Genomic DNA, 41,287 nt, shown 5'->3' with positions numbered 1-41,287 from the left:
TTCGTGGGCGCGGTTTTGTTTCTCCGCCCCCCTATGGGGGGCGAGTCGTCGTCGGGATCAGTCGGCGGCGTGCTGTTGTTGATCGCGTCTTCCAGCTGTTGGTCGTCCAGGCCTGGTGCGTCGAAGGGGTTGCGGCGTTTGCGGTGTGGGAGGGCTAGTTTGGCTGCGGCGCGGACGTCCTCGACCTCGACGACCGTGCGCCCGGACCAGGCCGCGTGGGCGACCGCCGTACGCGCAGTGACCAGATCGGCGCGCATCCCGTCCACGTCGAACGACGCGCAGATCTCCGCGATCTGCCTCAGCGCGGCGTCCGTCAGGATCACCTCGGTGATCAGGTCGCGCGCCTTCACGATCCGCTCGGCGAGCTCGCGCTGGCGACCGTCGTACCGCGCGATGAAACCAGCAGGATCCGCCTCATACCCCAGCCGCGCCCGCATCACCTCGACCCGCACCGCAGGATCCCTGCTGGCAACGACATCCACAGTGAGACCGAACCGGTCCAGCAACTGCGGCCGCAGCTCGCCCTCCTCCGGGTTCATCGTCCCGACCAGCACGAAGCGCGCCGGATGTGTCACCGACACCCCGTCCCGCTCGACCGTCGCACGCCCCATCGCGGCAGCGTCGAGCAGTACGTCGACCAGGTGGTCGTGCAGCAGGTTGACCTCATCGACGTACAGCAACCCCCGATGCGCCGCCGCCAGCAGACCAGGCTCGTACGCCGTGACGCCCTCCGCGAGCGCCTTCTCCAGGTGCAGCGACCCGAGCACCCGGTCCTCGGTCGCCCCCACCGGCAACTCCACCAACCGCGCCGACCGCACAGTCCGCTCACCGGCATGCGGCCCATCAGGACAGTCCGCATCCGGCCGATCGGGATCACACGAGAAACGACACCCGGGTACGACGTCCACCGGCGGCAGGAGCTCGGTCAGCGCCCGGACCGCGGTCGACTTCGCCGTACCCTTCTCGCCGCGGATCAGTACGCCGCCGATCGCCGGCGAGATCGCGGCCAGGATCAGCGCGAGCTGGAGGTCCTCCATGCCGACCACTGCGGTGAACGGGAATCCGGTGGAAGCTGAAGCAGGCCGCATCGGCGGTGGGTCCCTTCGTCGAGCGGGTATCCACGCCCGCCACGCCTGGTACACCGGCCCACAACGCGACCCGGCGGACGACCGCAGATGTCCTGGCTCCCGGAAGTTACCTCCCGGTCACAGTGGCGGGACCGCCCCGGACTCCCAGCAAGCTGGTCACCGGTGTTCCTCCACAACCGTCGGCCCGATCATGGCACACCAGGCCGCCCCCGCCAGCGACCAGGCTCACACGCCGCCGATCACCTCGCCCGGTCAGCTTGAACTGAGGCGTTTCGCGAGGGCTGTGGCGGCTGCGTCGTCCTTTACTTCGCGGATGCCGACGATCGGGGTGACGGTGACGAAGCCGGCGGCGAGGAGGGCCTCGTCGGAGTCGGGGACCGGGTTGGCGTGCGGGGGTTCCAGTTCGATCATCGGCTCGCCGGTGGGGGCGGTGGTGCCGACGATGCGGGAGCGCTTGATCGGGGCTAGTGAGGCGTGGCGTACGCCGGACAGCTGCGCCAGCGGGCGGTCGGGGACGTTGATCGTGAGGACCGTCCCGGCAGGCTCCTCGGCGATCCAGCTGAGGGCCTCGGCGGCGATCGTTGCCGCGGTCGGCCAGTGGGCCGGGTTCTCCGAGTCGATGCTCACGGCAACGGCCGACGTACCCTGGCCGGCCGCGGTCAGCGCCGCGGCCACCGTGCCGGAGTGGAAGATCGGTACGCCGATGTTGTGCCCGCGGTTGATCCCCGACAGCACCAGGTCCGGCGCCCGCCCGAACGCCCCGACGTTCGCCAGCGTCACTGCGAGTGCCGGCGTCCCCTCGATCCCGGTGAACGTGACGCCGTTCTCCACGTCCGACTCGGTCCGGATCGGCCGGCCGATCATCCCGGCCCGCGCGGAGCCGACACCGCTCTCGTCTAGTAACGGCGCGACCACGAGTACGTCGTACCCGAGCTCGGCGATCGCCGGCGCAAGCGCCCGGATCCCTGGTGCGAGATAGCCGTCGTCGTTGGTGATCAGGACTCGTAGCTGCTCAGCGGGCATGCCTCCACCCAATCAGCCGCGATCCTCGATGTCACCCTCCGTCTCAAGGACTGCGTTCCGCAGCGTCTCCAGCGCCTCGGCCGACGGCTCCGCCCACAACCCGCGCTGCGCCGCCTCCAGCAGGCGTTCCGCGATGCCGTGCCGCGCCCACGGATTGGACTTGCGGAAGAACTCCGCCATCTCCGGATCCGCGACGTATTCAGTTGTTAGCGTCTCGTACATCCAGTCGTCGACCACACCCGCGGTCGCGTCGTACCCGAAGAGGTAGTCGACCGTTGCCGCCATCTCGAAGGCGCCCTTGTACCCGTGCCGCCGCATCGCGGACATCCACCGCGGGTTCACCACCCGGGCGCGGAAGACCCGCTTCGCCTCTTCCTCCAGCGTCCGCGTCTTCACCTGTGCGGGTACGGCGGAGTCGCCGACGTACGCCTTCGGGTTCGAACCGGTTAGATGGCGGACCATCGCGATCATGCCGCCGTGGTACTGGAAGTAGTCGTCGGAGTCCATGATGTCGTGCTCACGCGTGTCCGCGTTCTTCGCCGCGACCTGGATCCGGGCATACGCGCGCTCCATCGAGCCGCGGGCCTCCGCGCCGTCGAGGTCCTTGCCGTACGCGTACCCGCCCCAGACGGCGTACACCTCGGCCAGCTCGGCGTCGGTGCGCCAGTTGCGCGCGTCGACGAGCGGCAGCAGACCGGCGCCGTACGAGCCGGGCTTGGAGCCGAAGACCCGGGCCGTCGACTGACGCATATCGTTGCCCGCAGCAACATCTGCGTCGACGTGGGCCTTGAGGAAGTTGTCCTCGGCGGACTCGTCCAGGGCGGCAACGGTACGCACGGCTTCGTCCAGGAGCGCGACCACGTGCGGGAACGCGTCCCGGAAGAACCCGGAGATCCGGATCGTCACATCGATCCGCGGCCGGCCGAGCTCCTCGAGCCCGACCACCTCGAAGCTCGTCACCCGTCGCGACGCCTCGTCCCAGACCGGCCGGCAGCCGAGCAGCCAGAGCACCTCGGCGAGGTCGTCGCCCTGGGTGCGCATGGCCGACGTACCCCAGATCGTCAGCCCGACCGATCGCGGGTACTCCCCCGTCTCGGACTGATGCCGGGCGAGGAGCGAGTCCGCCAGCGCGACGCCGACGTCCCAGGCGTTCCGGCTCGGAATCGCCTTCGGGTCGACGGCGTAGAAGTTGCGGCCGGTCGGCAGCACGTTCACGAGCCCGCGCGTCGGCGAGCCAGACGGCCCGGCCTCGACAAACCGCCCGTCCAGCGCTCGCACCACGTTGACCAACTCGTCCCCGGTCCGAGCCAGCCGCGGAACCACCTCGGTTGCGGCAAACGTCAGCGATGCAGCGACTGCGTCCGAGGAACGACCGAGCACCTCGGTCACGACGACCGGCACCTTGGCGGCGTCCCAGCTGAGCGTCTCCATGCTGACGACAAGCTTGCGCGCGGCGGCTTCCAGGATGTCGACGCCGTCCGCGCCGGTGACCGCGGGCAGGTCGGCGAGGGTCGCGAGCTCGGCAAGGTTCGCGGCCTGACCAGGGTTCGCAAGCAGCGCGGCCTCGTCGACCCCGAAGGTCTCGCCGAGTGCGGTGCGGAGGCCGGGAATCGAGTACGAACCACCCCATAGCTGCCGGGCCCGCAGTACCGCGAGCACCAGGTTCACCCGGGCTTCACCAGCCGGCGCACCACCCAGGATGTGCAACCCGTCGCGGATCTGCACGTCCTTGATCTCGCACAGGTATCCGTCCAGGTGCAGGACGAACTCGTCGAACTCCTCGTCCTCCGGCTTCTCCGACGTGTGCAGATCATGGTGCAGCTGCGCCGCCTGGATCAGCGTCCAGATCTGCGCCCGCAACGTCGGCACCTTCTCCGGGTCCAGCGCAGACACCGTCGCGTACTCGTCGAGCAGGTACTCCAGCTTCGCCATGTCGCCGTACGTCTCGGCCCGTGCCATCGGCGGCACCAGATGATCCACGACCGTCGCATGCGCCCGCCGCTTGGCCTGCGTGCCCTCGCCCGGGTCGTTGACGATGAACGGGTACACCATCGGCAGGTTCCCGAGTACGGCGTCCGGCGCGCTGTCGGCCGCCATCCCGATCCCCTTGCCCGGCAGCCATTCCAGCGTCCCGTGCTTCCCGAGATGTACGACGGCCTGCGCGCCGAAACCACCCTCGTCGCGCGACGCCTCCAGCCAGCGGTACGCCGCCAGGTAGTGGTGCGACGGCGCCATGTCGGGATCGTGGTAGATCGCGACCGGGTTCTCGCCGAAACCGCGCGGCGGCTGGATCATCAGCACGACGTTCCCGAACTGCAACGCGGCCAGCGCGATCGCCGGCTCGTCGCCCGACGTGTCGACGTACAACTCGCCGGGGGCCTCGCCCCACGCCTCGATCATTGCCGTCTGCAACGATTCCGGCGTACGCCCGAACCAGGTGGCATAGGTGGACAGCGGGATCTTCGCGACGGCGTTGGCGAGCTGCTCGTCGGTCAGCCAGTCGACGTCGTGCCCGCCGGCCGCGATCAAGCGGTGGATCAGCCCGTCGGCGCCGTCCGCGCCCTGCAGCTCACTGAGGTCGAGCCCGCCGAGGTCGTACCCGGCCGATTCCAGCTGCCCGAGCAGCACGACGGCCGAAGCAGGCGTGTCCAGACCGACCGCGTTCCCGATCCGCGCATGCTTCGTCGGGTACGACGACAGCACCAGCGCGATCCGCTTCTCGGCCGCCGGCACGTGCCGCAACCGGGCATGCGCGACCGCGATCCCGGCCAGCCGCGTGCACCGCTCGACGTCCGGCGCGTAGCGGGCCAGCCCGTCGGCGTCGTACGACTTGAACGAGAACGGGATCGTGATCAGTCGCCCGTCGAACTCCGGGATCGCGACCTGCGTCGCCGCGTCGAGCGGACTGAGCGCGGCGTCGCTCTCCGCCCACTGCTCGCGGGTCGAGGTCAGCGCGAGCCCCTGGATCAACGGGATGTCGAGCGAGGCCAGCGCGCCGGCGTCCCAGGCATCATCCGCACCGCCGGCGCTGGCGTTCGCAGCGACAGCTCCGCCGGCCGCGAGCAGGGTCGTGACAAGCACGTCGCATTTCCGCAGGAGGTCGAACAGCCCGACGTTCTCGGCCGGGTCGAGCCCGCGCAGCGTTCCGCAGTACACCGGAAGCGGTTGGGCACCGGCCTCTGTGATCGCGTCCGCGAGGGCGTCGACGAAGGCGGTGTTGCCGGAGATCTCGTGCGCGCGGTAGTAGACGATCCCGACGACGGGCCGCTCGTCCTCGACGTACGCACCCCGGAGGCCGTACGCCGGGAGCGCGCGCGGCGGCTCGAACTCGTCGCCGGTCAGCAGGAGCGTGTCGCGCAGGAAGCCGGCCAGGTTGCGGAGGTTGTCCGCGCCGCCCTCGCGCAGGTACGCGAGCGCCTCGGTGACCGCGCCGGCCGGCACCGTCGACAGCGACATCAGCTCGGCGTCAGGTGCTGCCTCGCCGCTGACCACCACAGCCGGTTTGCCGGATGCCAGCACCGCATCGAGGCCCTCTTCCCACGCGCGGCGACCGCCGAGGAGCCGGACGACGACGATCTCTGCGGCGTCCAGCAGCGGTCCGAGCTCAGGGAGCTCGAGGCGGGCCGGGTTCGCGACCTTCCAGCCGGCATCCGCCTCGGCGGCAGCGAGCAGGTCGGTGTCGGCGGTGGAGAGCAAAACGAGCACGGAGGAGTTCCTTCCCCGGGGTGTCCACGCCCCGAACGGAGGTACGACGGCGGCAGTTCCTGACTCCCCTTGCGGGTCACAGTGGCGGGACCGTCCCGGATTCACACCGGGTTCCTGCTGATGCCGTCGATGACGATCGTGACTCTAGCCGACGGCCGCGGCGTACCGGGTGTGGAAGTCGTCCCACGTTGTCGCGTTGACCCCTGCACCGCATTGGTATAGGGCGGAATCACAGGGTTTGTACTGCGGACGCCCTCCGGCGTCGTACGGCAACGTCTTCTTCAGCGCAGGCCGGTTCTGATCCACCTGAGCCGAAGGAGACAATCATGCGCTTGAAGGCCTGGAGACTCCTGGTCGTCGTACTGACGATCGGCCTCGTCACACCTGCCCTCGTCGCCGCGCCGAGTCAGGCCGGCGGCGTCCGGGCGGGCCCGGCAGTGATCACCCAGTGGAACACCATCGCCGGCCGGACGATCTACGCGGAGAACGCCACCCCGGTCCCGGTCGGGAGCCTGTACTTCGGCTTCGTGTCGCTGGCCGTGTACGACGCGGTGGTGGCGATCGAGGGCCGCTACGAGCCGTACCTCAAGCAACCGAAGGGCCGCGCCAGGGCGTCCTCCGAGGCGGCGGCCGCGACCGCGGCGTACGAGGTGCTGCGGTACTACTTCCCGGCCTCGGCCACAAACCTCGCGACCGACTACGCCACGTCGCTCGGCACCATCCCGGACGGTCGCGCGAAGACCCGGGGAACCGAGGCCGGCCGGCACGCGGCGCAGACGCTGATCCAGGCGCGGGCCAACGACGGCCGAGGCGCGAACATCCAACTGACGGTGACGCCCGCGCCGGGAGTTTGGCGCCCGACACCCGATGCCCTCGCGCCGATGCTCGCCCCGTGGCTCGGATTCGTCGTACCTCTGGCGCTCCGGTCACCCACCCAGTTCCGGCTACCCGGCCCCTATCGGATCACGTCCAAGGCCTACGCCCGGGACTTCGCCGAGGTGAAGTCGATGGGTGCGCTGGTCGGATCCGCCCGGACCCCGGCGCAGACCGAGACCGCGGTCTTCTGGAACGCGAACGCTGTGCTGCAGTACCAGACGGCGCTCCGGGGCCAGGTCACCGCGCGAGGGATGGACATCGTCGACAGCGCCCGCGCGTTCGCCCTGCTCAGTACGAGCGTGGCCGATGCGCTGATCGCCTGCTGGCGAGCCAAGTACGACTACGCCTACTGGCGCCCGATCACGGCCATCCGGCTGGCCGACACCGACGGCAACCCGGCCACCGAAGCCGACGCCAGCTGGATGTCGCTGCTGCAGACGCCGCCGTATCCGGACTACGTCAGCGGGCACGCCTCCATCACCGGCGCGGCAACCGGCACCTTCAGCTACCTGTTCGGCGCACGGTCGCTCAACCTCGACGTCCCCGCCTTGGTGTCCACGGCGTCCCGGCACTTCGACAGCGCCGCGGCCCTGGATGCAGAGACCATGAACGCCAGGATCTGGCTCGGCTTCCACTTCCGGAAGGCGATGACCGACGCCAACCAGCTCGGCCATCGCTCCGCCTCGTGGACGATCGGCCACGAGTTCCAGCCACGGCACCACTGACCGTTCCTCGCCGCGCGCTGCGTCAGCGGTGCATCGCGTAGTGCGCGGCGAGGAGGTCCGTGCCCCAGTCGTTGCGGACGTCGCGCCAGACCGAGTGGATGTGGTTGGCGTTGTCCTGGGTGTTGTCGTACTCGGCCAGGAAGCTCGGCCCGGCGATCGAGTAGTAGTGCCGGTGCCCGATGCCCGGCTCGGTCTCGCCGGCCCACGCGAAGGTCAGCCGCTCGATCCCGCGCTCGGTGATGTCCTGCCAGGTCTGCAGCCCGATCGGCCCGGCGGCGCGTCCGACGTACTGGCCGATGAGGAGGCTGAGGAGCTGGCGCTGGTCCTCGTTCATGTCGCCGTACGACAGACCGCGATGGAGCAGCGAGGCGTCGGCGACCGGGTCGTGACGGGTCAGGATGTCGTCCGGCGCCTCGTCGGCGACCAGGGCTGTGGCCAGCTGACCGGGCTCGAGCGCGTGCAGGAGCTGGAAGCCCAGGTCCTGTTCAGCGGCCAGGAACCGTCGGCCGGCCTTCGGACCCCTGCGGACCTCGGCCGGGTTCGACCCGAGGAACTGCGGGGTGAACGCGATCGCGCCGTCGACGAGCGTGACGTGCAGTGCGAGGTGGTGCCCGTTCAGCCGCCAGGCCCAGGGATCGGTCCCGTTCGGGTCGCCGAGCACCCGGAGGAAGTACCGGTCGGCGACGGTCGCGCCCTCCCACTCCCCTGACGGCGGCAGGTCCGGCAGCTCGCGTACGACGACCTCCGCGTCCAGCACCGCCCAGACATCGGCCGCGCCGCGGTCGCTGCAACCGGTCGCGACCAGCCGCTCGACCAGCTTCTGCTGGGTCGGATTCAGCTCGGTCAGTGCCAGCCCGGGTACGGCCCCCGGCAGGTACGTCCACTGCTGGTGGTCCGGAATGTCGAACGGAGCGCGGATCTTCTCGAGCTGGGCCGGCGACAGGCTCGCCAGCAGTTCGAGGACCGTGTCCCGCGTCTGCGCTACAACCATGCCGATCGCTCCCGTTCCGTCGGTTCGTAAGGCGTCCACTGTTCGAACGGCCGGTCCAGCTTGTACCGGAAATCCGGTTGCCGCAGCAGGACGCGTGTTTCGGCGTTACCCGGATTGCGCAGCGACTCGAAGAACCGGACCGACCAGTGGAACCAGCGCGTGCAGAACAACCGCATCGTCAGCCCGTGCGAGACCAGCAGCACGTTCCGCGGCGCATCCGGCTGCTCGAAGTCGCGGTGCATCGTCTCCAGGAACGTCGACACACGGTCGTACACGTCCGCACCCGACTCGCCCTGGGTGAACCGGTAGAAGAAGTGCCCGAACGAGTCGCGCAGCTTCTCCTGCCGCTCGATGTCCGCGGTGTCCTGCAGGTTGGCCCAGTCTTGTTCGCGCAGCCGGGGCTCCTCGCGCGGGAGCTCGATCAGGTCGTCGAGACCGAGCGACTCCAGCGTCTGCCGGGCCCGCAAGTACGGCGAGACGTACACGCGCACCGGCTCGTCCTCGAACAGCTCCCGCAGGTCCTTACCCGCCTTCACCGCCTGCTCGTGCCCGTGCGGCGTCAGCGGTACGGCGTGATCCGGGATGCGCTCGTACACCGTCTTGTCCAGATTCGCCTCGGACTCCCCATGCCGAATCAGCACAATCCGCCTCGGCCGGTGGCTCAGCCCCATCTACACCCTCTCCTCATGCCGCGCTCCGTCCGGCTCGGCGCGGTGGCCTGCCCATGAGAGCGGCGAGGGCGGCGACGCCCGCTGCCGCCACGCCTACCCGGCGCGCCAGCGCCGCCGTCCGCCGGACGTCGGCGACAGCCGGCGCGGGCCCATCACCCAGCGTGCCGCGGTCCTCCTGGTAGCTGCCGTAGTTGTTCGTGCCACCAAGCGTGAGGTCGAGCGCACCGGCGAACGATGCCTCGACCGGGCCGGCGTTCGGACTCGGGTGCTTGGAGGCGTCCCGCTTCCAGACAGCTGTTGCCTCACGCGGCCTGCCGGCTGCAACGCCGGTCAGCACCGCGCACACCCTCGCGGGCACCAGGTTCAGTACGTCGTCGAGCCGCGCCGACGCCCAGCCGAAGTTCTGGTACTTCGGTGACTTGTAGCCGACCATCGCGTCCAGGGTGTTCGCTGCTCGGTAGCCGAGGAGACCCGGGATGCCGAGGACTCCGCCCCACAGGAGTGGTGCGACGCAGGCATCCGAGGTGTTCTCCGCGATCGACTCGACCGTTGCGCGGGCCAAGTCGTCCGCCTCCAGGTCGGTGGCGTCGCGGGCGCACAGGTGGCTGAGGCGGTCGCGGGCGGCCGGGATGTCCTTCTCCTCGAGGTGCGCGGCCATCGTCTCGGCCTCGCGTTCCAGGCTGCGGGCGCCGAGCACGGTCCACGTTGCCGCAGCGGTGGCTGCTGTGTGGAGGATCGGATGCTTGCGGGTCACTCGCTCGATCGCGAGGCCCAGGAGCGTGGTGGAGCCGACGAGGATCGCTGTATGGGCGGTTCCGGCGGGGCGCGAGTCGGCGTACAGGCGGCGCTCGACCCGGGCCGCGGTCTGGCCGAAGCCGGCGACCGGGTGAAACCGGCGGGGGTCGCCGAGCAGACGATCGGCGGCGAACCCGACAAGAATCCCCAGAGCCCGCGATGCACCCGCGTGGGACATAGCGCTCGCGGCGGGCCGACGGGCCCCCACAGCTCGCGGCGCGCCCGGGCGGGTGTCGAGGGGGTTCGTCAGGCGCACCCTCAGCAGTCTGCCAGGTGGTTGCTTGTGATTGGGTGACGGTATGGGAATCGCGGAGCTGCTCCAGGGGGTCGACGGGAGCGGGGAGTTCGGGGTGTGGCTCGGCCGGCTGGACGGCGTACCGGTGTTCGAGCACGAGGCGGAGCGGCCGCACTACTCGGCCAGCACGATGAAGCTGCCGGTGGCGATGGCGATGATGCGCAAGGTCGAGGCGGGTGAGCTGGCGCTCGACCAGCCCGTGACCGTGCACAACGACTTCGCGTCGGCGGGCAGCGGCCGGTTCGCGGTGAACGCGGACGAGGACGAGGCGCCCGCGACCTGGGAGAAGCTGGGCACCGAGGTGCCGCTCGGCTGGCTCGCGACCGAGATGATCACCCGCTCCAGCAACCTGGCGACCGACCTCGTACTCGAACAGGTCGGGATCCCCGCGGCCCACGCCGCCCTGAGCGAGGCGACGCTACCCAGCTCGCCCTCCCCCTCGTCGAAGATCCAGCGCGGTATCGACGACGGTCCCGCGCAGCGCGCCGGGATCAGCAACCTGATGAGCCCGGCCGGACTCGCCGGCGTACTCGTTGCGGTCGGCAACCAGAAAGGTGCCTCCGGCGACTACCTGCGCGACCTGCTGGCCGGCAACCAGTGGAACGGGGAGATCCCGGCGCTGCTGCCGCCGGGAACGCGGGTCGAGCACAAGAACGGCTGGGACACACGGATCCGGCACGACGGCGGGATCGTGCGGCCGGACGACGCGGATCCGTTCGTGCTGGTCGTCTGCACCACCTCGGATCTGCCGGATGCCGATGCGCAGAAGTTGATCGCGGCGATCGCCTTGGAAGGTTGGAACAACAGACACGACCTCGGAGCGGTGCGGTGAAGATCACGACTCATCGGGTATCGGCGCGGCTACATACGCCGTTCATCACGGCGTTGCGTACGGCGACACATGTCGAGTCGCTGCTCGTCGAGGTGAGCGACGGCGAGCTGAGCGGCTGGGGCGAGGCGCCGCAGGTGTGGAAGGTGACCGGCGACTCGCTCGCCGGGTCGGAGGCGTGTATCGAGGGCCCGATCACGACGGCACTGGACGGGCTCGGGCCGGACGATCTGACCGAGGCTCTGCGTCGAGTGCAGGGTGCGGCGGTCGGCAACCTCGGTGCGAAGGACGCGGTCGACGTTGCGCTGCACGACCTCGCTGCGCGGCGGCGGGGTCAGACGCTGCACGGGTTCCTCGGGTCGACGGTTGACGTCGTACGGACCGATGTGACGTTGTCGGTCGGCGATGCGCCGGCGCTGGCGGCTGCGGGGCGGGATCGGGTTGCGGACGGGTTCGACGTACTCAAGATCAAGGTCGGTACGGACGCGGTCGGCGACATCGAGCGGGTCCGGCGGGTGCGTGATGCGATCGGGCCGGAGCCGCGGTTGCGGCTGGATGCCAACCAGGGGTGGGCGCGGCGCGATGCGGTCACGGTGATCCGGGCGCTGGAGGACGCCGGGTGCGCGATCGAGTTGGTCGAGCAGCCGGTCGCCGCGGCGGACCTCGACGGGATGGCGTGGGTGACCGACCGGGTCAGTACGCCGATCCTCGCCGACGAGTCCGTGTACGGCGTACGCGATCTGGTCGCTGTGATCCGGCAGGGTGCGGCCGACCTGGTGAACGTGAAGCTGGCGAAGTGCGGCGGGTTGGCGCCGGCGCGGACGCTGCTCGAGCTGGCCCGGGAGCACGGGCTGGGCGCGATCGTCGGCTGCATGATGGAGAGCCACGTGGGCGTCGGCGCGGCGGCCGCGCTGGTGTCGGCGTACCCGACGACAACGGTCAACGACCTGGACGCCGCCTGGTGGCTGCGGGAGGCGCCGGTGACCGGCGGGATCCGGTACGACGGCTCGCTGATCCACCTGCCTTCTGCTCCTGGACTCGGCGTGACAGGCTTGACCGCATGAAGTTAGCCGCTACCAAGGTCCCGATCAGCACGGTCTGGACCGCGCCGGACGCGCCACGTGACATCGACGCACCGGCGACCGCCGAACAACCCGACGTGGCCGCCTGGGCCAAGTCGATGGACACCGAGACTCGACTCGGTCTGCACGGACGGACTCTGACGCAGCTGCTGTTCGCCGAGCCCGTGCTGGTGCGCACGGAACGCGACGGGTGGTCCGAGATCCTCGCGCCGTGGCAGCCGTCGTCGCAGGACGAGCTGGGATACCCGGGCTGGATCCCGTCGAGTCACCTGGGTGAACTGCCGCAGAGCGCGACCGACCCGGTTGCGATCGCCGTACCGACTGCAGCGCTGCTGGCCGAGCCTGGTGGTCGTCCGCTGGCGGAGCTGTCGTTCGCGACCGTGCTGGCGTCGGTGGAGCAGGCCGACGGGTACACGCGGGTCGCGACACCGGACGGTGGGACCGGCTGGCTCACGGACGGCGTACTGCGGTCTGCGGTCGAGCCGTCGGGACCTGAGGACCGGCTGCGGCTGGGTGAGCTCTTCCTCGGGCTGGAGTACCTGTGGGGCGGTACGTCGGCGCACGGGCTCGACTGCTCCGGGTTGATCCACACGGTCAGCCGAGTGCTCGGGATGCGCACGCCGCGCGACGCGCACGACCAGGCCGACACTCTCCCGAACATCCCGATCGACGAGGCCCAACCCGGCGACCTCTACTTCTTCGGCCGCCCCGGCAAACAGATCCACCACGTCGGCTTCGTCTCCGAAGCAGGCATGCTCCACGCCTCCGAAACCGGCAAACGCCTAGAAGACGGCCCCCTAACCGACGACCGCCGAGCCACCCTGGTCACCGCCGCCCGCTTCTGAGGAGACGTACGCCGTCCGCCCCACCTACCACCGGGGCAGCCCCAGTCCCACCCACCCCGCCCCGAGCGAAGCGAGGGGCGGGGTGTTCTTGTTCAGGACTCTTTGTGGTGCAGCTCCGGCTGCTCGTCCGTCGTCTCGACCTCAGCCTCGACCGTGCGGGACTTGCGCAGGCTCAGGATCGTGGTGATGCCGAGCGTGATGATGATGAAGCCGAGCGAGAACCAGATCGGGATCTCCGGCGCCCAGTCGATGTGGTGACCGCCGTTGATGAACGGCAGTTCGTTCACGTGCATCGCGTGCAACACCAGCTTGACGCCGATGAACGCGAGCACCACCGACAGACCAAGCGACAGATACACCAGCCGCTTCAGCAGATCCCCGAGCAGGAAGTACAGCTGCCGCAACCCCATCAGCGCGAACACGTTCGCCGTGAACACCAGGAACGGCTCCTGCGTCAGCCCGTAGATCGCCGGAATCGAGTCCAGCGCGAACAGCAGATCAGTGGTGCCGAGGGCAATGATCACGATCGCCATCGGCGTCACGAGCCGCTTGCCGTTCTTCTTCAGCGTGAGCTTCACACCGTTGTACTCGTCGGTCGCGTTCAGCCGCTTCTTCGCGAACCGGATGACCGCGTTCTCCTTGAAGTCGTCATCGTCGTTCTCACCCTGCTTGGCCAGGTGGATCGCCGTATAGACCAGGAACGCGCCGAAGATGTAGAAGATCCACGAGAACTGGTTGATCGCGGCCGCGCCGACCGCGATGAAGATGCCGCGGAACACCAGCGCCAGGATGATGCCGACCAGCAGCGCGGTCTGCTGGTACTTCCTGGGCACCGCGAATCTGCTCATGATGATCAGGAAGATGAACAGGTTGTCGACGCTCAGGCTGTACTCGGTGAGCCAGCCGGCGAAGAACTCCCCGGCGTACTGCCCGCCGGAGAAGAACCAGACGCCGAGGCCGAAGACCACCGCGAGACCGACATAGAACGCGATCGCGGTCGCCGACTCGCGGGTGCTCGGCTCGTGCGGGCGACGGCCGATGACGAAAACGTCGAATGCCAGCAGCGCGAGCAGCACGCCGACGGTGATGTACCAAACGTAGTCAGCTACGTGCACAGAATCCTCCGGAGCTCAGATGAAATATCGACTCCGAAGGTCTCTTCCGCTGCACTCAGTCAGTGAGTCCAGCCGAGGGCACCGGGCGCGGGGCACAAGCCCTTGACCGTGATGACGATGCCGCCGCGAAGGAATACTCCCCTTCTCCACCATCATTGTGACGGGTGAACGTCTCAGTCTCCAAATCCCCGGGACCGTGTCGGACCGTCGAAATGATCACATTCGGTTCAGGGAATAGTTGCAGTGAGTGATCAGTTGCCGACTGCAGGACGCTTGCTCTTCGGCAACTTCCCGACGATCGTCTCGTACGACGTGTCGATCAGCTCGAGGATCTCGTCGTCGGGCACCGCTCCCCCGAGCCGCACGGTGTTCCACCCCGAGCGGCCGATGTACGCCATCTTGCTGACGTCGGCCGGGTACGTGTCCACCAACTCGTCAGCCTCCTCCCGGTTGGCGCCGCACTTCAGCCCGACCCCGCCGCTGTCGCCGCTGCCGAGGAACGCGAAGATCTTGTCGCCCACCTTCGCGACCACGTCCCCGTCCCACGGCTCGTCCTGCCACGCACCGGGCTTCCCCAGGCAGTACTCGAGGAGCTCGTCCCCGCCCATCCGCGCCACCGCAGACCTCCGTCAACTGTGAGAAACGACCTCGACGTTGTTGCCATCAGGATCGCGCATGAACACCGCGTAGTACCCCGGGTGATACTGCGGCCACTCCTTCGGCTCATGCAGCACCTCGGCACCCAGCCGTCCGTGCCCGACATCCCGAGCACATCACCGAAGTCCATATTGACCGTGATCCCGAGCGGCCCCGAGATCGTCGCACTGCAGCGACACATGATCCAGCATGCTTCACCGTACCGCCGTCGTACGCTGCGGAGCATGGCATCTGTGGTGGTTGCTGCGGTCCAAGCCGGATCCACGCTCTTCGACACGCCCGCGACGCTCGTGAAGGCGGAGCAGTACATCCGGGAGGCCGCCGCGGCCGGCGCTCGGTTGATCGTGCTGCCGGAGGCGTTCCTCGGCGGCTATCCGAAAGGCGCCGACTTCGGGATCACCGTCGGGTCGCGCTCTGCCGAGGGGCGTGAGCTGTTCCGGCGGTACCGCGAGGCCGCCGTACAACTGCACGGGCCGGAGACCGCGCGACTGGCCGAGCTGGCGACCGAGCTCGACGTGCATCTGGTCGCCGGAGTGATCGAACGCGATGGCGGGACGCTCTATTGCACGGCCGTGTTCGTCGACCCGCGAGACGGGTTGGTGGCGCATCACCGGAAGCTGATGCCGACCGCTGCCGAGCGGTACCTGTGGGGGCAGGGCGACGGCTCCACGATGCCTGCCGTCGCGACAGACCTCGGCGTTCTCGGGGCGGCGATCTGCTGGGAGAACTACATGCCGCTCTTCCGGCAGTCGATGTACGCCAAGTGTGTGCAGATCTGGTGCGCGCCCACCGTCGACGACCGCGACCAGTGGCAGGCAACCATGCGGCACGTCGCGCTCGAAGGCCGATGCTTCGTCATCAGCGCGAACCAGTACCTGACCGATGGCGACACCGTTCTCATCAACGGCGGCAGCACGATCATCTCCCCGCTGGGCGAGATCCTGGCCGGCCCGCTCCGCGGCGCGGAAGGCGTCCTGCTCGCGGAGCTGGATCTGGCCGAGCTGGACCGGGGGTACTTCGACTTCGATTCGGTCGGGCACTACGCGCGGCCGGACATCTTCACCCTGACCGTGGACGAGACGCCGCGCCACACCGTCGTACGCCGGGGCTGAGAGGTCCGGCGTACGACGGTCCGGGGCTACTTGGCGCCGGCGTTGGTCATCTGGCGGAGCTCCTTCTTCAGCTCGGAGATCTCGTCGCGGTAGCGGGCGGCGACCTCGAACTGGAGCTCGGCGGCGGCGTTGTGCATCTGGTCGGTGAGCTGCTGGATCAGGTCGGCCAGGTCCGACGACGGGAGACCACCGGCCAGCTCCTTCGCCTTCTCGCCGGCCTTCGCCTTGCCGCCGCCAGGAACCGGCGCCTTGCCGCGGGACTGGTTGCGGCCGGAGCCCAGCAGCTCGGCCGTGTCGGCGTCCTCGCGGGCGAGCATGTCGGTGATGTCGGCGATCTTCTTCCGCAGCGGCTGCGGGTCGACCCCGTGCGCCTCGTTGTACGCGATCTGCTTCGCGCGCCGCCGGTTGGTCTCGTCGATCGCCTGCTCCATCGACGGGGTGATCTTGTCGGCGTACATGAACACCTGGCCGGAGACGTTTCGCGCCGCACGGCCGATGGTCTGGATCAGCGACCGGCCCGAGCGCAGGAAGCCTTCCTTGTCCGCGTCGAGGATCGCGACCAGCGACACCTCCGGCAGGTCGAGGCCCTCACGCAGCAGGTTGATGCCGACGAGTACGTCGTACTCCCCCATCCGCAGCTCGCGGAGCAGCTCGACCCGGCGGAGCGTGTCGACCTCGCTGTGCAGGTACCTCGTCCGGATGCCCATCTCGAGCAGGTAGTCGGTGAGGTCCTCGGACATCTTCTTGGTCAGAGTGGTGACCAAGACCCGCTCGTTCCGCTCGACGCGGATGCGGATCTCGTGGATCAGGTCGTCGATCTGGCCCTTGGTCGGCTTCACGATCACCTCGGGGTCGACCAGACCGGTCGGCCGGATGATCTGCTCGACGAACCCGTCGGACTTGTCCTGCTCGTACTGCCCCGGAGTCGCGGACAGGTACACGGTCTGGCCGATCCGCTCCAGGAACTCCTCCCAGCGCAGCGGCCGGTTGTCCATCGCCGACGGCAGCCGGAACCCGTGCTCGACCAGGGTCCGCTTCCGGGACATGTCGCCCTCGTACATACCGCCGATCTGCGGGACGGTCACATGCGACTCGTCGATGACCAGCAGGAAGTCCTCGGGGAAGTAGTCCAGCAGACAGTGCGGCGCCGTCCCGGCCTCACGGCCGTCGGTGTGCCGCGAGTAGTTCTCGATACCCGAGCAGGTCCCGATCTGGCGCATCATCTCGATGTCGTACGTCGTCCGCATCCGCAGCCGCTGTGCCTCCAGCAGCTGCCCGTTGCGCTCGAGCTCGGCCAGCCGCTCCTCCAGCTCGGCCTCGATCGAGGTGATCGCGCGCTCCATCCGCTCCGGCGCGGTCACGTAGTGCGTGGCGGCGCCGATGTAGACCTCGTCCTCCTCGCTGATGACCTCGCCGGTCAGCGGGTGCAGCGTCATCACGCGCTCGATCTCGTCACCGAAGAACTCCACCCTGACGGCGAGCTCCTGGTACACCGGGAAGACCTCGAGGGTGTCGCCGCGGACCCTGAACGTGCCGCGGGTGCCGGCCAGGTCGTTACGCGCGTACTGCACGCCGACGAGCTTGCGGAGCAGGCCGTCGCGGTCCATCTCGGCGCCGACCTTCACGTGGATCATGCGGTTCAGGTACTCGTCGGCGGAGCCCAGGCCGTAGATGCAGGACACGGTCGCGACCACGACCACGTCGCGGCGGGTCAGCAGCGACCAGGTCGCGGAGTGGCGGAGGCGCTCGACCTCCTCGTTGATCGAGGAGTCCTTCTCGATGTAGGTGTCCGTCTGCGGTACGTACGCCTCGGGCTGGTAGTAGTCGTAGTACGACACGAAGTACTCGACGGCGTTGGCGGGGAAGAACTGGCGCAACTCGTTCGCGAACTGGGCGGCGAGCGTCTTGTTCGGCTGCAGGATCAGCATCGGGCGCTGGATCTTCTCGGCCAGCCAGGCGACGGTCGCGGTCTTACCCGTACCGGTGGCGCCGAGCAGTACGACGTCCTGCTCGCCGGCGTTGATCCGCCGCTCCAGGTCCGCGATCGCAGTGGGCTGGTCACCCGCAGGATCGAAATCCGACACCACCTTCAGCGGGGCGACCATACGCTGAAGATCCGAGACCTGTCTCATGCCCTCCACCGTACGGCCCGTCGCCGACAGTTTCTAAAAACCCCAGGTCAGAAGCTTTTCACGACACTGTTGTTCATGTAGATGAGCTCGTTGACGCGGCGCTGGTAGACCCGGGACTCCAGGGCGGCGTCGGTGGCGGTGACCCGGCCGAACTGGTCCTGGTAGGCGGTGACGAAGCCCTTCATCGCGATCTTCGCGCCGGTCTTGCCGACCCAGATGCCGGTGTACGAGAGCGCGTAGCAGGCCTTGATGTTCGGGTTGGACGGCTTGCAGACCACGCCGCTGCCGATCCGGACACCCTGCATGCTGTTCGACTCGATGTCGACCAGGTGCTCGGCGAAGCCCTTCGCGTTGTACAGCTCGGTCTGGCGGACCCAGTAGTACCCGTCGATCAGCCCGCGTGCACTGAACTGCTGCAGGATCCAGTTCTGCCCGGCGTACGTCTTGTCCGGGGACTTCAGCCAGCCCTTGGACGGGATGAACCAGATGCCCCAGCCGACCTCGACACCGGCGTCGTTCGATCCCTTGGAGTCGTTCGGCGTCGGAGTCGGCGACGGCGTGTACAGCGTGCCGACCGGGTCCGGCGTCTGCTGACTGACCGGCTTGTCCTTCCCGCTGCCGTTCACCAGCAGCACCACACCGGTAGCGACCAGCAGCACCGCGACGATCGCGCCGGCCATGATGATCCACGCCGTACGGTTCGACTTCGGCGGCTGGTGCGGCCGCTGCGGCCCCGGCCCCCAGCCACCGGGCGCCGGACCGCCCGGGCGCGCCTGCGGCGCCGTACTCCAACCACCAGGAGCGGGAGCAGGTGCGGGCGGCGGGCCCGGGGGCGGACCGTACTGCTGACTCATAGCGTTTCCTCGCGGTAGTTCCGGTGGTTCGTCACAGGCTGTCGATCACGGACTTCTTCATGATCGCGGCGTCCGCCTCGGCCTTCTGGGCGAAGTCGACCCGGGTCCGGAAGTCCAGTGCGGTGACCACGTTGTCCTTGCGCCGGTACACCTCGACCGAGCCCTGGACCTTCACGTCCACGCCGTTCTCCTTGGCCGTGGAGGTGTAGTCGATCGCGACGCACTCCACCAAGACGTCCTTCGGGCACGGCAGGTTCCGTACGTTGCCGAGCTGCGCGACCTCTTCCTGCGTCTCGCCCTCGACGATCCCGAGCAGGTACGCGTTCGCGGTGACGTTCTGCTTCTGCCGCACCCACAGGAACGCCCGCGCGTGCACGCTGTCGTTCGGCGGGTACGTCGCGACCTGCTTGCCCTGCGTCTCCTTGGTGAACAGGCTCCAGCCCTGCACCGGGACGATCGAGACACCGAACCCGACCGGGATCGCGTTCGGCGGCGGCTGGTACGACGTCTTCGGCGCGGTCGGCGTACCGACCGGCGTACTCGGCGTGGGATCGGCCTTGTCGTCGCCGCCGCCGGACAGCAGCACCAGCGCGACGGCCACCAGCGCGACCACGATCAGGCCGGCGCCGACCGGGATCAGCAGCGGCGGGATCCGGAAGCCACGCTTCTTCTCCGGCGGCGGGCGGCGCAGCGACGGCGGGCCGACGTTCTCACCCCACGCCGACGACGTCTCCGTGGCCGGACCCGGTCCGGGACCTGGCCCCGGACCGGGTGCACCGCCGTCACCCCAGGGCGACGGCGGTGGTGGCACCTCGAGGTTCCACGGCGACGGCGGGAGCTGTTCCTCCGGCTCGACGTCGTCCGCGTCCGGCCCGGGCTGGTTGACCCAGGGGTTGCTGCTGGAACCCTTGTCGCGCTTTCCGCTCACTGACTCTTGACCACCGACAGCAGCATGGCGTCCGAATCCGTCCGGATCGACGACACCTTGTCCTTACGCCCGTACACCCGCACGATCGTGATCACGCCGTCGTTGCGCTCGATCACGCCGACGAACCCGACCACCGGCAGGCTGCCGTTCTGGCTGCTCGAGATCGCGTCGAAGTTCTGGGTGGTGACGACCTTGACCGTGGTCTTGTCGTCCGGACCCGGCTTGGTCACCTTCGGGTCGCCGGTCTTCACCGAGGACAGGTCCTTGGTCTCGGCGTTCAGCAGCTTGGGCAGCACCGTGTCGGTGTTCTCACCGGGCCCGGCCTTCCAGGCGTTCACCATGAAGTACGCCTCGCCCTGCTTCAGCAGGTACACGCCGTCGAACCCGTCCAGGCTCTTGCGGATGTAGCCCGGCTGAGGCTTCACGTACACGCCCTGGCCGACCTCGATGCCCTCGTCGACATTCGTCGGCTCGGTGCTCTGGCCGGTCGTCGGCTGGGTCGTCGGTGTGGGGCTCGGGTCGGCCGTCTTGTCGTCGCCGCCCTTGAAGACGAGCGCCAGTACGACGCCGATGACCGCGACCACGGCGAACGCACCGCCGGCGATCAGCAGGGTCTTGCTGCCACCGCTCTTGCGCCGCGGCTGCTGGTAGCCGGGGTACTGCTGCTGACCGGGGTACTGCTGCTGACCCGGGTACTGCTGCTGGCCGGGGTAGCCCTGCTGCTGTTGGTACTGCTGCTGCTGCCCCGGGAAGGTCTGCTGCGGCTGACCCTGCTGCGGGTACGGCGCCTGACCAGGCTGACCGGGCTGCCCCGGCTGGCCGTAGCCGGGCGGCGGACCTTGCGGCGGACGCCCGTACCCAGGCGGCGGCTGCTGCCCATAACCAGGCTGACCCTGCGGCGGCTGCCCGTACCCGGGCTGCTGCTGCCCATAACCCGGCTGACCAGGCTGACCCTGCGGCTGACCCGGGGGCCGGCCCGGCTGGCCTCCGTACGGCTGCTGGTTGCCCTGGCCGCCGCCGTACGGCGGCTGCTGGTTGCTCATGCCTGCGTCTCCCCAGTCGTCGCGGCGGTCGGTGCTGTCACCCCGCGAGCGGACTTCGGCACGGAACGCACCGAGTTGCCGCAGGCGGAGCAGAAGTCGGACTGCGGAAGCAGCGGCATCTCACAGCGCGAGCAGAACGCCAGGTCGCCCGACGCGTGGTTGGAACCACCCCGCGCGGCCGACTCGAGCGCAGCCTCGAGCAGCCCCTTGTGGAGCACGGTCCGCACCCGGATGATCAGCGCGCCGAGCAGCAGCAGGCCCCAGACCACACCGAGGACCGAACCGATCGTCGAGCCGTGTCCGCCGACGAAACCGAGCAGGTAGACACCGCCCTGGAAGAGCGCGTTCACCGCCATCGCCTGGAGCAGACCGGCCACCCAGCGGGGCGTGAACCCGTCGTACCCCTCGCCGAGGCCGGAGAACTCCGCACCGGCCAGACCGGTCGCCGAGCCGTACACCAGCGGCTTGATGAAGCCGTGCAGCAGCACGATCGAGATCCACGTGCCCGCACTGCTGCCCGGACCGGCGAAGCCGCCGCTGATCCAGCCCCAGTGCAGCACCAGCGTCTCGAAGCAGGCGTACCCGACACCGGCGACCACACCGAACGTGAAGCCGTCCATCAGGTCGTCGTATCGCGGCCGCGAGGCCAGGTAGAGCGGGCCGATCTGCCGGATCAGCTCCGACACCACCGGCACCAGCAGGAGCAGGATCAGCAGGTCCCGCCCGGACGGACCGGCGCTGTTGCCGCCGATCGTGTCCAGCGAGAGCGCCAGCTTGTCCTTCCACAGCCAGGTGAAGACGGCCGCGAGTACGCCGGTCAGCACGAAGGCCGCGGCGACCACCGGGATCGGCTCGTCCTCCCAGAGGTTCACGTCGTACAAGTAGATGATGTAGACGATCGGGATGGCGAAGGCCGCGATCATGATCGCCACCGGGAGCGCGCCGAGCGCGGCCGTCACCACGGTCAGCAGCAGGGCGATGCCGAGCGCGACCTTGTAGGTGTACGGCTGCTGGCCGGAGCCCTGGGGCATGATCGTCGAGACCAGTTTGAACGACGCCACCGGCTCATCGGGCCTGGCGGCGTACGCCTTCTTGCGCTCGGCATCCCCGGTACGCATGTCGTTGCCACAGTGGTGGCAGAAATGCGAGACCTCGGGGACGTCAGAGCTGCAGCGCGGACACACCACGCCATCCTCCCTACTTCGGACGTCCGGACCGGCGCGGGGCGCGCCGTCGGTGGCCGGCCTGCAGGAGTCACCCCGGGCCGGACCGGGACAGATTCTTGTACAGCCGGTCCCGGATTCATCATTTACCGCGCGAGGGTCACCTTTTCGTGTCCGGACCGTGGCCTGTGAGTTGTTCCCACACCTGGTCGATGCGGCGGTCCAGTTCGGCGAGACTGCCGGAGTTGTCCACCACCACGTCCGCGGCCGCGAGCCGGTCCTCCCGGGACGCCTGGCTGGCGATCCGCTGCTTCGCTTCCGCGTCAGTCATCCCGCGTTGTGCGGTCAGCCGCTCGACCTGCACCTCGACCGGTACGTCGACCACGAGTACGACGTCGAACCTGCCGGCCTGGCCGGTCTCCACCAGCAGCGGGATGTCGTGCACCACGATCGCGTCCTCGGGCGACTCGTGCTCGATCTCGGCCGCCCGCGCGCGAACCCGCGGGTGGACGATCGCCTCCAGCTTCCGCCGGGCGGTCTCGTAGCCGAACACGATCTTCCCCAGCGCCGGCCGGTCCAGGTCCCCGTCGGCCGTCAGTACGCCGGAACCGAACGCCGCGACCACCTCGTCAAGCCCGTCGGTCCCCCGCGCGACCACCTCCCGAGCCAGTACGTCGGAGTCGATCACGACCGCGCCCCGCTCGGCCAGCCGCGACGAGACGGCACTCTTCCCGGCCCCGATCCCGCCAGTCAGTCCTACTCTCAGCACCCCAGCACCCTATCCACGGGCCTAGCATGGCTTATGGGGTGGTGGCGACGGCGTCAGGATGCGCAGGAGCTGAGACACGTCCGGGTGATGGCCGAGGAGGACGTGGTCCAGTTCGGGGAGGAGCTGGCTCGGCTCGGTGAGCTGCTGGAGGGCAGTGCGCTCGATGCGGAGACGCGGCACGACTACCAGACCGCGCTGGATGCGTACGAGACCGCCGAGCGGCTGGTCGACCGGCTCAGCTCGTTCGAGGCGATCAGTGCGATCGTCGACACGCTGACGGCGGGGCGCTACGCGCTGGCGTGTGTTCGCGCGCGGGTCGCGGGCGATCCGCTACCGGAACGCCGTACGCCGTGCTTCTTCAACCCACAGCACGGCCCGGCCGCACGCGACGTCGTCTGGACCCCACGCAGCGGCCCGACCCGCAAGGTACCGGCGTGCGCGCAAGACGCGGCCCGCATCCAGGCAGGCGAGGACCCGCCAGTCCGCCTGGTCCGCTACGGCGAACAGCAGGTGCCGGCCTGGGAAGCCGGCGCCCCGAACGAGCCCTACCGCATCGGCTTCTTCTCCGCCAGCGGCGCCCGAGCCCACGTAATGGAACTAAAAATGCGCCTAAAAGGCGAAGGCCGAGGCCAATGGGGCACCGACCTAGGCAAACCCCGCATCCGCCGCCCGTACGACTGAAAGAACAAAGACAATAACCAACAAACAAAACAAAGAAAACAAAAGATAGAGAGGGAGTGGGTGCCTGGCTGAGCTCGGCTTTCCGATCACAGTTGGAGGTCGGAACAGGCATCCACCGGCTGGCTGGAACAAACAGGGCGGTTCGAGAGTGGCAGCCGATTGCGGCGCGGGTGTGAAGCAAGGCCGACCGCCACCGGACCACCGGACCAGCCAGGCACCCAACTCCCCACTCCATATTTCTTGATCTCTTCTTGTTGCTGTTCTTTCTTTGTTTCTGAATGGCCCCTGAACGTACGAGACCCCCGCACCCAGGAGGGTGCGGGGGTCTCGAAGGGTTTAGCTAACTGATCAGCCCTGGCCGGTCAGTTTTTCGCGGAGGGCCTGGAGGGCCTCGTCGGAGGCGAGGGCGCCTTCGACGGGGGCGTCGTCCTTCGGGGCAGCAGCGGAGGAGTACGTCGATGCCTCGCCGGCCTCGACGTCTGCCGTCTTGGCGTCCTCGATCTGCTTCTTGTGGGCCTCCCAGCGCGTGTGGGCCTCGGCGTACTGCCGCTCCCACTCCTCACGCTGCGCGTCGAAGCCCTCGAGCCACTCGCCCGTCTCCGGGTCGAAGCCCTCGGGGTAGATGTAGTTGCCCTGGTCGTCGTACGTCGCCGTCATGCCGTAGAGCGTCGGGTCGAAGTCGTCCGAGACCGGGTCCACACCCTCGTTCGCCTGCTTGAGCGACAGCGAGATCCGGCGCCGCTCCAGGTCGATGTCGATGATCTTGACCATGACGTCGTCGTTGACCTGGACGACCTGCTCCGGGATCTCGACGTGCCGCTCGGCCAGCTCGGAGATGTGCACCAGACCCTCGATGCCCTCCTCCACGCGGACGAACGCACCGAACGGAACCAGCTTGGTGACCTTGCCGGGCACGATCTGGCCCATCTGGTGGGTCCGGGCGAACTGCTGCCACGGGTCTTCCTGGGTCGCCTTCAGCGACAGCGAGACACGCTCGCGGTCCATGTCGACGTCCAGCACCTCGACGGTGACCTCCTGGCCGACCTCGACGACCTCGGTCGGGTGGTCGATGTGCTTCCAGGACAGCTCCGAGACGTGCACCAGACCGTCGACGCCGCCGAGGTCCACGAACGCACCGAAGTTGACGATCGAGGAGACGACACCCTTGCGGATCTGGCCCTTCTGCAGCTGGGTGAGGAAGTTCATCCGCACCTCGGACTGCGTCTGCTCCAGCCACGCCCGGCGGGACAGGACCACGTTGTTGCGGTTCTTGTCCAGCTCGATGATCTTGGCCTCGATCTCCTGGCCGACGTACGGCTGGAGGTCGCGGACCCGGCGCATCTCGACGAGCGAGGCCGGCAGGAAGCCACGGAGGCCGATGTCGAGGATGAGTCCACCCTTGACGACCTCGATGACGGTGCCGGTGACGACGCCGTCCTCTTCCTTGATCTTCTCGATCGTGCCCCAGGCCTTCTCGTACTGGGCGCGCTTCTTCGAGAGGATCAGACGGCCTTCCTTGTCCTCCTTCTGGAGAACCAGGGCCTCGACGTGATCGCCGACGTTGACGACCTCGTTCGGGTCGACGTCGTGCTTGATCGACAGCTCGCGGGAGGGGATCACGCCTTCGGTCTTGTAACCGATGTCGAGCAGGACCTCGTCCCGGTCGACCTTGACGATGGTGCCCTCGACGATGTCGCCGTCGTTGAAGTACTTGATGGTCTGATCGATCGCCGCGAGGAAGTCTTCCTCCGACCCGATGTCATTGACCGCTACCTGCGGGGTGTTGCGCACTGCGGGGTCGAGGGGAGCCTCGATGCTGGCCGTCATGTGGTGGGTTGCTCCGTGGACTGGTGGTGTCGTGCGGTTGCGTCATGAACCTTTGGATCGCACCAAACCGCGGGATTGCCTGAAGACGACAGATTCACCACCGACTGCTGCGAGTCACGAGCCTGCTCGGTCCGAGGTCGCGCGGGCCCATAGCGCATCTGACAGAATACCGGTCTTTACGAAGGCAGCACAACCTGGGGCACCCGGTGCCTACCGAGCGCCTGCCGAGGTCTCTCCACATGCCATTGACCTCAGAGTACGACCTCCAGGTCCGGACGGCCTGCGGAGAGGTGTCCGGTGTCCGCCATTCGGAAGACCAGCCGGTGCGCCGCGGCGGCGACCTCATGCCGCGGCGTCCGCGCGGCGAGGTCCAGCAGCGCCCACAGATCCGCCGCCCGGCCGAGATCGACCAGCCGGTCGGATCCCAGCAGACCAGTCCCCCGCAGTACGTCGAGCACCGGCCGGGCCAGCACCGGATCCGTGCAGAACCGCAGCAGGTTGCCCAGATCGGCGTACGGCGAGCCGGCGTGGGCGAACTCCCAGTCGATCAGCCCGGTGATCCGGACCGTCTCCGGGTCCACCAGCAGGTTCTTCGGGTTGAAGTCGCTGTGCACGAGGCAGAACCGGTCGACGCCCTCGGCCAGCAGGTCCTCGGCGTCCATGAACACGCTCTCCAGACCCTCCCGCTGCGCCGGCGTCATCCCGAGGTCCAGGCTGTCGAGGTACTGCTCCAGGTCCCCGCGGAGCGGCTCGATCCCGAGGTCCCCGTCCCGGAACAGCCCGAAGGAGCGGAACGGCATCCCGCTCAACCGCGCGAGCAGCTCGCCCAACTGCTGCCCGACGTACCGCCGCTCGTCCTCCCCGGCCGTCGCCAGGTAGACCTCCAGGTTCACGCCCGGCAACCTCTCGGTCAGCAGGTACGGCGGATCGTCCGGCGCGCCCTCCCGCTTCACGTCGAGCACCCGCGGTACCGGGAGCAATCCACGCACCAGCTGGAGCAGTGCGGCATCCACAGCCGCCCGCGCGGGGTCCTTCACATACAGCTTCAGTACGGCGTCCTCACCGCCCGCACTGACCGCGTAGGTCTGGCCCTGGTAACCGCCTGGCAACGGAACGGCACTAGCGGCGAAGTCGCTCATGGTTTCGACACTAGAGTGTGCGGGGTGAACAGGCCGGTACGGGTGGAACTGACCGAGGTGGAGACCTCGCGGGCCAGTCGTACCTACTGGGACTCGGCAGCTGACGAGTACCTGGAGGAGCACGGCGACTTCCTCGGCGACGACCGGTTCATCTGGTCTCCCGAGGGTGTGGACGAGGAGTCCGCCCAGCTGCTCGGTCCGGTCAAGGGCAAGCGGATCCTCGAGGTCGGCTGCGGCGCGGCCCAGTGCTCCCGCTGGCTCGTCGGCCAGGGCGCCGATGTGGTTGCCTTCGACATCTCTCTCGAACAGCTCCGTGTCGCCAAGGACCTGGACGCCCAGACCGGTACGTCGGTCCGCACCGTCGCGGCAGACGCGGTAGCCCTTCCGTACGCCGACAGCACCTTCGACATCGCCTGCTCCGCCTTCGGCGCACTGCCTTTCGTCGCCGATGTCGGTACGGCGGTCCGCGAGCTGGCCCGCGTGCTGCGACCAGGCGGTCTGCTCGTCTTCTCGGTGACCCACCCGTTCCGCTGGACGATGCCCGACGACCCCTCGCCGGCGGGCCTGCGCATCACCCACTCGTACTTCGACCGCACGCCGTACGTCGAGGTCGACGACTCCGGTACGCCGGTGTATGCCGAGCATCACCGCACCACCGGCGACTGGATCCGCGAGCTGACCGGCGCCGGCTTCGTCGTCGACGACCTGCTCGAGCCGGAGTGGCCAGCCGGACACGAGTTGGTCTGGGGCGGCTGGGGACCCGAACGCGGACCGCTCGTACCCGGCACTGCCATCTGGACCGCGCACAAGGCGCCGAGCGCATGACCCGATTCCCAGCAGTCGACGGGCTGCGAGCGATCGCCGCGCTCGCAGTGGTGACCGCGCAGGTCGGCCTGCAGACACATGCGCCGCTCGCCGGTGTCGTGTCCCGGCTGGACGTCGGCTGGGCGATCTTCTGTGCGATCTCCGGCTTCCTGCTCTACCGGCCGCACGTCGTCGCATGGTTCTCGGCCACCGAGCCGCCGCTCACGCTGCCCTACCTGCGCGCCCGTGCCCTGCGGATCCTCCCCGCGCTGCTGATCACCATCGTGCTGTCGATCGCCTTCGTTCCCCATCCGGCGACGGCGTACCTCCGGTGGGCCGTCCTGACTCCACTCCCCTTCTACCTGCTCCTCCCCGGCCTGGGCCGACTTCTGACCGGCTACGAGCGACCGACCCGCCGCAGTGTCCGCTGGCGGCTCCTAGTGCTGGTCGCGCTGACCGTGCTCGGCCCGGTGTGGATGGCAGCAGTCACGGCAACCGATCACCCGCAGGCAGGCCTCTGGCTACCCGGGTACCTCGGCTGGTTCGCGGTCGGCATGGGTCTGGCGCTCTGGCAGGTCGCCCGCGCCACAGGTCGCCTCGGACCCTCCGCACTCGACACTCTGACCAGAGTCCCTGGAACGCTCTGGGGCATCGCCGCAGCGCTGCTCCTGATCTCCGCGACCCCGCTCGCGGGACCGTACGACCACTCTGCGCCCACGCCGGCGCAGGCACTGCTCAAGGGCCTGCTCTACACCGCAGTCGTCGCATGCGCGCTCTTCCCGATCCTGACGCCCTCGGCGAGGACAGTCCGCGTGCTGGGTGGTCGCCCGGCGCAGATCGGTTCGCGGCTGTCGTACGGCGTGGTGGTGTACGGATTCGTCGTACTGGGAGTGATGCGCGGGCCGTTCGCGGTACAGCTGCTGGTGACGCTGGTGGGTGCGGTCGTGCTGGCCGCCGCAAGTTACCGCCTGATCGAGCGGCCGGTCCTGCGTTTCGGGAAGAACACTGCGGTGGCTAGGACTGCCAGCAGTGTGACCAGTCCGAGCAGCAGCCCGGCGCGGTAGCTCCGAGCCGGCATGAAGCTGGCCGTGACGACCTGCTCGGGTCCAGCCGGCAGTACCCAACCCTGCTGCCAGCCGCCGATCCGGATCGGCGTCAGCTTGTGGCCGGTGCTGTCGTACGCCTCCCAGCCCGCGTTGTAGTTCTGCGCGACCGCCAGTACCGACTGCTCGTCGGCGTCCGGCACCTCGACCGTCAGCTCCGCCGGGTTCGGACGCCAGACGTCCACACCCTGCACCGGCGTCACGGACACATCGCCGAACCCGGCCTTGACCATCGTCGTCTCGATCGGAACGACCCCACCACCTGCGAGCACCTCGACGCGGTGACTCCCGGACCGCAGCGACACCGACGTCGCACCACACAGGCTGAACGGCACAGGCCGCCGCTGCAGCAGGTCCCGCATCGTCGCCGCGACCTGAGTCGTCGCAGCTACACCGTCGATGCGCACCACAGGCCCGTTCCCGCAGTACGACGGGACACGCCGGTCCGGATCGACTGCCTTGCGCAGCTCGTCCGCACCGAGCACGGCGACCTCTGTGACCCCGACCGGACTCCGATGAGCGTCCTGCAACGGCTTCGTCGCGGTGAAGTCGACCTTGATCGTCTGCGCGTGCCGCGCCGCGAACCGGACGTACCCGTCGGCGTCGACCGCGGCCCTCAGAGGTGCACTGCCGTCGAAGTGGAGCGCGACCTCGGCCGGCCGCGAGCCGTCCAGGTAGGTGTCGGACTGGAAGCGCAGCCCGCTCACATCCCTTGCCGCAGGCAACTTCAGGGTCAGGCTCGGCTTCGGATCATCCGGATCCGCCTGCCAACTCGTCCCGGGGTCGCGGTCGACCGCTGCCCCCGGCCGCCCCTCCGGCGCCGTGACGGCCCGCGAGGACGCGGTAGCGGTGATCGCGCCGGCCACCGGCAACAGCCGCTCCAGTGCCTCGCCGTCCTTCGGCAACGCCGTACCCCGCAGCTCGTACGACGCGGCCTGCGGCAACCGCACAGTCCGGGAGAGACCACGCGGTTCATCAGCAGCCTGATCCTGGCTGCACAACGCCCGTACCCCGAGGTGCAGACAGCCAGACCGCCCGATCTCCTGACTCCGCAGCACGACCGCACTCGGCTGCTGATCGACTGCCTGGCTCGCATCGGTATCGATCAACGGCAGCCCGTCAAGCCTGTTGTCCTCACGCAGTACTGCGCTCCCACTCCCGCCGAGCGCCGTCACAACAGTCGGTACGTCGTCAGCCGTACCGTCGACCGCCACAAGCCGGGACCGCGGGATCAGCCGCCCTGGCGTGGTCGCGCCGACGTCGTAGATCTCCACGCTCGGGTACGCGATCCGGGTCGGCCCGCCGGGACCGAAGTACGCGACTCGTCCGATGCCGGCGTCGGCCAGGCTCTCGTGGATCGCGAGCGTGTCCGCCAGGTCATTGCGTACGACGACGTACCGGACGCCGTCGTGGTTGAGCTCCTGCCGCAGCGTCTGGTCGCCGACACCGGAGTCGACGCGGCGCCGCACGTCATCCGTCAGCGCGGCCATCGGTCGCTTGACCAATGCCGTGAGCGGCTCTGTCGTGGTGGACAGGAGCAGCACACTGCCCGGGGCAGACTGATCGTCCAGCCACGCTGCCGCGGCATTCCAGTGCGCCGGGATCGCTGCGGATGCACCGTCCGGTCGCAGCAGGACCACGGGCGCAGCTGCAGCGACGGCCAGGCACGCGACCACGGCCGGTACGACGCGGCGGCTAACGCCTCGGGACACGGACACATTGGCCAGGCGGCGCAGGTAGTGCGCTCCGGCGACTGCGAGCGGCACTCCGACGACCACACCGATCACCGGCAGCCAGCGCGGGCCTGGCGGCGCAGCGCCGTCCTGGAACAGCAACGCGAGCGGCACCAGCCACCAGACAGACGCGGCCACCACAAAGCCGAGCCAACCGAGTGCGAGCCTCAGCTTCCGGTGGCTGACCAGCCAGATCGCCGGTACGACGAGCGTCGCCGCACCTGCGACCGGGTCTGCGCCACCGATCAGCGCGAACGCCAGAGCCGACCAACTGGCGCGCCACCAGCCGGAGCGGACGCGGGGCGAGACGAGTGGCAGCAAGATCCACGGAGCCATGGCCATCGGCCACACCTCGATCGGGAACTCGCCGAACACGCGCGGCACGAGCGCGTAGAGCAGTGCGACCGCGAAACGGGTCCACGGCACGCCGTACTCCAGGACGCTGCAGAGCTTCCAGATGCCGAGGAAGGCGACGCACAGGACCAACGACCACCAGAGCCGCTGGGTGATCCAGTCCGGAACTGACAGCGCGTCCAGCAGCCAGTGGAACGGCCCGATCGGCAGCAGGTAGCCGAAGGCGTCGCTCTGCACCTGGCCGAAGGCAGTGTGCGGGTCCCACAAGTGCAGAGCTCGCGAGAGGAACCGGCCAGGCGCCGCGGTCAGCTCGATCCTGCTGTCCGCAAGGATCTTGCCCGGAGCCTGCTGAAAGCACAGCGCCACCAGAGCCAGGCAGCCCAGCACGAGCCGAGCTCGCCAGACCACCTGCTCCGAACTACCTGCTTTCAGCCTCCCCACCGGCGGGACATTAACGGATCCGGCGGCTTCCGGACGGCATCGTTGCCGTACCGTGAGGTCGGCAATATCACCCCACCGATCTGAGGCAGCGCAGTATGACGTCGGGCACCACCCAACCGCAGGCGCCGCGCAGTGCCTTCCTGCGCAGCGCCACCGTGGTCGCAGTCGCGATGGCGATCATGAATCTGGCCGCATACGGGTTCACGCTGATCGGTTCGCGCCTGCTGATGCCGGAGGAGTTCGGAGCGATCACCGCTCTCCTCGGTCTGCTGCTGATCGGCAACGTCGCCTCACTCGGTCTGCAGGCCGCAGGTGCTCGCCAGCTCGCCACGCACACCGGCGACGGCGCGGCCGCGCTGGCCGACGCGATGCTGCGCGCAGGCCGCCGATCCGCTCTGGGACTCACTGCGCTCTGCCTCGTACTGACGCCGCTGTTCATGTGGCTGCTCCACATCGACTCGGTCGTCGCGATCCTGCTGCTCGCTCCGACGCTGGGCGGCCTCACGCTGATGGGTTCGCAGCTCGGCGTACTGCAGGGCAGCAAGCGCTGGACAGAACTGGCCGCGGTCTACTTCTCCACCGGCGTCGGTCGACTGGTGCTCGGCGGCGGTGCACTGCTGATCCACCCGTCGCTCGACTGGGCCATGGCCGGTCTCGCGCTCGGCGCCGCCGTACCGGCCCTGCTGGGACAGTTCTTCCTCCGCGGATCGACCGGCTCGACCAAGCAGCAGGTCAAGGACGTACTGCGGGAGTCCGTGCACGGCACCCACACGCTGCTCGCATTCTTCGCGCTCGCGAACGCGGACGTGCTCTTCGCCCGTGCCCTGCTCGACGAGAAGGACAGCGGGTACTACGCGGCCGGTCTGATCATTGCGAAGGCCTGTCTGTTCCTGCCGCAGTTCGTCATCGTGCTGGTGTTCCCGTCGCTTGCCAACTCCCCCGGCGACACGGTCCGGCTCCGGCGCGCGATCATGGCCGTCGCGGGCCTCGGTGTCTGCGCGGTCGTCGGCACGTTGATCCTGCCCGGCATCGTCGTCGAAGTGATCGGCGGCAAGGAGAAGTACGCGCCACTCGGCCCGTACACCTGGCTGTTCGCAGTCTCCGGCTCCGCGTACGCCGTACTCCAACTCGTCGTGTACGCCGCGATCGCGCAGCAGGAGAAGCGCGCGGCGCTGCTGATCTGGATCGGCCTCGTCGTACTCGCGGTGGCGGCCGGGATCGTCCTCGGCGCCGGCATCGCCACCGGCCTGAACGGCGTGAAGGTGCTGGTCGCAATGACCAGCACCTGCGCGCTCCTGCTCTCCGCCGCCCTGGCGACCGGACTCCACCGCCAGGCCGGCGACTAGCTCACCACAGGCTGGACTTCGCGAACCGGCGGGCGAAGGTGTTCGCCAGCACCAGCAGGACCAACCCGATCACCGATCTGAAGAGCCCGATCGCCGTCGCATAGCTGAACTGCGGTACTGCCGACGCCAGACCGATCTTGTAGACGTACGTGTCGATCACCTCCGCCACGTCGAGGTTCAGGCTGTTCTGCATCAGCAGCACCTTCTCGAACCCGACGGACAGGATCCTGCCGATGTCCAGGATCAGCAGGATCACCGCCACCGGCACGATCGCCGGCAGGTCGATGTGCCAGATCCGCCGCAACCGCGACGCCCCGTCCACGATCGCCGCCTCGTGCAGCTCCGGCGGCACGCTGGTCAGCGCGGCCAGGTAGATGATCGCGGCGAACCCCATCGTCTGCCACGCCCCGGACCACACGTAGAGGTGCCGGAACATCCCGGAGTCACCCATCACGTTGGCCGGACCGAACCCGAACAAGCCGATGAACTTGTTGGTCACGCCGGTGTTCGGGCTGGTCAGTACGACGAGCAGACCCACCACGACGACCGTCGAGATGAAGTGCGGCGCGTAGGTGATCAGCTGCGACGCGCGGCTGAACCACTTCTTCCGGACTGTGTTCAGGCAGAGCGCGAGAATGATCGGCAGCGGGAACGTCGCCACCAGTTCGTAGACGTGCAGGTACACGGTGTTCTTGATCAGCCGCCAGAACTGGTACGACTCGACGAACCGGTGGAAGTACTTCATCCCGGCCCACGGGCTGCCCCAGATCCCCTGCACCACGTTGTAGTCCTTGAACGCGATGATCACGCCGTACATCGGCCAGTAGGCGAAGATCGCCAGCCAGATCAGCGGCAGCGCGAGCATCGCGTACAGCTGCCAGTTGCGGCGCATCCGCAGCCCCAGGCCGACCGCGTTCTTCGCGCTCCGGGTCCGCTTGTGGGTGGCGGACCGGACGGTCGAGCGGGCTTCTGTCGAGGTCGCCATCGGCTATCCCTTCAAGGAGCCGACCATGGCTCCCTTGACGAAGTGCTTCTGCACGAACGGGTAGACCAGCAGCGGCGGGATCATCCCGATCACGATCAGCGAGTACTTCAGCTGCTGCTGCAACTCCTGCATCTGCAACAGCTTGCTGGTGTCCTGCATCTGTGACGGGTCGACCTTGGACTGGATCAGGATCTGCCGGAGCACGACCTGCAGCGGGAAGAGATGCTCGTTGGTCAGGTAGATCAGCGCATTGAAGAACGAGTTCCACTGCCCGACCGCGTAGAACAACAGGTTCACCGCGATGATCGGCTTGCTCAGCGGCAGCACCACCCGCCAGAAGAAGCTGAAGTCGCTGCAGCCGTCCACCTTCCCGGCCTCGACCAGCTCCTCGGGGATCGTCACCATGAAATAGGTCCGGGTGATGATCACGTTCCAGACCGCCAGCGCGGTCGGCAGGATGATCGCCCAGCGCGTGTTCAGCAGTCCGAGCTGATCCACCACCAGGTACGTCGGGATCAGTCCGCCGTTGAACATCATCGTGAACACGAACGCGCCCATGATGATGCCCTTGCCCGGCAGACCCTTCCGCGACAACGGGTACGCCGCGAGCAGGGTCAATACCGTCGCCACCAGCGCGCCGGCGACCGCGTAGTACACCGAGTTGCCGAAACTGCTGACGATCGCCTTGTAGTCGAAGATCGCCCGGTAGGCGTCCAGCGTGAACCCGACCGGCCACAGCCAGACCTCGCCGGCCGACACCTTCCTGGTGTTGCTGACCGAGGCGCTGAGGACGTAGACGAGCGGATACAGGATCGCCAGGCAGAACAGACCCAGCGCCGTGTAGATACACGCCATCGCGATCTTGTCGCCGCGGGTGTCCTGGATCGAAGAGCCGACCGCCAGCCGCGTCTCGTCCGGCGGCAGAGTCCCGGCGCTCATCCGTTGTAGGTCTCGTAGGCGGCCTGCTGCAGCTCGAGATACGGCTTCACACCGATCTTGCTGACCCGGTCCTTGTAGTCGTTCCAGGCGCCGTCGTCGTTCGGGTCGAGCTGCCCGGTGAGGAACTTCGCGAACGACTGGTTCACCTCACCTTTGAGGTTGGTCCGCAGCTCGGCCTCCTGCGCGGCCTGGTCCTCATCCAGCGTCACCGGCGGGAACTGCATCTCCTGCGGCTGCTTGAGCGGGAAGAACCGCTCCTTGGTCTGCTCGTACAGCGGCTTCTCGAAGGTGAGGTCGCCAGGCACCACCCGCTCGCCCAGCCGGAAGTCCTGCGAGCGGTACATCGGGTTGTCCTGGCCCCAGTTGAGATTCTTCTGCGAGTTCCACGTCGCGTCGAAGCCGTAGACCGCCTGCTTGCCGTTGATCCCCAGGTCGCCCTTCTTCGCCCAGGCGAACTTCGGGCCGCCGTACCCGCGCAGAATCGCCTCCAGCTCGTACTGCGCGTCGGCCCACTGGACCAGCAGATCCGGCTTGGCGCACTTCTTGGTGATCACCAGGTGCGCGACCTCGACGCCGACGGTGAGGTAGTCCCAGGCGGCGTACTGGACGCCGTTCGGGCCCTTCAGCGGCGGGCAGGCCTCGTACTGACGCCAGCGGGCGTTCGGGTCCTTCTGGTCGATGTCGAGGAAGTTGCCCCAGTAGTTCGACCGGGCGCCGCCGATCAGCGGCTTGCCCGGCGCGTTGCCGTACCGCTTCAACTGGTCGCCGTCGGCGGTGAAGACGTCCCGGCTCATCAGGCCTTCCTTGTAGAGGCCGTTCACGTACTTCAGGCCCTCGCGCCACTCGTCCTTGTCGAACGCGACGTCGACCTTGCCGTCCTTGACCACCAGCCACGGCTCGCCCGGATCGTAGAGGAAGGCGTTCATGAAGAACGGGTCGATCGGAGCCTCGTTGTAGCCGGCGAACGGGATGGTCTTGCCGTTGCCGGCCAGGTCGGCCTTCTTGAACGCACGCAGTACTTCGCGGAACTCGTCGGTCGTCTTCGGCATCGCGAGGCCGACCTGCTTGATCCAGTCGACGTTCAGCCAGGCGCGGCCGTCGATGGCCCGGCAGTGGAAGCAGTCGTTGATCCCCGGGAACGAGTAGATCTTCTTGTCCGGCGCCTGGATCAGCTTGCGGGTCTCCGGGTAGTCCTTCATCGCCTGCTGCAGGTTCAGCGCGTAGGCGTCGAGGTGCTGACCGACGTCGGTGAACAGTCCCTGCGCGCCGTACAGGAAGAGCTGGGAGCGGGTGAACGCGATCCCGAGGAACGCGTCCGGGATGTCGCCGGCCGCGATCATCGCGTTGACCTTGGTCATCACGTCGTCGTCGGTGCCGCCGATCTGGCTCCACTCGATGTGCACACCGGTCTTCTGCTCGAGCCACTTCGTGAACGCGTTGGTCTTCCAGTCGCCGATCGTCACGTCCTGCTGGACGACGATCTTGAACGTGACCTTCTCGGTGGTGAGCGGTTTCAGCGTGCGGGCGACCGGCCCGACGTACCCCTCCGGGTACTGCACGGTGGTCAGCTTCGGGCCGAGCGTCACGCTCGGAGCGGCCTCACCGGCACCTGCGGCCGCGGCGCCGGCGTTGCTCTTGCCGCTGCACCCGCTGAGCAGGCCGCCGCCGGCAGTCGCCGCGGTCAGGCCGAGTGCTCCCGCGATCAATGATCGACGGCTGACTCCAGGGCGCGCGTCATCGTTCGGCATGGTTCCTCCTGGCGGCTGGTCGGAACAAAAGACGAAATATCCGAGAGCGATATCCGATAGGATCTCGGATCTTTGCCCCGGAGAATGACATAGAAAGCGCTTGCACGGAAGACCTCGACGAGCACTGACCGAGATCGGTCCATCACTGTCGGTATCTTGCGCGGCAAGCGCTTACCGCTTGCGCTGGAGGATCCAACTTTCTTGCGTCAAGAAACCCATGCCGGGCCGTTCTATAGGGTGCTGGGCATGCCGACACCGAAGTTCATCCTCGACCTGCGCGAGAAGATCGGCCACGACCTGCTGTGGCTGACCGGCGTCACCGCCGTGGTCCTGGACGAGCACGAACAGGTCCTGTTGGTACGGCGTGCCGACAACGGCCGCTGGAGCCTGGTATCCGGCATCCTCGAGCCCGGCGAGCAGCCGGCTGTCGGCCTGATCCGCGAGATCCAGGAGGAGACCGCCGTCGAGGCCGAGACCGTGCGCCTGGTCAGTTTCGAGTCGCTCCCGCCGGCCAGCTACCCGAACGGCGACCAGGTCCAGTTCCTCGACCTGTGCTTCCGCTGCCGCCCGCTCCGCGGTGAGCCGCGCGTCAACGACGACGAGTCACTCGACGTCCGCTGGTGGCCGCTGAACGACCTGCCCGAGCTGACGGACCGGGAACGGGCGTCCATCAAGAACGCCCTCTCCCCCGATCCGACGCCGGTGTATCTGACCGCGTAGACGAGCTAGTGGGCGGCTTCGTGCCAGGTGCGGCCGACGCCGACTGAGACGTCCAGCGGGACGGCCATCTCGACCGCGTGGCCCATGTCGTGGCGGACCAGCTCTTCGAGCGCCTCGCGTTCGCCGGGGGCGATCTCGAAGACCAGTTCGTCGTGGACCTGGAGGAGCATCCGCGACTTCAGGTCGGACTCGCGCAGCGACGCATCGACCTTGAGCATGGCCATCTTGATCACGTCGGCGGCCGAGCCCTGGATCGGGGCGTTCAGCGCCATCCGCTCGGCCATCTCGCGGCGCTGGCGGTTGTCGCTGGTCAGGTCCGGCAGGTAGCGCCGGCGGCCCAGGATCGTCTCGGTGTACCCGGTCTTGCCGGCGTCGATCACGATCGAGCGCAGGTAGTCCCGCACGCCGCCGAAGCCCTCGAAGTACTCGTCCATCAGGCCCTTGGCCTCGTCGACGCCGATCTTCAGCTGCTGACTCAACCCGTACGCCGACAGGCCGTACGCCAGGCCGTAGTTCATCGCCTTGATCTTGGCGCGCTGCTCCTGCGTCACGTCGCCCGGCTCGACCGAGAACACCCGGGACGCGGTCACCGAGTGGAAGTCCATCCCGGAGTTGAACGCGTCGATCAGGCCCTGGTCCTTCGACACGTGCGCCATGATCCGCATCTCGATCTGGCTGTAGTCCGCCGACATCAGCGACTCGTTGCCCTCGCCGACGATGAAGGCCTGCCGGATCCGGCGGCCCTCCTCGGTCCGGATCGGGATGTTCTGCAGGTTCGGGTCGGTCGAGCTGAGCCGCCCGGTCGCCGCGATCGTCTGGTTGAACGTCGTGTGGATCCGGCCGTCGCGCGGGCTGATCGTCTTCAGCAGGCCCTCGACCGTCTGCCGCAGCCGGGTCGCGTCCCGATGCGCCAGCAGGTACGCCAGGAAGGGGTGCTCGGTCTTCTCGAACAGCGCCTGCAGCGAGTCCGCGTCCGTGGTGTACCCGGTCTTGGTCCGCTTCGTCTTCGGCATCTGCAGCTCGTCGAACAACACCACCTGCAGCTGCTTCGGCGACCCGAGGTTGATCTCCTTACCGATCACCTCGTACGCCGAGGTCGCGGCCTCCCGCACTCCGGTCGCGAACCGCTCCTCGAGCTGCTCCAGGTACGGCCGGTCGACCGCGATGCCGTCACGCTCCATCGCGGCGATCACCTGGATCAACGGCAGCTCGACGTCCGCGAGCAGCGGAGTACCGGCCTGCTTCTCGAGCTCGATGTCGAGCGTGTCGGCGAGATCGGCGATCGCGCGGGCACGCAGCATCGTGTGGTCCGCGGCCGGTCCGCCCTCGACGTCGTCGAAGCTGAGCTGGCCGTTGTCGGCCTCCTCGTTGCGCAGCTCGCGCTTGAGGTACCGCACGGTCAGGTCGGCGAGATCGTACGCACGCTGGTCCGGACGGACCAGGTACGCGCTGAGCTGGGTGTCCGAGCTCAGGCCGCCGAGCGTCCAGCCGCGCTCCAGGAAGCCGAGGAGCGGACCGTTCACATCGTGCAGCGCCTTCGGCTGCTTCTCGTCGGCGAGCCAGGTCTTCCACGCGGCCTCGTCGTCGGGCGTCATCATCGTCGGGTCGAACCAGGCCGCCGCGCCGGACGTGTTCGCCAGCGCGAGCCCGGTGATCTGGCCGGTCCCGCCGCCCCAGCTGCCCTGCACCGCGACGCCGACGCGCTCGCCCGTGCTCACGTGCTCCTTGAGCCAGGCCGCCACCTCGCCCGGCTTCAGCTGCGCGCCCTCCAGCTCGAACCCGTGGTCGACGGTCGCGTCGACCTCTTCGTGTTCGGCGACGAGCCGCTCCCGCAGTACCCGGAACTCCAGGCTGTCGAACAGCGTGTGCACCTTGTCCCGGTCCCACGGTGTCCGGGCCAGGTCGTCCACGACGACGTCGAGGGTCAGGTCGCGGACCAGCTCGTTGATCTGCCGGTTCCGGATCACGTCGGCGAGGTGCTCACGCAGCGACTCGCCGGCCTTGCCCTTGATCTCGTTGACCCGGTCGACCACGTCGTTCAGCGAGCCGAACTGGTTCAGCCACTTGGCCGCGGTCTTCGGACCCACGCCGGGCACGCCCGGCAGGTTGTCGCTCTGCTCCCCCACCAGCGCGGCCAGATCCGGATACAGCCGCGGGGGCACGCCGTACTTCTCCTCGATCGCGGCCGGGTCCATCCGGGCGATCTCGGACACGCCGCGCTTCGGGTAGAGCACTGTGACGTCGTCGCTGACCAGCTGGAACGCGTCCCGGTCACCGCTGCTGATCAGCACCTCGAAGCCCTGCTCGGACGCCTGCGTGGCGAGCGTGGCGATGATGTCGTCGGCCTCCCAGCCGTCGATCTCCGTGGTCGGGATCCGGAGTGCCTCCAGCACCTCCTTGACCAGCGAGACCTGCCCCTTGAACTCGTCCGGCGACTTGGACCGGCCCGCCTTGTACTCCGCGTACTGCTCGGAGCGGAAGGTCTTGCGGGACACGTCGAAGGCCACGCAGATATGCGTCGGCTGCTCGTCGCGGAGCATGTTGATCAGCATCGAGGTGAACCCGTACACCGCGTTGGTGTGCTGCCCGGTGGTCGTGGAGAAGTTCTCCACCGGGAGCGCGTAGAACGCCCGGTACGCCAGCGAGTGCCCGTCCAGCAGCAGGATCCGCGGTCGCCCGGTGCCCGGGGTCGCGGTGTCCTTTGTCATCGTCGAGGTGTCGGTATCTGGAGCCACACACCGACTCTAGTGGGTCCCGTGGACAGTTCTGACACACTGCTTCCGTGACAGATGAAACGAACCTCGGACCGGGTATGGGCATGGAGGGCACGCTCCTCCAGCTGATGGGAATCGTTGTCAGCGAAGCGTCACCCGAGCGGGTGGTCGCCACGATGCCCGTCAAGGGCAACACGCAGCCGTACGGCCTGCTCCACGGCGGCGCGTCCTGCGTCCTGGCCGAGAGCCTCGGCTCGATCGGCTCCGCGCTGCACGCGGCGACGTACGGGAAGGTCGCGGTCGGTGTCGACATCAACGCGACCCATCACCGGGCGGTCCGCGAGGGAGTGGTCACCGGGGTCGCGACCCCGATCTACCTCGGCCGGACGACGACGTCGTACGAAGTGATCGTCACCGACGAGCGGGACAAGCGGGTCTGCACCGCGCGGATCACTTGCCAGCTGATTCAGGCTCCGCCGGGGAGCTGACCACGGCGCCGCCCACCGTGCCGCCCACCGAGCCGCCTACGGTGCCGCTGAGCTGGGCGCGGCGGGCGAACGCGGACCGGCGGGACGAGAGCAGGGCCAGCAGGTTCGGCGCGTGCTCGGCGGCGAGCCGGCGACGGACCGTGTGCGTGTTCGCGAACCGCAGTACGCCGGCCTGGCCGAGACCGAGCCGGGCCAGGAACCGGTTCGCCTCGCGGGCGATCGCGGGGGCGACGACGGCGAGGTGGGCGCAGCTCTCGTGCTCGGCCCAGGCGACCGCCTCGGCGATCAGGGCCTTGCCGAGGCCGTGCCGGCGGGCGGTGTCGCTGACGTGCAGGTACTCGACCGTGACCGTGGTGTCGTCGTGCAGCGGGCTGACGGCGGTCTTGCGCAGGTAGGCCATGCCGTGGATGTCGCCGTCCAGCTCGCCCACCAGCAGCCGGCCGAACGGATTGTCCACATGCTTGCTGACGGCAACCTCGGCGGCGGCGGTCGACGGCGGCGCGGGCAACCGGGACGGCAGCCCGGCGGTGGTCAGCTCACGCCACAACGCGACCAGGGCGCCGGCATCACCCACGCGTGCGTCCCTCACCTCGATGGCTGCCACCACAGCGACCTCCTGGGTCCGGTCCACCCCCGAGGTGAACGGACGGGCCGATACGCTCGTCCTCGCGCAACAGTAGGCCCTCGGGGGTCACATGCAAAGCTGACCAGAGCTGTCCGGAGGGACCAGTTTGTTCATCGGAATCGGGACCGTCGTGAACGTCGCGACAGTGCTCGTCGGTTCGGTACTCGGCGTACTCGTCGGACACCGGCTCAGTCACCGCACCAGGGACCTGGTCACCGATGCGATCGGCCTGGTCACGCTGCTGATCGCGATCTCCTCGGCACTCACCGTCGGCGACAAGGCGCTCAGCGACGCGGTCGGTGACAGCGCCCCGGTGCTGATCGTGCTGGGCGCGATGCTGATCGGCGGGATCACCGGCTCGCTGCTGCACATCGAGGAACGGCTGGAAGGTTTCGGCGCCTGGATGCAGCGCCGGTTCGACCGCGGCGAGGGGCAGAGCACGTTCGTCGAAGGGTTCGTCTCGGCGTCGATGGTGTTCTGCGTCGGGCCGCTGACGTTCCTCGGTTCGCTGTCCGACGGGCTCGGCCGCGGCGCGGATCAGCTGTATCTGAAGGCGGTTCTCGACGGCTTCACCTCGATCGCCTTCGCCGCGTCGTTCGGCTGGGGCGTGGCGGCGTCGGCTCTCGTCGTCCTCGTCGTCCAGGGATCGATGACGGCTGTGGGGGCGGTGCTGGGCGATGTACTGCCCGATGCTCATGTGACCGCACTCGGCGCGACCGGCGGCGTGATGCTGATCGGCGTGGCGCTCAGACTGCTGAAACTGAAGCAGGTAGCGGTCGCCGACCTGCTACCCGCGTTGATCGTGGCGCCGCTGCTGGTTCAGTTGCTCGTTTTGATACGCCACTGGAACACCACCGACGAAACCACAGGACTCGCCGCGATAGGCCCTAAGGGCCGAGTGGGTGAACAACAAAAAGCAGCCCGGGCCCGACAACACGCAGA

General features: G+C 68.3%; 33 protein-coding genes, 1 pseudogene and 2 riboswitches. Of the genes and pseudogenes, 12 read left to right on the top strand and 22 right to left on the bottom strand.

Going from position 1 to position 41,287, the window contains the following annotated elements; genetic code table 11:
- Positions 1–110 precede the first annotated feature (110 nt).
- The 3 genes and pseudogenes from ACFWUU_RS40260 to cobN form a co-directional block, all read right to left on the bottom strand.
- A pseudogene (locus ACFWUU_RS40260) lies at positions 111–1,088 on the bottom strand (ATP-binding protein); the annotation flags it as partial.
- Between the two features lie 64 nt (positions 1,089–1,152).
- Positions 1,153–1,284: riboswitch (cobalamin riboswitch) on the bottom strand.
- Between the two features lie 56 nt (positions 1,285–1,340).
- Complete coding sequence (surE, locus tag ACFWUU_RS40255) at positions 1,341–2,111, bottom strand: 5'/3'-nucleotidase SurE (protein WP_380183937.1); 771 nt, start codon at positions 2,109–2,111, stop codon at positions 1,341–1,343.
- A 12-nt stretch (positions 2,112–2,123) separates the two neighbouring features.
- The gene (gene cobN, locus ACFWUU_RS40250; RefSeq protein WP_380183935.1) at positions 2,124–5,816 is read right to left on the bottom strand and encodes a cobaltochelatase subunit CobN; all 3,693 of its coding nucleotides are present in this window, start codon (positions 5,814–5,816) and stop codon (positions 2,124–2,126) included.
- A gap of 32 nt (positions 5,817–5,848) precedes the next feature.
- Positions 5,849–5,994: riboswitch (cobalamin riboswitch) on the bottom strand.
- A gap of 148 nt (positions 5,995–6,142) precedes the next feature.
- Between cobN and ACFWUU_RS40245 the strand changes: the two genes are divergently transcribed.
- Positions 6,143–7,417, top strand: a complete 1,275-nt coding sequence (locus tag ACFWUU_RS40245) for a vanadium-dependent haloperoxidase (protein WP_380183933.1) — start codon at positions 6,143–6,145, stop codon at positions 7,415–7,417.
- A 22-nt stretch (positions 7,418–7,439) separates the two neighbouring features.
- Here ACFWUU_RS40245 and ACFWUU_RS40240 read toward each other — a convergent pair whose 3' ends face one another.
- Genes ACFWUU_RS40240 through ACFWUU_RS40230 form a run of 3 tightly spaced genes read right to left on the bottom strand, consistent with a single transcriptional unit; the run spans position 7,440 to position 10,130 of the window.
- Complete coding sequence (locus ACFWUU_RS40240) at positions 7,440–8,408, bottom strand: DUF3500 domain-containing protein (RefSeq protein WP_380183931.1); 969 nt, start codon at positions 8,406–8,408, stop codon at positions 7,440–7,442.
- The gene (locus ACFWUU_RS40235; protein WP_380183929.1) at positions 8,399–9,049 is read right to left on the bottom strand and encodes a phosphoglycerate mutase family protein; all 651 of its coding nucleotides are present in this window, start codon (positions 9,047–9,049) and stop codon (positions 8,399–8,401) included. Before ACFWUU_RS40235 ends, ACFWUU_RS40240 begins: the two co-directional genes overlap by 10 nt.
- Before the next feature lie 43 nt (positions 9,050–9,092).
- Positions 9,093–10,130 carry a cobalamin biosynthesis protein gene (locus ACFWUU_RS40230; RefSeq protein ID WP_380183927.1) on the bottom strand — a complete coding sequence of 346 codons (1,038 nt, stop codon included), beginning with the start codon at positions 10,128–10,130 and terminating at the stop codon, positions 9,093–9,095.
- A gap of 43 nt (positions 10,131–10,173) precedes the next feature.
- Here ACFWUU_RS40230 and ACFWUU_RS40225 point away from each other — a divergent pair, with 43 nt between their 5' ends.
- The 3 genes from ACFWUU_RS40225 to ACFWUU_RS40215 are packed head-to-tail and all read left to right on the top strand — an operon-like array spanning position 10,174 to position 12,925.
- Positions 10,174–11,001, top strand: a complete 828-nt coding sequence (locus tag ACFWUU_RS40225; RefSeq protein ID WP_380183925.1) for a serine hydrolase — start codon at positions 10,174–10,176, stop codon at positions 10,999–11,001.
- Positions 10,998–12,062, top strand: coding sequence for a mandelate racemase/muconate lactonizing enzyme family protein (locus ACFWUU_RS40220; protein WP_380183923.1), 1,065 nt, complete (start codon positions 10,998–11,000; stop codon positions 12,060–12,062). Before ACFWUU_RS40225 ends, ACFWUU_RS40220 begins: the two co-directional genes overlap by 4 nt.
- Entirely contained in the window at positions 12,059–12,925 is an 867-nt protein-coding gene (locus tag ACFWUU_RS40215; RefSeq protein WP_380183921.1) for an NlpC/P60 family protein, read from the top strand. The genes ACFWUU_RS40220 and ACFWUU_RS40215 overlap by 4 nt, the downstream gene beginning before the upstream one ends.
- Before the next feature lie 92 nt (positions 12,926–13,017).
- Here the strand turns inward: ACFWUU_RS40215 and ACFWUU_RS40210 are convergent, their stop codons facing one another.
- A complete protein-coding gene (locus ACFWUU_RS40210; RefSeq protein ID WP_380183919.1) occupies positions 13,018–14,040 on the bottom strand; it encodes a TerC family protein in 1,023 nt (340 codons plus the stop codon).
- A gap of 251 nt (positions 14,041–14,291) precedes the next feature.
- The gene (locus ACFWUU_RS40205) at positions 14,292–14,648 is read right to left on the bottom strand and encodes an MmcQ/YjbR family DNA-binding protein (RefSeq protein WP_380183917.1); all 357 of its coding nucleotides are present in this window, start codon (positions 14,646–14,648) and stop codon (positions 14,292–14,294) included.
- A 273-nt stretch (positions 14,649–14,921) separates the two neighbouring features.
- Here ACFWUU_RS40205 and ACFWUU_RS40200 point away from each other — a divergent pair, with 273 nt between their 5' ends.
- The gene (locus ACFWUU_RS40200; RefSeq protein WP_380183915.1) at positions 14,922–15,809 is read left to right on the top strand and encodes a nitrilase-related carbon-nitrogen hydrolase; all 888 of its coding nucleotides are present in this window, start codon (positions 14,922–14,924) and stop codon (positions 15,807–15,809) included.
- Between the two features lie 26 nt (positions 15,810–15,835).
- On the opposite strand, the gene uvrB is transcribed toward ACFWUU_RS40200, so the two are convergent.
- From uvrB to coaE, 6 genes are all read right to left on the bottom strand, one after another.
- On the bottom strand, positions 15,836–17,941 hold the full coding sequence (gene uvrB / locus ACFWUU_RS40195) for an excinuclease ABC subunit UvrB (RefSeq protein ID WP_380183913.1): 2,106 nt from the start codon (positions 17,939–17,941) through the stop codon (positions 15,836–15,838).
- A 47-nt stretch (positions 17,942–17,988) separates the two neighbouring features.
- Positions 17,989–18,795 (bottom strand): hypothetical protein, encoded by an 807-nt coding sequence (locus tag ACFWUU_RS40190; protein ID WP_380183910.1) that lies wholly within the window; start codon positions 18,793–18,795, stop codon positions 17,989–17,991.
- Between the two features lie 31 nt (positions 18,796–18,826).
- Positions 18,827–19,723, bottom strand: a complete 897-nt coding sequence (locus ACFWUU_RS40185; protein WP_380183907.1) for a hypothetical protein — start codon at positions 19,721–19,723, stop codon at positions 18,827–18,829.
- On the bottom strand, positions 19,720–20,766 hold the full coding sequence (locus ACFWUU_RS40180) for a hypothetical protein (protein WP_380183905.1): 1,047 nt from the start codon (positions 20,764–20,766) through the stop codon (positions 19,720–19,722). The genes ACFWUU_RS40185 and ACFWUU_RS40180 overlap by 4 nt, the downstream gene beginning before the upstream one ends.
- Positions 20,763–21,884 carry a PrsW family glutamic-type intramembrane protease gene (locus ACFWUU_RS40175; protein ID WP_233714733.1) on the bottom strand — a complete coding sequence of 374 codons (1,122 nt, stop codon included), beginning with the start codon at positions 21,882–21,884 and terminating at the stop codon, positions 20,763–20,765. The genes ACFWUU_RS40180 and ACFWUU_RS40175 overlap by 4 nt, the downstream gene beginning before the upstream one ends.
- Positions 21,885–22,089: 205 nt before the next feature.
- Complete coding sequence (coaE, locus tag ACFWUU_RS40170) at positions 22,090–22,698, bottom strand: dephospho-CoA kinase (RefSeq protein ID WP_380183903.1); 609 nt, start codon at positions 22,696–22,698, stop codon at positions 22,090–22,092.
- 33 nt (positions 22,699–22,731) lie between these two features.
- Here coaE and ACFWUU_RS40165 point away from each other — a divergent pair, with 33 nt between their 5' ends.
- Positions 22,732–23,379 (top strand): hypothetical protein, encoded by a 648-nt coding sequence (locus ACFWUU_RS40165; protein ID WP_380183901.1) that lies wholly within the window; start codon positions 22,732–22,734, stop codon positions 23,377–23,379.
- Between the two features lie 348 nt (positions 23,380–23,727).
- Here ACFWUU_RS40165 and rpsA read toward each other — a convergent pair whose 3' ends face one another.
- Together rpsA and ACFWUU_RS40155 are read right to left on the bottom strand one after the other, a co-directional pair.
- Positions 23,728–25,206: a 30S ribosomal protein S1 gene (rpsA, locus tag ACFWUU_RS40160; protein WP_131293342.1), complete on the bottom strand. Its 1,479-nt coding sequence runs from the start codon at positions 25,204–25,206 to the stop codon at positions 23,728–23,730.
- Between the two features lie 251 nt (positions 25,207–25,457).
- Entirely contained in the window at positions 25,458–26,345 is an 888-nt protein-coding gene (locus tag ACFWUU_RS40155) for a phosphotransferase family protein (RefSeq protein WP_380183899.1), read from the bottom strand.
- A 24-nt stretch (positions 26,346–26,369) separates the two neighbouring features.
- Here ACFWUU_RS40155 and ACFWUU_RS40150 point away from each other — a divergent pair, with 24 nt between their 5' ends.
- Both ACFWUU_RS40150 and ACFWUU_RS40145 read left to right on the top strand, forming a co-directional pair.
- Complete coding sequence (locus tag ACFWUU_RS40150; RefSeq protein ID WP_380183897.1) at positions 26,370–27,170, top strand: class I SAM-dependent methyltransferase; 801 nt, start codon at positions 26,370–26,372, stop codon at positions 27,168–27,170.
- Positions 27,167–28,213 carry an acyltransferase family protein gene (locus ACFWUU_RS40145; RefSeq protein ID WP_380183895.1) on the top strand — a complete coding sequence of 349 codons (1,047 nt, stop codon included), beginning with the start codon at positions 27,167–27,169 and terminating at the stop codon, positions 28,211–28,213. Before ACFWUU_RS40150 ends, ACFWUU_RS40145 begins: the two co-directional genes overlap by 4 nt.
- Here ACFWUU_RS40145 and ACFWUU_RS40140 read toward each other — a convergent pair.
- Positions 28,111–30,780: an alpha-(1->3)-arabinofuranosyltransferase family protein gene (locus ACFWUU_RS40140; RefSeq protein WP_380183893.1), complete on the bottom strand. Its 2,670-nt coding sequence runs from the start codon at positions 30,778–30,780 to the stop codon at positions 28,111–28,113. The genes ACFWUU_RS40145 and ACFWUU_RS40140 overlap by 103 nt on opposite strands.
- Before the next feature lie 95 nt (positions 30,781–30,875).
- On the opposite strand from ACFWUU_RS40140, the gene ACFWUU_RS40135 reads away from it, so the two are divergent.
- Positions 30,876–32,126 (top strand): oligosaccharide flippase family protein, encoded by a 1,251-nt coding sequence (locus ACFWUU_RS40135; RefSeq protein ID WP_380183891.1) that lies wholly within the window; start codon positions 30,876–30,878, stop codon positions 32,124–32,126.
- Between the two features lies 1 nt (position 32,127).
- Here the strand turns inward: ACFWUU_RS40135 and ACFWUU_RS40130 are convergent, their stop codons facing one another.
- Genes ACFWUU_RS40130 through ACFWUU_RS40120 form a run of 3 tightly spaced genes read right to left on the bottom strand, consistent with a single transcriptional unit; the run spans position 32,128 to position 35,798 of the window.
- Complete coding sequence (locus tag ACFWUU_RS40130; protein WP_137254717.1) at positions 32,128–33,111, bottom strand: sugar ABC transporter permease; 984 nt, start codon at positions 33,109–33,111, stop codon at positions 32,128–32,130.
- Between the two features lie 3 nt (positions 33,112–33,114).
- Complete coding sequence (locus ACFWUU_RS40125; RefSeq protein WP_137254716.1) at positions 33,115–34,050, bottom strand: carbohydrate ABC transporter permease; 936 nt, start codon at positions 34,048–34,050, stop codon at positions 33,115–33,117.
- Positions 34,047–35,798 (bottom strand): hypothetical protein, encoded by a 1,752-nt coding sequence (locus ACFWUU_RS40120; protein WP_380183889.1) that lies wholly within the window; start codon positions 35,796–35,798, stop codon positions 34,047–34,049. The genes ACFWUU_RS40125 and ACFWUU_RS40120 overlap by 4 nt, the downstream gene beginning before the upstream one ends.
- Positions 35,799–36,044: 246 nt before the next feature.
- On the opposite strand from ACFWUU_RS40120, the gene ACFWUU_RS40115 reads away from it, so the two are divergent.
- On the top strand, positions 36,045–36,518 hold the full coding sequence (locus ACFWUU_RS40115; RefSeq protein ID WP_380183887.1) for an NUDIX domain-containing protein: 474 nt from the start codon (positions 36,045–36,047) through the stop codon (positions 36,516–36,518).
- A 5-nt stretch (positions 36,519–36,523) separates the two neighbouring features.
- Here the strand turns inward: ACFWUU_RS40115 and polA are convergent, their stop codons facing one another.
- Positions 36,524–39,226, bottom strand: coding sequence for a DNA polymerase I (gene polA, locus ACFWUU_RS40110; RefSeq protein ID WP_380183939.1), 2,703 nt, complete (start codon positions 39,224–39,226; stop codon positions 36,524–36,526).
- 104 nt (positions 39,227–39,330) lie between these two features.
- Between polA and ACFWUU_RS40105 the strand changes: the two genes are divergently transcribed.
- Positions 39,331–39,720 (top strand): hotdog fold thioesterase, encoded by a 390-nt coding sequence (locus ACFWUU_RS40105; protein ID WP_134103949.1) that lies wholly within the window; start codon positions 39,331–39,333, stop codon positions 39,718–39,720.
- Here the strand turns inward: ACFWUU_RS40105 and ACFWUU_RS40100 are convergent.
- Positions 39,683–40,324 (bottom strand): GNAT family N-acetyltransferase, encoded by a 642-nt coding sequence (locus ACFWUU_RS40100; RefSeq protein ID WP_380183885.1) that lies wholly within the window; start codon positions 40,322–40,324, stop codon positions 39,683–39,685. The genes ACFWUU_RS40105 and ACFWUU_RS40100 overlap by 38 nt on opposite strands.
- Before the next feature lie 127 nt (positions 40,325–40,451).
- Between ACFWUU_RS40100 and ACFWUU_RS40095 the strand changes: the two genes are divergently transcribed.
- Positions 40,452–41,287 (top strand): DUF554 domain-containing protein (locus ACFWUU_RS40095; protein ID WP_380183883.1); only part of this gene is annotated, 836 nt, incomplete at its 3' end.

It is taken from the genome of Kribbella sp. NPDC058693 (genome assembly GCF_042715335.1).
In the GTDB taxonomy this organism is placed as follows: Bacteria; Actinomycetota; Actinomycetes; order Propionibacteriales; family Kribbellaceae; genus Kribbella; species Kribbella jiaozuonensis.
The sequence above is the reverse complement of the archived record's forward strand: the minus strand, read 5'-3'. Positions and strand labels throughout refer to the sequence as shown.

Bases quoted from the DNA above. Each gene is read 5' to 3' on its own strand.
- surE (WP_380183937.1), bottom strand. From the start codon at position 2,111: ATGCCCGCTGAGCAGCTACGAGTCCTGATCACCAACGACGACGGCTAT.
- ACFWUU_RS40245 (WP_380183933.1), top strand. From the start codon at position 6,143: ATGCGCTTGAAGGCCTGGAGACTCCTGGTCGTCGTACTGACGATCGGC.
- ACFWUU_RS40240 (WP_380183931.1), bottom strand. From the start codon at position 8,408: ATGGTTGTAGCGCAGACGCGGGACACGGTCCTCGAACTGCTGGCGAGC.
- ACFWUU_RS40225 (WP_380183925.1), top strand. From the start codon at position 10,174: ATGGGAATCGCGGAGCTGCTCCAGGGGGTCGACGGGAGCGGGGAGTTC.
- ACFWUU_RS40215 (WP_380183921.1), top strand. From the start codon at position 12,059: ATGAAGTTAGCCGCTACCAAGGTCCCGATCAGCACGGTCTGGACCGCG.
- ACFWUU_RS40205 (WP_380183917.1), bottom strand. From the start codon at position 14,648: ATGGGCGGGGACGAGCTCCTCGAGTACTGCCTGGGGAAGCCCGGTGCG.
- ACFWUU_RS40200 (WP_380183915.1), top strand. From the start codon at position 14,922: ATGGCATCTGTGGTGGTTGCTGCGGTCCAAGCCGGATCCACGCTCTTC.
- uvrB (WP_380183913.1), bottom strand. From the start codon at position 17,941: ATGAGACAGGTCTCGGATCTTCAGCGTATGGTCGCCCCGCTGAAGGTG.
- ACFWUU_RS40190 (WP_380183910.1), bottom strand. From the start codon at position 18,795: ATGAGTCAGCAGTACGGTCCGCCCCCGGGCCCGCCGCCCGCACCTGCT.
- ACFWUU_RS40180 (WP_380183905.1), bottom strand. From the start codon at position 20,766: ATGAGCAACCAGCAGCCGCCGTACGGCGGCGGCCAGGGCAACCAGCAG.
- ACFWUU_RS40175 (WP_233714733.1), bottom strand. From the start codon at position 21,884: ATGCGTACCGGGGATGCCGAGCGCAAGAAGGCGTACGCCGCCAGGCCC.
- ACFWUU_RS40165 (WP_380183901.1), top strand. From the start codon at position 22,732: ATGGGGTGGTGGCGACGGCGTCAGGATGCGCAGGAGCTGAGACACGTC.
- rpsA (WP_131293342.1), bottom strand. From the start codon at position 25,206: ATGACGGCCAGCATCGAGGCTCCCCTCGACCCCGCAGTGCGCAACACC.
- ACFWUU_RS40155 (WP_380183899.1), bottom strand. From the start codon at position 26,345: ATGAGCGACTTCGCCGCTAGTGCCGTTCCGTTGCCAGGCGGTTACCAG.
- ACFWUU_RS40145 (WP_380183895.1), top strand. From the start codon at position 27,167: ATGACCCGATTCCCAGCAGTCGACGGGCTGCGAGCGATCGCCGCGCTC.
- ACFWUU_RS40135 (WP_380183891.1), top strand. From the start codon at position 30,876: ATGACGTCGGGCACCACCCAACCGCAGGCGCCGCGCAGTGCCTTCCTG.
- ACFWUU_RS40130 (WP_137254717.1), bottom strand. From the start codon at position 33,111: ATGGCGACCTCGACAGAAGCCCGCTCGACCGTCCGGTCCGCCACCCAC.
- ACFWUU_RS40125 (WP_137254716.1), bottom strand. From the start codon at position 34,050: ATGAGCGCCGGGACTCTGCCGCCGGACGAGACGCGGCTGGCGGTCGGC.
- ACFWUU_RS40120 (WP_380183889.1), bottom strand. From the start codon at position 35,798: ATGCCGAACGATGACGCGCGCCCTGGAGTCAGCCGTCGATCATTGATC.
- ACFWUU_RS40115 (WP_380183887.1), top strand. From the start codon at position 36,045: ATGCCGACACCGAAGTTCATCCTCGACCTGCGCGAGAAGATCGGCCAC.
- polA (WP_380183939.1), bottom strand. From the start codon at position 39,226: ATGACAAAGGACACCGCGACCCCGGGCACCGGGCGACCGCGGATCCTG.
- ACFWUU_RS40105 (WP_134103949.1), top strand. From the start codon at position 39,331: ATGGGCATGGAGGGCACGCTCCTCCAGCTGATGGGAATCGTTGTCAGC.